The following is a 56,093-nucleotide window of genomic DNA, read 5'->3' on the forward strand; positions in this document are numbered from 1 at the left end:
ATGCTGAAAATCTAGATCTTCAAATAAATCAGGCGAGAGATGGGACTGCGGATACACTAGCTTAATTTCGTTGCCTTTGCTTACCACTAAAGGTTTTGTGGTTTTTGGGCTAACGCATACCCAATCAATACCGTCAGGAAGAGGCAGAGTGCCATTGGTTTCAATAGCAATAGTGTAGCCGTGCTGTTTCATTTCAATAATGAGTTTTTCGTCAAGTTGAAGTGCTGGCTCGCCGCCAGTAAAAACAACGTATTTGTGTCCTTGGCCAGCAGGCCAAAGTGCATCAATATGGGCGCGCAGTTGTTGGGCCGTTTGGAATTTCCCACCATGTTGGCCATCTGTGCCTATAAAATCAGTGTCACAAAATTGGCACTCGGATTTGGCGCGTGTTTTTTCTAAACCAGACCACAAATTGCAGCCGGTAAAACGACAAAATAGAGCAGGGCGTCCAGCATGGGCGCCTTCGCCTTGTAATGAATAAAAAGCTTCTTTAATTGAGTACATTGGTTATACCTGTTACATCTCGAAAAACAGTCGAGGCAAGGGTTATAACTTTAGTTAATCATTTGATAGCGTATTGGTCATTTGTGGAACAAAAGCCAATGGGCACTAAAACAAACACACTAAAATCAGAATAAGTTAATTGTTTAACTCGGTGGTTAAACTTCGTAATCCAATGGATCAGTCGTACCTTGCTCCGCAAACGCTTCTAAACGTTCGTAGCAAGCGCCACATTTTCCACAAGACTTTTCACGGCCATTGTAACAAGTCCATGTATTGGCGTAGTTAAGATTCATCTCTAATCCGGCTTTTAAAATTTCACCTTTTGAAGAGTGTAAAAATGGTGTGACGATTTCTACAGACTGGTAATTGGCGATTTTAGACACCGCATTCATCGCTTCTACAAATTCCGGACGGCAATCAGGATAAATATGATGGTCGCCTGAATGAGCACCGTAATAAACCTTTCCAGCTTCTAGGGAAACGGCATAAGCAATCGCCATAGAAAGTAAAACCATATTACGGTTAGGGACAACGGTGGATTTCATGTTGTCGTCTTCATAATGCCCTTCTGGAATTTCTGCATCGCTGGTGAGTGATGAGTTTGCCATTAAGCTATTAATTGCCGTGATATCGACAACTTTATGTGTCACCCCTAATTCATTACAGACACGTGCGGCAACTTCCAGTTCCTTACTGTGCTTTTGTCCATAGTTAAAGGATAAAGCATAAACATCCAGCCCGTTTTGAATGGCTGTGTTCAAAACAGTAAATGAATCCATTCCTCCTGAATACACAACGACGGCTTTTTCAGACATCTTTTGGCTCCTCAAATTAAGCTTTTATATTACTGAAAAGATCACAGTAATTAGACGAGGGTTGATAAAGCGCGGAGTATAGCAGACAGGCAAACGTTTAAACTAGAAATCATAGAGGAAACAAGGCTTGAAACCGTTAGAGGATTACGATATTTTTATATTCGTAACTGGTTACCTAATTTTATGTGACCTTTCATTATTGTTAAATTTTAATTTCCTAGGAACAACATGGAACAGTTCGGAGTGCTGACACTTGGCAGTCGCCTAAAGCGATTAAGTGATCATTTATTCATGCAAGTGCAAGAAATATATTCTCAATGCGAGATACCCATTTCGGCAACCTTTTTCCCTATTCTTAGGCTGTTACAGAAAACCGGGAGCCTATCTGTGATGGAAATAGCTGACAGCTTGAATCTGAGTCATCCGGCGGTGAGCAAGCAGACCACTAAGATGATCAAAGAGGGGTTGCTGGAAAAAACAGTGGATGAGCAAGATCAGCGAAGATCCTCCTTGCGCCTTTCTAACTCTGGCCTAAGTGCTATGCAGCGCGTTGAGCCTGTTTTACAAGAAATGAAAATTATCTTGGAAAGAATGTTGGACTTTTCCAGTGAAAATTTTATGGAGGGTCTGACGTGCCTAGAATCCCAGATCTTAAGTGGAAGTAGCTTGGCGGATAAAGTGCTGGATCGTTTAGAGTCTATCGAGATAGTGCCGATGGAAAGCCAGCATGAGCAAGCATTTTACGATCTAAATATGGCTTGGCTTGAACGTTATTTTCCAGAGCAGATTACAGAGAAAGACCGAGTTCAGTTAAGTAATCCGCAAGAAAGAATTATTTCAGAAGGTGGTATGGTTTGGGTGGCGATTCGCAAAACAAAATCGGTTGACTCAGTTGTTGGGACCATTGCTTTTGCGCCTACTGAGGGCTTTGGTGCAGACAATAAAAGAGCTGAAGTCTTCAAGCTTTCAGTCGCTGAGCACGCTCAAGGCAAAGGGATTGCTCAACGTTTGTTGTCTGCTGCGATTGATTTCTCTGCTCAGCAAGGCTTTTCAGTGTTATCGCTAGAAACGTCATCGATTTTAAAGTCAGCAAGATGTCTTTATGACAAAAACGGTTTTATTGAAAAAGCATTTCCAAACCCTTCTTTATACGAGAGAGCAGATGTGTATATGGAAAAAACATTAACCTTAACAAAAAGCCGAGATATGTCATGAATACTTTGCAGCATATGCGCCGTGGTTCTGTCGCATCGATTCCAATGATTATTGGTGGTATACCCTTTGGGTTGTTGTTTGGCTCGTTAGCGTCCAGTTACGGATTAAGCCCTTGGTTTGCCATTGCTATGTCGGCCTTTGTATTTGCCGGTTCCGCGCAGTTTGTTGCGCTTGGCTTGATTGCCCTGCAAGCGCCTATTTGGGTCATTGTTTCGACAACCTTTATTGTTAATTTGCGCCATCTTTTGTACGCCGCGGATATGGTTAAGTTTGTGAAACACTTACCCATGTCGATGAGAATTATCATGGGCTTTGGGTTAATCGATGAAACGTATGCCGCTGTTCGCCCCATGTATGAAGTAGGTTCAGCGAATGAAAAAAATGGACATAAAGTCTACATAGGTTCGTTTCTGTCGTTTTATGTCATGTGGAATATGACCACCATTTTAGGGGTTCTGTCTGGTGAACTCATTCCTGGCATGAGTGAATGGGGATTGGAATTTGCAATGGTGGCAACCTTTATTGGCATTATCACGCCATATTTAAAACACAAAGCATTTTGGTTGTGTCTATTAAGTGCTGGAGCGTCTTCAATCATTTTGTTTGATTTGCCGAATAATTTGGGGCTTTTGGTTTCTGCAATCATTGGTGTGGTAATGGGGTTTGTGAGCGACTCTTCGAGTAAAACGGTTTCAGAAATAGATGATAGTATGCAAGAGGCGAGCAAATGAATTTATGGCAAGGTGTTCTCATTATTTTTGGTATGTTTGCTGTGACCTTTGGTGTGCGGTTTGTACTCTTTGCCCGTGCTGACAAAGTCGTGATGCCTGCTTATATTGAAAAGGCACTGAAATTTGTACCGGTTGCTGTACTAACCGCCATCATTACCCCGATGGCTTTAATGCCAGATAGTAAGTTAGATCTCACATTGACCAATCCTTGGTTGCTAGGTTCTCTTGCTGCTTTTGTCGTCGGGATTTGGCGACAACAGCAACTGTTGACCATTCTAGTGGGCGTTTTGGTTTTCTTTGTAGCGAAATATGGTTTTTCTTTATAAAAAAGAGAAAAGATTTTCTGCCCAATATCCCATGCAAACCTAAATACTATATACTTGGCGGTCAAAGTAACAATATTGTTAGATCAACACTTATCGGGACTTACATCAAACATGTCAGAAACGTCTAAACCAGGTAATTTTATTACCCAAATCATTGATAAAGATAACGAATCAGGCAAGCATGGCGGTAAGGTTCTTACTCGCTTTCCTCCTGAACCAAATGGCTACTTACACATTGGCCATGCTAAATCTATTTGCCTTAATTTTGGCTTAGCGCAGCGTTACAACGGTCAATGTAATCTACGTTTCGATGACACTAACCCAGAAAAGGAAAGTGTTGAATACATCGAATCTATTAAGCGTGATGTTGAATGGCTTGGTTTCGAATGGAAAGGCGAACCTAAGTTTGCTTCAGACTATTTTGATCAGTTATTTGATTTTGCAAAGCAGTTAATTAAGCTAGGTAAAGCTTACGTATGCGAACTTAATGCTGAACAAATGCGCGAATACCGTGGCACATTAAAAGAGCCTGGTAAAAACAGCCCATTCCGTGATCGTAGTGTCGAAGAAAATATGTCGCTTTTTAGCGATATGGCCAACGGCAAATACAAAGATGGCGAAGTGGTTTTGCGCGCCAAAATTGATATGGCGAGCCCAAACATCAATATGCGTGATCCAATCATCTATCGAGTGCGTCATGTGCATCATCACCAAACAGGTAACAGATGGTGCGTTTATCCAATGTACGACTTCACTCATTGCTTGTCCGATGCACTGGAAAATATTACGCATTCTGTTTGTACGCTGGAGTTCCAAGATCACCGCCCATTGTACGACTGGGTGCTAGATACCTTGAAGACAGCGCATCCGCAGCAAATTGAATTTGCTCGTTTGAACTTGAACTATACGGTGACCAGTAAACGTAAATTGAAACAACTAGTGGATGAGAAGCACGTTCATGGCTGGGATGACCCTCGTATGCCAACCATTTCGGGCTTGCGTCGCCGCGGTTATACCGCACAATCTATCCGCAATTTCTGTGAGCGCATTGGTGTAACCAAGTCTGACAGTGTTGTTGATGTTGGTATGCTTGAGCACGCTATTCGCGAAGATTTGGATGCGAGTGCAAATCGTGCCATGGTGGTGTTGAACCCAATTAAGGTAACACTAACCAATTACCCTGCAGATAAAGAAGAAATCTTCAGTGTAGGGAATCATCCAAAAAATGAAGAAGCGGGTACTCGTAAAGTGCCATTTAGTAAAGATCTGTACATAGATGCAGCCGATTTTGCTGAAGTGCCACCTCGCAAATGGAAACGTTTGACACTGGATGGTGCTGTTCGTCTTCGTGGTGGCTACGTCATTATTTGTGATGAAGCAATTAAGAATGAAGCGGGTGAAGTGGTAGAGCTCTTGTGTCGCTACGATGAGAAAACACTTGGTGTAAATCCAGAAGACTACAAACCAAAAGGTGTTATTCATTGGGTAAGCGCTAAGCATGCTGTAGACGCGACCGTGAATCTTTATGATCGCTTGTTCGTCAATGAGGCGCCGGATGCCAATTATGAAGATAAAACCTTCTTGGACTTTATTAACCCTGAATCGTTAACGGTTTTGACAAACGCGAAGGCTGAGCCTTCTTTGTTGGACGCTGAAAAAGGTCAAGGTTTCCAGTTCGAGCGTGAAGGCTACTTCTGTCGCGACTTGAAAGAAGACGGTATGGTATTTAACCGCACTGTGACGTTACGTGATTCTTGGGCGAAAATCGAAGCAAAAGGAAATTAAGCGCATGTTGAAGATTTACAACACCCTTAGCGGGAAGAAAGAAATTTTCAAGCCAATTGAAGAAGGCAAAGTGGGAATGTATGTCTGTGGCAACACGGTTTACGACTTCTGTCATATTGGCCATGCTCGCGCGATGATTTCCTTTGATATTATTTCGCGTTTTATTCGTCATCTAGGTTACGAACTTAATTACGTTCGTAACATTACCGATGTTGACGATAAAATCATCAAGCGCGCTGAAGAAAACAATGAATCAACTCAGTCTCTGACTGAGCGAATGATTGCGGCACAACGCGAAGACGAATTGCGCCTTGGTAATAAAATGCCGGACCGCGAGCCAAAAGCCACCGAATTCATGCAAGAAATTATTGATATGGTGCAAATCCTTATTGATAAAGGTTTTGCCTATCAAGGGACTTCTGGTGATGTTTACTATCGAGCTACTAAATTTAAGGAGTACGGTAAATTAAACAACCGTAAACTTGAAGATATGTTAGCTGGTGCACGTATTGACGTGGAAGTGGCCAAAGAGCACCCTGCGGATTTTGTTTTGTGGAAGCAGGCAAAAGCGGGTGAGGTATCATGGTCTTCGCCTTGGGGAGACGGTCGTCCTGGTTGGCATATTGAATGTTCTGCCATGTCGACAAACTGCCTTGGTAGTCATTTTGATATTCATGGTGGTGGCCCGGATCTTAAATTTCCACATCATGAAAATGAAATTGCTCAGTCAGAAGCGGCGACGGGCAAGGACTATGTTAATTATTGGATGCACTGTGGTGCCGTTCGCGTTAATAATGAAAAAATGTCTAAGTCGTTAGGCAACTTTTTCACTGTACGTGATGTGTTGGCTAAGTTTAACCCTGAAGTGGTTCGCTATTTGATGGTTTCAAGCCAATACCGTAGTGCGATTGATTATTCGGATCAAAGTTTGTCGGAAGCCAAAGTCGCTCTAGAGCGTCTTTATACAGCGTTGCGTCAGCAGCCAGTTGCTGAGTCATTTGAGCCAACGGCTTTCACTGAGCGCTTTGAAGAAGCCATGAAAGACGACTTTAACACGGCCGTTGCTGTTTCTGTATTATTTGAGCTTGTTCGCGAGCTAAACAAGGCAAAAACAGAAGATGCGGATAAAGCATCTGCATTGGCTGCAGAGTTGCGTGCTTTGGCAGAGTTGCTTGGTTTGCTTTACCAAGATCCGGAATACTTTCTGCAAAATAGCACAGTATCTGAAGGCTTAGACGAAGCTGCGATTCAAGCTTTGATCGACGAAAGAACGCAAGCACGCAAAGATAAAAACTTTGCGCGCAGTGATGAAATTCGTGATGAATTGGCTAGTCAAGGTATCGAGCTGTTGGATAGCCGTGAAGGAACGACTTGGACGAGAAGCTAAAATTATTCGCGTCATCCATTAAAAAGGCGATGTTATAAAAAAAACATCGCCTTTTTGTTGTTTTGCTGAATTGTTTCTTAGATTAGTCTTTTACGACTTTAACCGCTAAAACATCGCAAGGTGCGCCGTGAAGAACACCGTTTGCAGTAGAACCTAGAAGTAGGGCGAGTCCATGGCGGCCATGGCTACCAACGACAATTAAGTCCGCTTTCTTTTCTTCAGCGATGCGGTGTATTTCACTCTCTATCCCGCCTTGAGAAATGCAGCTTTCTTGTACTGGCACATCCAATTGAGCTTCAAGAATGGAAATGCGCTCTTTTGCTGTCTCTTGCAGTTGCGCTTGGATATCTGTGATATCTATTGGAACATCACCACCATAGGCGTAATTGAGTGATTCAATGACGTGAAGTATGGTAAGTTCTGCGCCAGTAGCTTTGCACAGTGCAACAGCCTTATTTGCTACCTTGATACTTTCATCTGTTAGATCAACAGCGAGTAGAATTCTGTTGTACATCATAGAACACCTCCAAATTTAGCTCGATTTACTAATTTTAGTTTAAAACTTAGAGAGACACTTTAAATTATGACTGCTCTTATCGTTATTTTTATTACATTGTCATTAATGGGTTCGGCACTGTGGATTATGCCTCCAAAAAAAGAGCGCCAGCGAATGAGCCTACGTATGCAGGCGCGAAAGCTTGGTATTACCGTCCAGCTTACATCAATTGACCTTCCTGACAAGTGGGATAAATCAAAAAATCGGCAAAAAACAGTAGCTTATTCTCATTATCGCCTAAAGCCGCTTGCTACTTTGCCAGAAACCATTTGGATATTACCGTTTGAAGTTTGGAAGTTTCACGCTATTACAGAGGGCTGGTGGGCAAGCGAGTCATTTCAATTGGACGAAAAGGCGTTAAATATTTTAAAAAAATATGCATCAATACTTTCAGCCATAAAAATTACGGCGGATGGGGTTTTTTGTTATTGGGATGAAAGTGGGGATGAAGCGATATTAAATGAGTTGTTTGAGCTTATTACGGCATTGGAAAAAATTCGTAGTGTCACTCATCAAAAATGACACTACTTTACGGTGCTGATTTTGCTCAGCTGTCTTTTGGCACTTCTAAATTATGCAATAGCTCAGACAGCACTTCTTCTGGGTTCTCGCTTTCTTTCATTGCGGCTATTTGAGGAGAGAGAATTTCCTTCATTCTGTCTGTAATAAAGTTTTTTAAGGTGTTTTTTTCCGGACGTTCTGTTTCATCGGACTTTATATGAGACAAAATGACACCATAAAGGGTTTGTGCAACACGCATGTCACCACTGGCAAAGTTTTTGTTTGCTTGCACCATTTGACGATTAACTTGCACCCATAGGTTAAGCCAGCGCAGGTACTCATAACATGCTTGGTAATGGGAGTGACTAATGCGGCCTTTACGGCGTAAATACAGTAGCATTTTTGCTAACTTGGTTAATCTTTCTTTGTAGTTTGATTTTTCTTGGAAGCTAAAAAGCTCTGGTTCAGGGTTAAATTTGAGTGGCTCGTTTTCTCGGTTTTCTTCGGCGGTCGCGATGCGGATTTCAATTTTCTCTGGATCATCTGTGTATTGCAGAAGTTCTCGAAGTGTGTCTAGATAGAAATCATATAGCACATCGGTGGCAATATTATCTGTATTGATATCCTTTAATCCCCGAATGTGCTGCTCAACGCGATCGGCTCTATTGGACAGCTGGAGTTGTTTGACACGACGTTCAGTTATTTCTTTTTCTTTCTGATGGGCGCGCGATCCTATTACTACAGACAAAAGTACAATGATGATCAAAAATGCAATTGTTAAAATTTGAAGGGTAGCCATGATTGTCCTTAAGCAATGAATTCAGTATGTTAAATAAGAAATACTAAGTTCAACAAGATTTAATGTGTGAAACAATACAGGGATCGCTTGTCATATAAAAGATGTTTACTTAATATCAGCGCCCCTAGAGATGAAACTTCGTGCAACGTGGATTTGCAGACCTACTTTATAAAAGGCTTACACAGTTCAATGGGAAAATCACTGGTTATTGTGGAATCGCCCGCTAAGGCGAAAACCATCAACAAATACTTGGGTAATGACTTTGTCGTCAAATCGAGTGTCGGGCACATTCGAGACTTACCAACAGGTACAACGGCTACCTCTACACCTCAAGAGCGTGCAAAGCAGGCTGCTTTGACGCGAAAAATGAGCCCAGAAGAAAAGCTTGCTTATAAAAGTAAAAAATCGCGTGCGCAATTGATTTCCAGAATGGGCGTTGATCCAGAAAATAATTGGAAAGCTCACTACGAAATATTGCCAGGCAAAGAAAAAGTAGTCGATGAATTAAAACGCCTAGCTAAAAATGCTGACACCATCTATCTCGCAACCGATTTGGATAGAGAGGGTGAGGCTATTGCTTGGCACTTGCGAGAAGCAATTGGCGGTGATGACAGCCGGTACAAGCGAGTCGTCTTTAACGAGATTACGAAAAAAGCCATTAAAGCTGCTTTTGAAACGCCATCTGAACTTGATATGAATCGCGTGAATGCTCAGCAAGCTCGTCGTTTCCTAGACCGAGTTGTAGGTTTCATGGTGTCTCCGCTGCTTTGGTCAAAAGTAGCAAGAGGTTTGTCGGCAGGGCGTGTGCAGTCTGTCGCAGTGCGTTTGATTGTTGAACGTGAAAAAGAAATTCGTGCGTTTGTTCCTGATGAATTCTGGGAGTTGGATGCGATGCTTTCAACGCCTTCAAAGGATGTCATTAAGTTTGAAGCCACAAAGTATCAAAATAAAGAATACCGACCCGTTAATAAAGCGCAATCCGATGAGCATGTTGCTCGTCTTGATAATGCAAAATACTTAGTAAGCAGTCGAGAAGATAAGCCAACGAGCAGTAAGCCGTCAGCCCCTTTTATTACCTCAACTCTTCAGCAGGCGGCCAGTACGCGTCTGGGTTATGGTGTTAAAAAGACTATGATGCTCGCTCAGCGCTTGTATGAAGGTGGTTACATCACCTATATGCGTACAGACTCGACTAATTTAAGTGTCGATGCTGTAGAAGCGCTTAGAGGCTATATCGCTTCTAATTTTGGCGATGCGTATTTGCCTGCAGAACCTATTCGTTATAGCAGTAAAGAAGGCGCACAAGAGGCTCACGAAGCCATTCGTCCTTCCGATGTAAATGTGCGCGTTGATGATTTGCTTGGCATGGAAAAAGACGCGCATCGTTTATATGATTTGATTCGTAGTCAGTTTATGGCATGTCAAATGACGCCAGCTGAATACACCTCTACCACAATTACAGTAACCACTGGTGACTATGAGTTTAAAGCCAAAGGCCGTATTTTGCGCTTTGATGGTTACACTCGTGCCATGCAGACCGTTGCAAAGAAAGGCGAAGATAACACTTTGCCAGATGTGGGTGAGGGTGAATATTTAACTCTTCAAGAGTTGTTGCCAGAGCAGCACTTTACTAAACCGGTGGCGCGCTTTAGCGAAGCAAGTTTGGTTAAAGAGCTTGAAAAGCGTGGTATTGGTAGACCTTCTACTTACGCCTCTATCATTTCAACGATTCAAGATCGTGGTTATGTGCGCGTTGAGAATCGTCGCTTTTATGCAGAGAAAATGGGTGACATAGTCACAGAGCGCCTAGTTGATAGCTTCAATTCGTTGATGAATTTCAGTTTTACTGCGCAAATGGAAGAGCAACTAGATGATATCGCTGAAGGTCATAAAGATTGGATAAAGACGCTTAATGCGTTTTATAACGACTTTAGTTCTGTGCTTGCTAAAGCTGAATCGCCTGACGGCGGTATGATGCTAAATGAGCCAACCCCGACAGACATCGAATGCCCAACTTGTTCCCGTCCGATGCAAATTCGTACAGCAAGTACCGGTGTTTTTATGTCTTGTTCCGGCTATGCGTTGCCTCCAAAAGAACGTTGTAAAGCAACGATCAACCTTATCCGTGGTGATGAAGCCGTTGCCATTGATGACGAGGAAGGTGAATCTAAAGCGCTGATCAATAAGCATCGCTGTAAGATTTGTGGGTCAGCGATGGATAGCTACCTAATGGACGAAAGCCGTAAGCTTCATGTTTGTGGTAATAACCCTGCGTGTTCAGGTTATGAAGTCGAAACTGGAACCTTTAAAATTAAAGGTTATGATGGTCCTACGCTTGAATGTGACAAGTGTGGTTCCGAAATGCAGCTAAAAACAGGCCGTTTTGGCAAATATTTTGGCTGTACAAATGAAGAGTGTAAAAACACTCGTAAACTATTAAAAAATGGTGAAGCTGCACCGCCGAAGATGGATCCTGTGCCGATGCCTGATTTGGCATGTCAGAAAGTAGAAGATCATTATGTGCTTCGTGATGGCGCAACGGGCTTGTTCCTTGCGGCTAGTCAGTTCCCTCGTAAACGAGAAACTAGAGCACCTTTGGTAAAAGAGCTACTTCCTTATATGGACCAAATTGATCCTAAATACCATTTCTTTGCTAAGGCGCCTGTAGAGGATTCCGAAGGTCGTCCTGCTATTATTCGTTATAGCCGTAAGACTAAAGAGCAATATGTTATGACGGAGAACGAAGAGGGCAAGCCTACAGGTTGGAAAGCATTTTTTGTTGGCTCTAAATGGGTTGTTGAGGAAGGTAAGAAGAAATGAGTGTTGCCAGTCTAGCGAGCCTTACGAATCAAAAATTAGATACTGCAAGACGCTTTATTCAACAAAGTCAGCAAAGCGAAGAGAGCTGGTTGAGTGTTGGGCTTGAAAGCTCCGCTCTTTTCCAGATAAGAAGCGCATTAAATGGTTTATTGAAAGAAGTGTCTTTAGCGTATTCATTATCTGGTTCGCTGGATGTGGCAAAATTATTGACAGAGTCTGAGTCTAAGCAAATTGTTGTGCCGGTTTTATCTGAACTGGCTGATTTGCTAACGCGAAAAGATTCTTGGTTTTTTCAGCTAGATCAAGCTTATTTAGCTCAGTTTGAATGTAAAGGCTTAGCTTCGTCGGCAGTCCAAGGAGATAACTTGATCGGTCGAGGAAGTGATGCGGGTGCATCAGTGAGTTACTATTTAGCTAAGTTGGTTGAATTAGTGTTACGTTTTAGAGAAGAGTCATCAGAGTATTGAATATGAAAGAATCCTACCTAGAAATTGTTGAGCTTGATAACGGCGATATTGTGCTGCGTCCAGCCGCTGAAGATGGTGAGGAAACCGTTCCGTTAGCAACATTGAAAATATCCGATGATACTCGCTCTTACTTAAAAGATCGGTATTTTGAATTGGCAAAACATATGTTTCATGCCGGAATTGATTTTGTTTATTCTGATGAAGCAGGCTTTGATGAAGGCGCAGATTATCTTGATGATGAAGAGTTTCGCCCCAAGATCCTTCACTAAGCTTGTATGAGTGTTGTGATATCTCACACCAAATAAAAAAGCGAAGATTAGTCTTCGCTTTTTTATTAAATGGCAAGACAGTAAAGCAGAATTGCTACCTTATAGGCCTTGTCGTATCACACCGACAGATAAGCCTTCAATAGCAAAATCTTCACTTTCAAGATCAACAATAATGTCGTTAAATTCGTCGTTCTCTGGTATGAGTCTAACAATACTGCCTTTTTGTTCAAAGCGTTTTACTGTTACTTCATCGCCAATACGAGCCACAACAATTTGGCCATTACGTACAGAGTTGGTTTTATGAACGGCGAGTAAATCGCCTTCCATAATGCCGATATCTTTCATACTGGTTCCTGAGACGGAAAGGAAGTAGTCCGCCTGAGGAGAAAACATTGCCGCAGGTATATTCACATGGGACGCGATATTCTCTTGTGCCAAAATAGGGTAACCTGCAGCGACTTTGCCTATAACGGGTAGGCCAAGGTCGTCGACAGAGTCATTGCTTGGCTCATTGTCAATTAAGCGTATTCCGCGTGATGCGCCAGATAGCATCTCGATCGCGCCTTTTTTACATAAGGCTTTTAGATGCTCTTCGGCTGCATTGGGGGATTTAAACCCAAGTCGGCGCGCTATTTCTGCTCTCGTAGGTGGAAACCCCGTTTCGGTAATAAACTCGCGAATGGTTTCTAGTACGTCAGATTGTCTTTTGGTTAATTTAATCATAGGGTATCTGGTTGTTTATACAGTTACTGTTATTATATACAGCATTCCTAACTATACTCAATGATATAAATGCTTTCAGATGAACTAAAAACACAAATTCAACTCGCATACCGAGCTTCTTTGGATGCGAAGTCCCATAAACCAAGGGCCGGGCAGCGCCAGATGATTGGTGCAATCGCTCGCACCTTAGGCAATATAAAACGTGACTCTGAAGGCCAACGCCTTGATGAGAAGCATGTTGCCGTTATCGAGGCGGGAACAGGGACAGGTAAAACCTTATCTTATTGCCTTGCCGCCATCCCTATTGCCAAAGCACGTGGTCTGAAATTGATTATTTCTACCGCCACAGTGGCCTTACAAGAACAGATCTTACATAAAGAGCTGCCCAATCTATTGGAGCATACCGATCTTTCGTTCAAGTACACGCTTGCTAAGGGCCGAGGCCGTTACCTTTGCCTGAACAATCTTGAAAGCTTTCTGAGTTCGGAAGAACATGCCATGGAAGATATGTTTGCTGGCTTATTCGAGCAGCACCTTCACTCTGATGACATAAACACCGTTCTTTACCAAGAAATGGATGCGGCGTTATCTAAAGGTGACTGGGATGGAGATAAAGATAACTGGGCTGGCGTGGTGCGAGATCAAGACTGGCGGCGACTTACAACAGACCATCAGCAGTGCACAAATCGTAACTGTGCGAATTATTCCGCTTGTCCATTTTTTAAAGCTCGCGCTGAAATTGAAGTGGCGGATGTTATTGTTGCTAACCATGACTTAGTACTTGCTGATTTATCACTAGGTGGCGGAGCAATTCTTACACCGCCAAAAGAAACGATTTATGTTTTTGATGAAGGTCATCACCTTCCGGACAAAGCCATAGGGCATTTTCGCCATGAAGTTCGGTTGCAGCAAAGTATTACCTGGTTACGCCAGCTAGAGAAAAACTTAGTGAACCTTAAACAAGAGCTAACGGATGACGTGAGTTTGACCGGGCAACTCTTGCTTAAAATTCCTCAGCAAATACAAAGTATTGTTAATTTTATTCAATATGCACAACAAGGTTTAGCGCCTTATATTCAAGGGTTGGGGCTGGATCAAGAAAATAACCAACATAGGTTTGAGTTTGGTCAGGTACCAGATGAATTGCGCCAGTTAGCATACAGTTTACAAACCTCGTACCAAAAGTTGTTCAACAACATAGAAAGCATCCAAGATGAATGCAAAAAGACCAAGCAAAACGAAGGGATGGGCGTGACGCCTGAAACCGCGGAAACCTGGCAGCCTATTTTGGGAGTAGTTCTTGGGAGGCTGGAGCAATGTGTTGGTTTATGGCAATTGTATTCAACCGTCGATGACCAGAACTTCCCGCCCAATGCTCGATGGTTGGTTTTGTCCGGTCAAGGTATGGAACAAGATATTGAGCTGGGGGCTTCTCCGATTTTGGCGGCCAATACATTAAGGCAGCAGCTTTGGGATAAATGTTTTGGTGCCGTCGTTACATCAGCAACATTAACGGCATTGAATCAATTTCATCGATTTAATATGCGCTCTGGTGTGCCTCGTGACAGTGAATATTTACGTGTTTTAAGTCCTTTTGATTTCCAAGAAAATGGACGTTTAGTGGTACCCGATATGGAGCATGAGCCTAATCGTGTTGAGCAACATACGGATGAAATAGTGCGCTATCTTGAAGCGCATGTTGATACCAAAAAAGCCAGTTTGGCGCTTTTTTCTTCCCGTCGACAAATGGAAGAGGTATCGAAATCACTTTCTTCCAGCTTGCAGGAAATATTACTCATGCAAGGAGAGCAGTCGAAACGCGTTATTCTGGATTCTCATAAAGCAAGAGTGGATGAAGGAAAGGGGAGCTTATTGCTAGGCTTAGCAAGTTTTGCAGAAGGTGTGGATCTGCCAGGAGATTATTTAACCTGTGTTTATATCGCCAAAATCCCATTTGCAGTGCCTGATGACCCCGTTGAAGCAACGCTGGCGGAGTGGATAGAAAAGCGTGGTGGCAATCCATTTATGGAAATCACCATCCCAGATGCATCTTTGCGCTTAGTCCAAGCTACGGGGCGGCTATTAAGAAGCGAAACGGATAAAGGTGAAATTCACATATTGGATAAGCGTTTACGCACTAAGCGTTATGGTAGTCAGCTTATTAATAGTTTACCGCCATATCGTTATCAATAATGTAAATCAACAAACCGTAAGCAAGGGGTGATAAAACCGTATCATTTAGGTACACTCCTTGCACTGATAATTAACCTCAAAACATAATAGAAGCGTATAGATTCCAATATGGAAAACCAAAATCAAGAAGTGTCATCAGAAACCTCTACAAAACCTAAGCGTACTCGTCGTCCTAACAAACGACCTAAAAGTAACAATGCTGAATCTAGCAGTGCAAATAACCAAGCTAATACAAAAGCAAAAGAAGTAAAAAATACTGCTGGAAATGCCAAAGGTCATATTTGGTCGATCGAAGATTTCCCTGTTGCTGAAGTAGAAGGTAAATTGCGTTTCCATGATTTAAACCTTCCTGACAGAGTTCTTAAATCTATCTCTGAAATGGGTTTTGAGTATTGCAGTGAAATTCAGGCTGAAACCTTACCTATGACGCTGTTGGGTTATGACATTATTGGTCAGGCTCAAACCGGTACAGGTAAGACTGCGGCTTTTCTAATCGCCATGATTAGTGATTTCCTTGATTACCCACTAGAAGAAAAGCGCGCCAATAACTTTGCCCGCGGATTGATTATTGCACCGACTCGTGAATTGGCTATTCAGATTGCTGATGAAGCCATTAAGCTAACGTCTAACTGCCATTTAAATGTTGTTACTTTGGTGGGTGGATTAAGCTACGAGAAGCAAAAGATCGCAGTGGAAACAGAGAATGTTGACATTTTGGTTGCCACGCCTGGTCGCTTATTGGATTTTGCTCGCAGCCGAAAAGTTCAATTAGGCAAAGTAGAGTGTTTGGTTCTTGATGAAGCTGACCGCATGTTGTCTATGGGATTCATTCCTGATGTGAAAAGCATTATTCGCATGACGCCACACAAAGAAACCAGACAAACTATGCTGTTCAGTGCGACTTTCCCTAAGGATATCCAGGCTTTGGCTCAGCAATGGACTTATTTCCCTAAAGAAGTGTCGGTTGTGCCAAAAGAAGCGACAAATAAGAATATAGATCAGGTGATTTATACTGTTGAAGCAGAGCAAAAATGGCCTGTTTTACAACAGCTGATCGACAAGAACGGCGGTCAACGAACCATCATTTTTGCTAATCGTCGAGATGAAACTCGTGATCTTTTTGAGCGCCTACGTAAAGCCAATATTAACTGCGCTATTTTGTCTGGGGAAGTTGCCCAAGATAAGCGTGTTAAAACTTTGAAGAATTTCAAAGACGGTGTGATTCAAGTGCTTGTAGCAACAGATGTCGCTGGACGTGGTATCCATGTTGATAATGTCGAGTTAGTAGTTAACTACTCATTGCCAGAAGACCCTGAAGACTACGTACATCGAATTGGCCGTACTGGACGTGGTGGTGAGACAGGGAAATCTGTTAGCTTCGCCAGTGAAGACGATGCGTTTATGATTCCAGAAATCGAAAGGGTTGTTGGTGAAAGTATCCGCTGCGAGTATATGGTCGATACATCGCTATAAACATCGCTTAACTTTTAAGTGAGATATGATGAATTTAGAGCATCACTTTGCAAGTTTGGGTGAGGCGTTTTCTTCGAAAACTCTCATCCAGCCACTTCATGAGCAGCGATTGGTAGAATTTAATCAATCGCTCGCTACCTTTCTGTCTATTGATATTAAATCCAATGAAACCAAGCGTATCTTAAGCGGTGAAGAAGCTCTGCCTTCGAGCCTAAGCATGGTTTATGCTGGGCATCAATTTGGCGGTTTTTCGCCTCAGCTTGGGGATGGGCGAGGTGTTTTGCTAGGTGAGGTGCGTGGTCAAGACGGGCGATTATATGACCTGCATATGAAAGGCGCTGGTCTGACACCCTATTCTCGACGTGGTGATGGGCGCGCCGTTTTACGCTCCTGCATACGTGAATATTTGGCGAGTGAGGCGATGACAGCTTTGTCTGTGCCTTCGTCCAGAGCTTTGGCTTTGTATGACAGTCGAGAAGCGGTGTATCGAGAAACTCCAGAAGCAGGCGCCATGTTGCTAAGAACAGCGCAAGGCCATATCCGCTTTGGTCATTTTGAGTACTTTTTTTATCAAGGTAAGCAGGATGAACTTGATCAGCTTATAGAATATTGTCTGAAGCATTACTACCCAGATAGTTTAAAGGCACAATCCCCATTAGAAGACATGTTAACCGAAGTGGTTAAGCGCACAGCAAGAATGGTTGCTAAATGGCAGGCAGTCGGGTTTCAGCACGGTGTGATGAATACGGATAACTTTTCATTTACTGGCGAGACGATTGATTATGGTCCGTATGGTTTCATGGAGGATTATGAGCCTAATTGGGTTTGCAATCACTCAGACTATGAAGGGCGTTATGCATTTTCTCGTCAGCCAGGCGTGGGCTTATGGAACTTAAATTGTTTGATGCGCTGTTTTTCAAAGCATCTTGAGAGAGACCAGCTTATTGCTATTCTTAAATGTTATGAGCCAGAACTTCAAGCTCATTACGATGTCTTGATGATGAAGAAGATGGGGTTAAACTCCGTTGACGCTCTGCATGAGTTATTACCTCCATTGCTGGTTATTTTAGCGGCTGAAAAAATGGATTATACGGTCTTCTTTCGTATTTTGAGTCATCTTGAAAAAGACGACTTTACGCCTTTGCTGGATGAGGTGGTTGACCGTGAACGATTGAACCAATGGCTTGATCGTTACTTGTCAATAAGGCTATCAGAGCAAAGCAATTGGGAGCAGACTGGTAATCTGATGCTGCAAACAAACCCCAAATTTATTTTAAGAAACTACTTGGCTCATGAGGCCATTTTAGCAGCGGAGCGTGGAGATTATTTGCCATTTCGACGTTTGTTAAATGTGCTAAATACGCCATTTGATGAACACCCTGAGTCAAGCGCATTGGCTCAAAGAGCTCCGGAATGGGGTAAGTCTTTAGAAGTTAGTTGTTCGTCCTAAAAGTATTTGACGATTTCAAAAAGAGAAATAATCATAATGAAGCATTCAGTTTGTGTGTTAGGTGGTGGCAGTTTTGGTACAGCATTGGCGAATATTATGGCCAATAATGGTCATCAGGTTAGTCAATGGATGCGCAATGAAGAGCAAGTAGAAGAGATTAATTTAACGGGGTTAAATAGCCGTTATTTGCCAAATGCGCCTTTGCACAGAGAGCTATTGGCGACAAGTAATCTTGAGCAAGCAATTCGAGAAAGTGATACTGTTTTCGTATCTATTCCATCTAAGTCATTTGAGCAAGTTGTGCATCGAATTGAGCCATTATTGACGGCAGATAAAATACTGATCAGCACGACTAAGGGATTTAATCCAAATCGTTTTGAACTTATGAGTGATGTTTTGCGTCGAAACTCTATCACGCAAAAAATTGGTGTTTTGAGTGGGCCCAACCTAGCTAAAGAAATTGCTGCAGGACAAATGACAGGGTCTGTTATTGCCAGTGCTGATGATTTAGTTCGCCAACGTGTTATCGAGTTACTTAAATCTCCAACTTTTCGAGTTTATGAAAATCGCGATAGCAAAGGTGTGGAGTTGGCTGGGGCATTAAAGAACATTTATGCCATAGTGTGCGGACTTGCTAAAGCATTGAATGTTGGCGAAAACACGATGTCGATGATAATGACTCGTAGTCTAGCTGAAATGAGCCGTTTTGCTGTGCACTTTGGTGCGAACCCTATGACTTTTCTTGGTTTAGCTGGAATGGGGGATTTGATTGCCACTTGCACTTCACCACTAAGCCGAAATTATCGAGTTGGTTTTGCTATTGGTTCCGGTGAAAATCTAGACGATGCCGTTGGTGGTATTGGCGAAGTTGCGGAAGGTGTGAATACATTAAAAATGGTGGTTGAAGAGGCTCATAAACATGGGCTTTATATGCCACTTGCGGAAGGTCTTTCTAAATTATTGTTTGATAATGCCAAGCTTGAATCATTGATTGGATCAATGATGACGGGTGAGCAAAAATGGGATGTCGAATTTGCGACAAATGAGGAGAGTGACAATGTCTAAGCCAGGCTATGCAGATCAAGGTTTTTGGTTTCGTATTATTTTTATGTTGTTGTACTGGGTTGTCTTAAATGTTGCTGTGACAGTATTTGGGGTGCTTTTGGTTATCGTGAGTTTAATTAAACTTGGTTCTAAGCATGAGCCAGTGATGTTATCTTCATGGTTAAATCGTTTGGCTTCATTTATTCAGCAAATTTTTTCGTTTATGGCTTATAAGACGGAAGAAAAACCGTATCCGTTTCAGCCTTGGCCGCATGTAGAGGCGGATGATGAAGCTTAAGCGCTTATATGTCTTACGCCATGGCAATGCTCAGCCTTATGGATACGATCTAGACGAGCGCAGGGAACTCACTGAACTTGGTGTGGCGGAAGTAAAAATGGCGGCGCTTGCCTTTCAATCAAGGGCAGAAGCTTTTGATGTCGCTTTTGTTAGTCCTTATGTTCGTGCTCAGCAAACAGCTAAAGTGTTTTTATCAAGCTTGGATGTATCCGTTGAGCAAAAAACTTGCCCTTTAATTACCCCAGATGGCCGTAATATGGATGTGGCGCTTTGGTTAAATGATCAGCCATATGAATCCATTTTGCTCGTTACGCACCAGCCATTTGCTCACCAATTTGTTGATTATCTAGTTGATGAGCCACTGCCGGTTAATTTTGCGATGACGACAGCGACTTTGGCGTCAGTTGAAGGCGAGCTATTCGCAAATGCTTGCTGTCAATTTCGTTGGAGCGAGTCTCCTTCGTAATTATCTTGTCGAATTTTTGTTATTGGTAAAGATAGAAACTCTATGGGAAATGAAATTGTTTATAAGCTGCCGCATACTGAAATATCTGGTATGCAATGGCTGCCAAAAAAGACATCAGACCTAAAAGTATTATCACTTCATGGGTGGCTGGATAATGCAGCCAGCTTTGCTAACTTATCACCTCACTTATCTGATTTTTCTCATGTTGCCTTGGATTTTGCTGGGCATGGTTTGTCTTTGCATCGACCTGCCGGCAGTTTTTATCATCTGTGGGATTACGCATTGGATGTTGTGTCTATACTTAATCAATCAAAACAGAGTGTTTGGTTAATAGGTCACAGTATGGGTGGAGCCGTTGCGATGTTGGTGGCAGCTATAGCACCAGACAAAATTCGTGGCTTAATTATTTTAGACAATATGGGGCCGCTCACTGATAGCCCTGAAAATCGTGTTGTCACTCTACAACGTGCGGTTAATAAAATGTCTAAGCATCGCCATGGTAGAGAAACAAGCTACCCAACGCAAGAAGCAATGATAACGGCGAGAATGGAGGGCTTTACCTCGATTTCCAACAGTGCTTCTAGGTTGCTGGTTGAACGCGGCGCTAAGCAAAACTCCGATGGTGTTTGGGCATGGCGTCACGATAGAAAATTAACGTTTCCATCGCCTTTTCGAATGGATGAGGCGAGTGTAGAAACCTTTATTCAGGAAATTAAATGCCCAACCTTGGCATTGGTTGCTAAAGATGGTGTTTATCAAAATGACCAACAGTTAGTTGAAAAACGAGCGGCTCAATTTCCATGGATTAAGTTGAAATGGCTGGAGGGGAACCATCACTTTCACCTAGAGCCAGATACCTGTTTTGCTGTGGCAACCGAAATTCAGCGGTTTATTGACCAAAACTAGTGTGTTAATACGCCCTGTACTAGGGTGATGGGAAGGTAATATGGTTAGGTTTCGTGGAATTTTTTGTTCTTTACTGTTAGGCAGTAGTGCTTCTTTCGCGGCTTTGTTGGATGTCGAGCCTTATCGTGATGCTCAATTGGTTAAAAGCTATTCTAAATCTGAAGAGTTAGTTGAAATTCCTCTGAGTAAAATACGCAGAGCCGGGAGTGGCTGGGAGCCAGAGTCGGTCATTCGTTTACAGGGCGAGTATTTTTCTTCCCTATATAAAGTAAACCGAAATGCGCTTTTACCTGACGTATATGAACATTACCGAAGTCAGATGTTATCTAGCGGTCGCAATGTTTTATTTGAATGTGAAAGCCGTAGTTGCGGAAGCAGTAATGCGTGGGCAAATAATTTCTTTCAGGATTATTTGTTGTATGGATCGGACAGCAGTCAATATTTATTGGTCGTGCAAGATCAGCAAGATATCTATCAGGTTTTGTATATAAATCGTCGTGGCGCTGGTGATGTAATGATCCGCCTAGATGAGGTGAAATCCACTGAGGGACAAGACACGTCAATAAATATTGTTGCTCAAATGGATGTTAATGACATTCCTCGTATTCGTCGTTTTATTAGTAGCTTGCCTGCTGGACAGAATGTCGTAGGCTTTGTTACGAGTGAAAAAAGCAATCTTTTTACTTCAATCGAAGCGGGAGATAGATTAATTTCACAGGTGTCTGCAGGCATAGGCGAGCGTCTACAATCACGGGTGCGTTTTATTAATTTGGCAGACCTTGGTCGAGAGGCGCTAGGTGTAAACCGAATTTCTTTTGTTTATGTTCGTCGTTAGGTGGTAGTAGTGAGCTCAAAAAAAGGGACAGTTGCGCTTGTTTTAGGGAGTGGTGCCGCTCGAGGTCACGCGCATATTGGTGTAATTCAGGCTTTCGAAGAGCGTGGATATGAGATTATTAGCATTTCTGGTTGTTCAATAGGTGCGATAGTCGGTGGTGTGTATGCAGCTGGTAAATTATCCGAATATCGTGAGTGGGCAGAGTCTCTAGATCGGATGAATGTTCTGCGCTTGTTAGATATGTCACTTCTAAAAGGCGGCTATGTAAAAGGCGATCGATTTTTTGAGAAAATTCAGGAAATCATTGCAACGCCAACTATTGAATCGCTACCCATAGATTACACCTCTGTTGCTGTTGATTTACTCAATCAAAAGGAATTTTGGTTCCAAAGAGGGGACTTAATCAGCGCTATGCGGGCATCTTCGGCGATACCATCGCTTGTTTCTCCTGTGGAGTTTAATGGCAGGATGTATGTTGATGGCGGCGTATTAAACCCTTTGCCTATTATTCCTGCTGTACCAGCTGGTGCAGATTATATCGTCGCCGTGGATCTTAATGGCCCCGCGGAAGCGTTGTTGGATAAAGAATCTCAGACAGCCGCGACAGGGCCTGCCTGGTGGCATAGCACAAAAGACTTTTTTGCGAAGGGGAAAGAGTCTGATAAGGCTAAATACTCCCCAGAAAGCTGGGGACGTTTGCAGACGATCAATATGATGTTTGAAACAATGCAAGAGTCGTTAACTCAGTACAAGTTGGCAGGCTATCCGCCAGACTTGTTGATTTCAATTCCAAAAGACATCTCTGGCTTTTATGAGTTTTGGCGGGCCAAAGAATTGATTGAATTCGGTTATGACGTCACTTTAAACGCTATTGATGGTCTTGAATCACCAGTGTCCAGCTATCATTCATTTCCTAAAGGCTATTAAGAAAGCGGGTTGACACCTGAGTTCCTAAGAAACTTAGACAGCATAATAAGGGGGAGGCCGATGAGACTAGTCGGATCATCCCCTTCCATTTTATCAAACAAACACACTCCTAATCCCTCGCACTTAAAACTACCTGCACAGTCTAGAGGCTGCTCGATGGCAACATAGTTGCTGATTTCCTGATGAGTCAACTGCCGGAAGTAAACATGGAACTCATTTAGCTCGTATTGGTATGTCTGGCTTTCTTGGTCGAAAAGACAGAGCCCAGTTAAAAAGCTCACTTTTTGTCCGCTGAATGAGGCTAGCTGCTTTATTGCGTTTGCTTGCGTATGGGGTTTGCCTAAAATAGTAGAATTCAGTACAGCGACTTGGTCAGATGCAATAATCAAAGCATCATTAGTTAGGCCTTTTGTCATACGCTCTTGGTGTACGGCTTTTGCTTTTGCGATTGTAAGGCGTTGAACAAGGTTTTGTGCGGATTCTTCGCTAAGTGGGCTTTCATCTATGTTTGGAGAGTGGCTATCAAAAGGCAGATTTAGCCTCTCTAAAAGTGCCTTACGATAAGGTGAAGAAGAACCTAAAATAATTTTTTTTTGCATTGTTTCTTGGCCGTTTTGTTCTGGTTTGTCGACATTTTACTTTTTTTCTCTTTGAAAAGCTTAATTTTCTAAAAAAAGCCGCTTTAACGGCACTTAGACTTTGACAAAGAGGGTGCTTGGCAATATTATTCCCCGCCATGTTGAATGACTCATTACCTAAATATTTTGACCCACGAAAGTACGCTCATAACGAGATGTCCTTTGAAGGGAACGTGCCCCTCAATCAATTTGAGGAGCTTTGTGCTATATTAGCCTCTGATGAGGGTAATGCATTTATTCATCTAGACTTTAGAGTTGATGAGGATAGGCGTTATATTGCTACCGGATCATTAAAGGCTCAAGTGCAAGTTGTTTGTCAACGTTGCATGGGAGCTGTTTCACATGATCTGGCGTTAGATTTGTCGCTTGGTTTTGTCTATGACGAAGATCATGCTAAGAATCTACCGAACAGTTACGATCCTGTTGTCATGACCGATGGTGAAGTAATTTTAGCAGATATGGTAGAGCAAGAAATTATACTTGCCTTACCAATTGTCGCTTATCACGAAGAAAGTGGTTGCAACCCAACAGCTGTAAAGTATGCCTCGTCTACCGATGACGCACCGGATGACGAAAAACCGAATCCATTTAGTATATTGGCCCAATTAAAGGCCAAGTAAAGTTAGGAGCTCCAAAAAATGGCAGTACAAAAAAGTAAAGTTACTCGTTCACGTCGCGGTCAGCGTCGTTCACACGATGCCTTGACTGGTCCAACTCTTTCTGTAGAAAAGACAACTGGTGAACTTCACCGTCGTCACCACATTTCTGCAGATGGTTTCTACCGTGGCCGTCAAGTTATCACCCCTAAAGGTGAGTAACTAAGATACCCATGATCAGGGTAGCTTTAGATGCTATGGGCGGGGACTTAGGTCCCCGCATTGCATTAGATGGTGCGGTCGATATTCTTTCTCGTCATCATGATGTTTTTATCACTGCGTATTATTCTCCTTATCCTGGTCTGGAACTTCCTGCACCTCATGAACGCTTATCTTTGATTTCTTGCTCTGATGTTATTGATGGAGACGAAGAAATAGTCTTATCCTTATTCAAACGACGCGATAGTTCACTCTATCAATCTTTGAATGCACTTAGTCAGAAAACATCAGATGTGGTTGTAACGCTTGGGAACACAGGCGCAATGGTTGCTTTAGCCAGGCATATATTAGGCGTCCTAAGGCCAAAGCTTTATCCGGCTTTAATTCGAGAACTTCACTCAAACCCTTTGCGTTGTTTGGTTGATTTGGGGGCAAACGTACATTGTCCTCCTTCTATGTTGGTTGGCTTCGCTGAGTTAGGCGCTGCTTACATAGAAGCGTTAAGTGATGAGCTGCCTAAGGTTGGGCTGCTGAACGTCGGTGTTGAAAGCTCTAAGGGCAGTGCTGTTATTCGTGAGACGGATAGATTGTTATCTGCCAATAAGTGGCTGACGTATTTAGGGTATGCTGAAGGCACTGAGTTGTTTGAAGGCGATAAAAACGTCATTGTTTGTGATGGCATGGTTGGTAATGCTGTACTAAAAGCATCTGAAGGGCTTTTGTCTTTTATGATGAGTAAGTTCAAAAAGATTAATGGCGCTTCGTCGCTGTTTGAGACTTTTTACCAAACTGAGCGCAGACACGGTGCTTGTTTAATTGGTGTGCGTGGCAATTTGGTAAAAGGTCATGGTCGTTCTGATTTGCCGGCTATGATTGGTGCGATTGAGTATGGAATTGATATTGCGCGAGCTGACTTATGTTCTGCTATTGAAGCGCGTCTTTGTAATGAGGAAGTGAAATGAGTACTAAATTAGCTTTTGTTTTTCCAGGTCAGGGCTCTCAACAGTTGGGAATGCTGGCAGATCTAGCGGAGAAGCACGAAATAATAGCGCAAACGTTCGCTGAGGCGTCTGATGTACTTGGCTACGATTTATGGGATCTTGTACAAAATGATGCTGAAAAACTAAGCCAAACAGACAAAACTCAACCTGCACTTCTTACTGCAAGTGTGGCTTTGTGGCGTCTTTGGGAGCAACAGGGCGGTGCCAAACCTGCTTATGTGGCTGGCCATAGTTTAGGTGAGTATTCGGCTCTTGTGTGTGCTGGTGTTATTAAGTTTGCCGATGCGGTTGAACTGGTTAAGTTGCGTGGTGAATACATGCAGCAAGCCGTACCAGCTGGTGAGGGCGCAATGGCGGCTATTATTGGTCTTGATGATGATAAAGTGGTTGCTGCTTGTGAAGCGGCTCCTGGCATCGTGAGCGCTGTGAATTTTAACTCTCCAGGTCAGGTGGTTATTGCAGGTCACGTTGCCGCTGTTGAAGCAGCAATGGTCAATGCAAAAGAAGCCGGTGCTAAGCGCGCGTTACCTTTGCCTGTTAGTGTGCCGTCTCATTGCGAATTAATGATTCCTGCTGGCGAAAAATTGGCTGAAAAACTAGAGTCAATTGTGTTTAGTGAGCCGGACTGTGTTTTGGTTCAAAATGTGACAGCACAAGCGGTTTCTGATCCTGTAGTAATCAAGGCGAATTTGGTTTCTCAGTTGAGCGAACCCGTTTTATGGACACAATCTGTTATGCTTCTTGCTGAGCTAGGTGTTACATCAACTATTGAATGTGGCCCAGGTAAAGTATTGAGTGGACTTAATAAGCGAATAGTAAAAGGCTTGGATGCATCGTCTTTAGGTGATGTTGCTGGATTTGAAGCGGCGCTGTCTGTTTAAATATCGCTTTATATTGATTTGTATATTAAAAAGTTGGAGACAAGCATGAGTCTTGAAGGAAAAATTGCTCTAGTCACGGGGGCTACTCGTGGCATTGGTAAAGCGATCGCTACCGCATTGGTCGAGCAGGGCGCTACAGTTATTGGTACAGCTACCAGTGAGTCTGGTGCACAAAGTATCAGCGAATATCTAGGCGCTAACGGTAAAGGCTGGGTGTTGGATGTATCCTCAAGCGAATCTGTTGATAATGTGATTAAAGAAATCACTGCAGAATATGGTGCGCCAACAGTATTGGTTAATAATGCCGGTATCACTCGTGATAACCTGATGATGCGCATGAAGGAAGATGAGTGGGATCAAGTGATCAACACTAACCTAACTTCTGTTTTTCGTGTTACAAAAGCTTGCTTACGCGGCATGACTAAAGCAAAATTTGGTCGTGTTATTAGCATTAGCTCTGTTGTTGGCTCTATGGGTAATGGTGGCCAAACAAATTACTCAGCGGCAAAAGCCGGTTTAGAAGGTTTCAGTCGCTCTTTGGCTGCTGAAATTGCTTCTCGTGGCATTACGGTTAACTGTGTCGCGCCAGGCTTCATTGAAACAGATATGACTAAGGTGTTACCTGAAGAGCATAAGGCCAAATTGGTCGAGAAAGTGCCTTCATCACGTCTTGGTCAACCAGAAGAAATTGCAGCAGCTGTTGCTTTTTTGGCGTCAAATGGCGCTGCATACATCACCGGTGAAACATTGCATGTCAATGGCGGTATGTATATGTCGTAATTTGAGTTGAATTTTATGTTTAATTCAACGAAAATACGTCTCCGGTTCATGTCGAGAATCATACCTTTTTTTAGGTGATCGAATTTTTATAATATGCTCACACTGAGCTGTTAATGAGTAGAGTAGGAACTTCTAATGAGTAGCATTGAAGAACGCGTTAAGAAAATCGTTTGTGAACAACTAGGCGTTAAAGAAGAAGATGTTGTTGCTTCAGCATCTTTTGTTGATGACCTAGGTGCAGATTCCCTAGATACAGTTGAGCTAGTAATGGCTCTTGAAGAGGAATTTGATACTGAAATTCCTGATGAAGAAGCAGAAAAAATCACTACCGTACAAGCAGCGAACGACTACATCAACGCTAACTTGTAAGATATTGGTGAACTGAGTTTTCCGAAAAGCCGCTTGTATTCGTTACAGCGGCTTTTCTTATTAATAGCTCTTAATGAATGAGAGCGATTTGTTGGAGAAATCTTATGTCTCGTCGTCGGGTAGTAGTCACAGGAATGGGAATGGTGACACCCCTTGGCAATAATGTGAAAGATACGTGGGATAATATCCTGGAAGGCAAGAGTGGTGTATCGGATATCACTTCTTTTGATGCCAGCCAGTTTTCCACTCGTTTTGCGGCTCAAGTAAATGGTTTTGACGCTACTCAGTATATGAGCGTGAAAGAAGCCCGCAAGATGGATCTATTCATTCAATATGGTATCGCTGCTGCTGTACAAGCTTTAGATGATGCCAATCTTAACGCTGACACAGCCGATTTAAGCCGTGTTGGGTGCGCTATAGGTTCAGGTATTGGTGGATTGCCAATGATCGAGAAAAACCTAGAGCTATTGAATGAGTCTGGCCCAAAACGTATTTCTCCTTTTTTTGTGCCAGGCGCGATTATCAATATGATTTCTGGTCATGTAGCGATTCGTTTTGGTTTTAAAGGACCAAATATATCCATCGTTACAGCATGTACGACTGGTACTCATAATATTGGTATGGCAGGCCGGATGATCGCTTATGGCGATGCCGATGTAATGATTGCTGGCGGTGCCGAAATGGCAATTACGCCTTTAGGTATCGGTGGTTTTGGTGCTGCAAGAGCGTTATCAACACGTAACGATGACCCTAAAACAGCAAGTCGCCCATGGGACAAAAACAGAGATGGTTTTGTTATGGGGGATGGCGCGGGTATTTTGATCCTAGAAGAATACGAACACGCCGTTGCACGTGGCGCAACTATTTATGCAGAGCTAGCAGGCTTTGGCATGAGCGATGATGCCTATCACATGACAGCTCCACCAGAAAATGGTGAAGGTGCGTTTTTGGCAATGAGTGCTGCGTTAAAAGACGCTCATTTAACCCCTTTGGATGTTGACTATATAAATGCTCATGGCACATCAACACCCGCTGGTGATTTGGCAGAAACACAAGCTGTAAAAACACTAATGGGTGATGACGCTTCGGATGTTGCTATTAGCTCGACTAAGTCGATGATTGGTCATCTACTGGGGGCCTCTGGTGCGGTAGAGTCGATATTCTCAATTTTGGCGATTCGTGATCAGGTTGCTCCTCCTACGATTAACCTTGAAGAGCCTAGTGAAGGATGTGACCTGAATTATGTTTCAGGTACACCGCAAAAACGCAAAATTGACGTTGTACTTAACAACTCATTTGGTTTTGGTGGCACGAATGGAACACTAGTCTTTAAGAAAATTTCTTAAAGACTAGTTAGACTTTTTCAGTTAAACATCATCATTAATGAACTTGGTTCGATATGCCACGTAAGGTATTGATTTCTTTTGCAATATCGTAGTCTTGGTTTTGACTGTCGAGTTCGTATAAGTGGTCTTCTAGCTGTTGATATAATGTGATTTCCTCGTCACCAAGAAAGTGCAAGCATTCTCCACCTACAAACCACAGTAGCTCGCGCTTTATCAAAGGGACGAGGTTTGCGTAGCAACGAATGAAACGCGATAATATCTCTTGAGCATCAAACGTATAATCATGGGTGTTTTCCTGAATTTTTTTTGTCAGGTCATCCCACTTTTCTAAGAAGTCTAATTCTTCTTCTGCCAATTCTTGCTGATTAAAGGGGTCATGTTCTGCGATTCGTTCGCGCAAATCTGCAAATGCGTCAAGTATGTATTGTGTGCGTGATTCCACGTAAAACCCTATTCAAGTAAGTAACTAAATTAGTCGGCAATGCCGTATGAGAATTTCAATTATGACATATGCAATCGAAATTAGTGACCTTAAAAAACGTTATGAAGGTGGATTTGAAGCCTTAAAAGGAATTGATTTAAAAGTTGAAAAGGGAGATTTCTTTGCGTTGTTAGGTCCTAATGGTGCTGGAAAATCTACCACCATTGGTGTGTTATGCTCCCTAGTTAACAAAACTTCTGGCAGCGTATCCATTTTTGGCAATGATATTGATAAGGATTTTGCAAAAGCAAAACAGTTTCTTGGTGTCGTCCCGCAAGAGTTTAACTTCAATGTTTTCGAGACAGTTTTTAATGTTGTCGTCACCCAAGCTGGGTTCTATGGCATTACACGTGCTGTCGCTGAAAAACGCGCTGAAAAATATCTCAAACAGTTGGATCTGTGGGATAAAAAAGATTCACAATCTCGCATGCTTTCTGGCGGCATGAAACGCCGTTTGATGATCGCAAGAGCGCTCATCCATGAGCCAGAAGTACTTATTTTAGATGAGCCAACTGCCGGTGTTGATATAGAATTACGTCGCTCTATGTGGGAGTTCATTAAAAAACTCAATGAGCAGGGTACGACAATCATTCTAACCACTCATTATTTAGAAGAAGCAGAGCAGTTGTGTCGAAATATTGCCATCATCAGTGCTGGTGAAATTGTTGAAAACACAAGTGTAAAAGCGCTATTGAAAACACTTAACCAAGAAACCTTTATTTTAGATCTGGATAGCAACTTGCCAGACAATTGGTCTCTGCCTGGCTTTAACGTTGCGGTAAGTAAAGACGCAACAACACTGGAAGTAGAAGTGGTCAAAGGGCAATCGATTAATGCGATATTTAAAGCGCTCGATGATATCTCTATTAACGTTGTTAGTATGCGCAATAAATCTAACCGACTCGAAGAGCTCTTCGTGAAATTAATTAAAGGCTAATAAGATGAAAAACTCAGAAATTTGGGTCGCATTTTACACCATTATTGTAAGAGAAATACGTCGTTTTACTCGTATATGGCCGCAAACATTACTACCACCCGCAATAACTATGTCATTGTATTTTGCTATTTTTGGCAATTTGATTGGGGGCCGTATTGGTGAGATGGGCGGGTTCAGTTATATGCAATACATTGTTCCTGGCTTGATCATGATGGCAGTAATCACTAACTCGTATTCGAACGTTTCGTCATCTTTCTTTTCTGCCAAGTTCCAGCATAGCGTGCAAGAGCTATTGGTGTCACCTACGCCAAACTGGGTGATCTTATTAGGTTATACTTTGGGAGGTGTTGCGCGCGGTTTATGTGTTGGCCTTATTGTCACTTTGCTGTCTTTATTCTTTACCCATTTGGCTTTGGAGAATCTGTTTTTAACCATTTTGGTTGTGTGCCTGACCGCGGTGATGTTTTCTCTTGGTGGCTTTGTAAATGCGATATACGCAAGAAGTTTCGATGATGTGTCAATCGTGCCAACTTTTATACTCACGCCATTAACGTATTTGGGCGGCGTGTTTTACTCCATCGATTTATTGCCGGACTTTTGGCAGTCTGTTTCGATGTTGAATCCTGTGCTTTATATGGTTAACGCATTTCGATATGGCATCTTAGGAGTTTCCGATATTAACGTATATTGGGCCTTGGTTATTGTGAGTGTGTTTATTGTTGTGTTGTTTAGTTTCGGTCTGCGTTTGCTCAATCAGGGCAAAGGTATTAGAAGTTGAGGTAGTGTTATATGGGCTTTTTACCCTTAGGTCAGCAAACAGAATATGTTTCTGAATACGATGCAGGGTTGCTTTACCCCATTGCAAGAGTGGATAAATGGACTGAAATGGGCATTGAATCTGAACGCCTTCCATTCTATGGGGAGGATGTTTGGAATGCTTACGAGCTTTCATGGCTAAACTTGAAGGGCAAGCCTATTGTTGCTTTGGCTGAGTTTCGTTTGCCGTGTGATTCCCCAAATATTATAGAATCTAAATCATTTAAGCTGTATTTAAACTCGTTAAACCAAATGCGTTATGAGTCGGCAGAAGAAGTGCAGGGCATTCTTGAGCGTGATCTTTCTCAAGCTGCTCAAGCCGAAGTCACTGTGATTATTCGTGATGTGGATTCTATGTCATCTTTGGTGGTGTTGACGCCGGATTATTGCATAGACGATTTAGACATTGATGTGTCGGAATATCATCCTAATGCTGACTTGCTGGCAATAGATGAATCTATGGGCATTGTTGAAGAACGGTTAGTGAGTCATCTTTTGAAATCAAATTGTCCGGTTACCAATCAGCCAGATTGGGGTTCGGTATTTATTGATTACAAAGGGCCAAAAATTAACCATGAGAGTTTGCTTAGGTATGTGATCTCATTCCGTGAGCATACGGATTTTCATGAGCAATGCGTCGAACGAATTTTTATTGATATAATGCGTCACTGTCGACCTGAAAGCTTAACGGTATATGCGCGTTATGTTAGACGCGGAGGGTTAGATATTAATCCTTATCGCTCTTCTACGCCTGTTGTTTTAGGAAATGATCGTCTGACACGTCAATAACTGTGTGACATGAAGATTTATAAAGCCGCATAATTTAATAATTATGCGGCTTTTTTGGTTCTGACATTAGCTTATAGAAAGTAACTTGTGTGACACATTACATAGATGTCAGCTGTTTTTTAACCGTGTCTAATGCTGGTTTACCATCAAATGTAGTGACGCCTTCTAGCCATTTATCGAGCACCTCCGGGTGTGCCTTTATCCAGTCTGCCGCTGCTTTTTCTGGTTTTTCGTCTGAGGCGATGATTTCGTTCTCCATGGTCAAACCAAATTCAAGATTGCTAAGCAATTTACCAACATTTGGGCATTCATTGCTATAGCCTTTGCGGGTTAAGGTTCTGATGGTGGCGCCGCCATAATTTGGGCCAAAATATTTGTCACCACCACTTAAGTATTTAAGATCAAAATTGACGTTCATTGGATGCGGTTCCCAAGCAAGAAAGACGATAAAGTTATCGCGCTTGATGGTTCTCGCTACCTGCGAAAGCATGGCTTGTTCGCCAGACTCAACCACTTTCCAATCACCAAGACCAAAGTCATTTGTATCAATCATGTTTTGAAGCTTTTGGTTTGCTGGCGCCCCTGCGTCAATACCATATACTCGATGACGAAACTCTTTTCCAAACGCTGATAGGTCAGAAAAGTCTTTAACTCCTGCTTCATAGACGTATTCAGGCACAGCTAAAGTGAATTTAACGCCTTGTAAGTTAGTTCGAACAACATCAACATCGTTTTTGTATTTATCAATAAAGGCGGATTGAGCAGGCATCCAGTTCCCCATAAATGCGTCAATCTCACCATTTTTGATACTTTCAAAACCTACTGGAACACTTAATAAATATACCTGAGTTTCATAGCCCATTGCCTTTAGTAGGGTTGTTGCTACACCATTAGTAGCGCCAATATCCGTCCAACCTGGATCGCTAAGCGTCACTTTTTGGCATTGCTCCGGCTCGGCAGATAAGGCGAAACCACTACCAGTTAGTAGACTGGCCATGGTAATGGCTCTGAGTCCTGTACTACTGAAAGAAAGTACTTTCATTTTTTTGCTCCTATTGTGATGAACATTATTAGTATGTTTACTCTGCTTTAGGGAAACGTGATCGGCTCTCCAAATCGTCCAAGTCGATATGGTTTCTCATGTACATTTCACTGCTATCAAAAATAGGTTGATGATCCCATGGTAGCTTTTTGCCTATATTCATGGCTTTTACCACCAAACGTCGACGACGCTGACTGATTAAAACGTCTTGCGTTAAGGCCTCTGAATCCCAGCGCTCAAGAGCTTCTTGTCTGAAACTATCATGGATGTCTTTGTAGCTAGGGTTGGTAGCTAGATTGATAAGCTCATCAGGATCGTTTTCTAAATCAAACAATTGATCTGGATCGATATGGCAATGAACGTATTTGTATGGTCCGCGGCGTATCATGAACAAAGGCGCTATAGCGCCTTCTCCAAAATATTCCCCTATAACCTCATCATGACCGGTTTTTTGCCCATCCAAATGAGGTATTAAGCTTCTGCCTTGGATAGGCATGGCGTATTCATGATCAGATACGCTGGTTGCCATTTCAAGAAAAGTTGGCAATAAGTCCATCGTAGAAACGGATTCTTTTACTCGTTTTGGCAAGAAACGAGTCGGTGCGTGAACTATCATTGGGACGCGGGCAGAGCCTTCAAAGAAGGACATTTTGTACCAGAGGTTTCTTTCTCCCAGCATATCGCCATGATCACCTGAGAAAACAATGATTGTATTATCGTCTAGGCCAGTTTCTTTTAGTGCTTTTAGAAGCATACCTATTTTATCGTCTACATAGCTTATTGCACCGTAATAAGCGCGACGGGCATTGCGTACCTGTTGTTCGCTAAGCTCTTGATCATGATACGCATACACTTCTTGCAATCGGGAAGAATGCGGGTCCTGCTGATCTTTAGGGATCTTTATTCTGGGTAGGTCTATCTCATCGTCGCGGTATCTATCCCAATACTCTTGTGGAATCGCATACGGATCGTGGGGGTGAGTCATCGAAACGGTTAGACAGAAAGGTCTGTCTTGATCTCGTCTTACGTAATCGTATAAATAACGTTGAGCATGGAAAACCACCTCATCATCAAAGTCTAACTGGTTGCTTCGAACACAAGGTCCTGCTTGAGTAACAGACGACATATTGTGGTACCAAGTAGGGCGAGTTTTTAAATCGTCCCAATTGGGAAACCAGCCATAATCAGCAGGATAAATATCTGTCGTAAGTCTTTCTTCAAACCCATGTAGCTGATCTGGTCCACAGAAGTGCATTTTGCCAGAGAGCGCTGTTTTATAGTTCTGTGCGCGAAGGTAGTGAGCAAATGTAGGAATGTCTGCAGGGAAATCGGCAGCGTTGTCAAAAGCACCAATTTTACTTGGTAGTTGTCCTGTCATTAAAACATATCGAGACGGTGCACAAAGAGGGCTATTGCAATAGGCGGAGTCAAAGACCACGCCTTGCTCAGCAAGAGTGCTTAGATTCGGTGTTTTTACAATCGGATTACCATAAATAGGAAGGGCAGAGGTAGCAAGCTGATCCGCCATAATAAAAAGGATGTTTGGTTTCTTTTCTGCCATGATTATCTCTAATGCGTAAAAAGTGAAAGAGAGGCAAATGAAAGTAAATTGCCTTGTTATATAGAGATTGCGCTAACAAAAAGTTATTGTAAACTCACTGAAATTTTATACATGGGATAAGTTGAGCTTATGTTAGATGATTTCGATCTTCCTCCGTTGCAATCGCTCGTCGTTTTTGAAGCATCAGCAAGGCTATTGAGTTTTACCGCTGCTGCACGGGAACTTGGTACGACTCAACCAGCAGTGAGTCAGCAAATAAGAGGGTTGGAGGAGTCTCTCGGCGTAATGTTATTCGATAGAATATACCGTGGCGTGGTGTTGACTGATGCCGGATATATTTTATTAAAAACGACGCAGTCTAGCTTGAGAGACTTACGTGATGTTCTGCAAAGAATTAAACAAAAACCGAAAAGTCAGCGAATTACCGTTGCGACGGACTTTGCTTTTGCCGCTTTTTGGTTGATGCCAAGACTGCCCGAATTTCGCAGATTACATAAAGATATTGATATTCGAATTCAAACCTCTCAATCGGAAGTGGATTTAGTGTCTCTTGAGGCTGATGTGGCAATTTTATTTGGAGAAGGGCAGTATCAAGGTTATCACAGTGAAAAACTGCTATCTGAAGTCGTCTACCCAGTGTGCAGCCCAAAGCTTTTTAATGAATTCTCTGGATTTAATAATTTGTCAGACCTGGTGTCGGCACCACTTTTAAAATTGAACGCTGATATGGGGCAAAAGTGGGTAGACTGGGACCAGTTGTTTCAACTCAATGATTCGCTGTGGCAGCCTTCAGAATCCGTAATGGAGTTTGATAATTATACTTTACTGGTACAGGCTGCGATTTCTGGCCAAGGTGTTGGTTTGGGGTGGTCACCCTTGTTAGATGACTACATTCAAAATGGCGTGTTGGTTTCACTGCCAAAATTTACCGTAGAATCTGATAATGGCTATTACATTGTTTTATCAAAGCAACATGCTCCCAACCCCGCTGTCTCAGCTTTTCTAGAATGGTTGAAAACTTAACTTAAGATAAATAAAACCACCAAACAGCGGCCGCTGAGCAAAGTGATAACGGCAGCGAAATAAGTATCATAAGGGCAATTTCATCGGTTGGCCCTTTGAATTTAGTGGCCAGCATATAGCTGATCACGGCAACAGGCATCATGCTCAATACAACTAATACAGAGCTTTCTAGGTGTGTTAGCGGAAAGACACTAATAACCAATATGGCACTTAAGCCACCAACAAAGGGACGAAAAAAAGATAGAGCAGCGGCTCGGTATATTTTTTTGCCATCTTGAATCGATAGATTACTCAGAGACTTCCCTAATAACATTAGCATTATTGGTAGCGTTATATGGCTGAGCATGTTCAGTGTGTTCATTAAAGGGGCAGGTAAGCTCAGGTTGAAGCTTAAGAATAACGCGCCAACAACGAGGGCGATAACAGGACCATTTTTTAATAATTGCTTTACACTATAGGAACCGGACATAAAGCCAACCCCTAAAGTGAAGTGGCTTATCTGGACAACCGATGAAATGACAACCGCAATAGCCATGCCTTCATTGCCAAATAACGCATAAGCAATTGGAATGCCCAGGTTGCCTGTATTTGGGTTAACCAACGGGGGAAGATAAAATTGTGTGGGAAGCTTTAGTGATTTTAAAAAAATAAAAGAAACAACCCCAGCTAAGACCAATACAGAAACGGTAGCGCTGATGATTTTAAGCATGCTAAAAACTTGCATTTGCATCGATAAAACCGAGTAAAGCAGCAAAGCTGGTAAGCCTAAATTAGACACTAAAGCGCCTAGTGATGGACTCTCTAAATAGTTTGTTTTCTTTCCAAGGAAGAACCCCAAACAAATCAGTAACAAAATAGGGGTGAGAGAACTCGCCAAGGCCGACAGCATATAAATCCTTATAGACTCTATGATTTTTTGGAGGCGTCCATAGTAAAGGCTTCCATTAAATAGTGCACCAATGCTTTTACTCTTAGGCTAATATTCCGTGACTTAGGGTAAAGCAGAGTTACGTCAGAATGAGGGATATGCCAGTCTGGTAGTAACTCTATCAAGCGGCCAGACTCAATATCGTCTTTTACATAATAGGCTGGTTGTCTTGATATTCCAGCGCCATCTAGAGTTGCTCGTCTAACCACATAACCATTTGAGCACTTAAGTTTTCCCTGCACTGGTAAATCGTATTTCTCTTTGCTACTGATATGGGTGAAGGACCAACGTTTTACTGAACCATTAATCAACGCATGATCTAACAAGTCTTTCGGGCTCTGGGGCTTAGATTGGTTTTCAAAATACGTTGGACTGGCAACAAGATGATTGGTGTAGCGGGTGAGCTTTCTTCCAATTAGGTTGGAATTCATTAAAGCCCCCATCCTAACAACAAGGTCGTATTGCGATTCAATTAAATCTTCTCGTGTACTAGAAAAGCTAAGCTCAATTTCAATCTTCGGATTGTCATTCATAAACTGAATCAATATCGGTGCAAGTATTTCTTCACCAAACAAACCTCCTACTGAATTAATTCTGATTTGGCCTCCGATGCTCGAATGAGCATTCTGTGCCGACAAAACAGCATGCTCCAGTTGGTTCACTCCTTGGCGCGACAATTGATAAAAGGTTTCTCCAGCAGGAGATAATGACAGCGAGCGAGTCGATCTATAGAGCAATTGAACGCCCATATCTTTTTCTAATCGGCTTATTATCTGTGAAACACGCGCTCTCGAAAGGTTAAGTTGTTCTGCCGCTTTCGAAAAGCTCTGCGCTTCAACTACGGTTAAAAATTCGCGAATACCTTCGGGAAAATGCGGATTCATACTGTTAAGCCCTATTAAACAATCATTTTAATGTATCGATAATTATAAACAGTTAAAAGGCTCGTATAGTAGAGGGATTCACGAATAACTTTATCGTAGGAGTATGTATGAAAACTCGGGTACTGGGGAAAACAGGATTTGAAGTATCGGAAATCGGCTTAGGATGCTGGCAGCTTGGCAATGACTTTGGTCCAGTAGAAGATCAAGAAGCGGCCGCAATCTTACAATCAGCAGTGGACGAAGGAATTCATTTTTTTGATACCGCTGACGTATATGGTGGTGGTTTAAGTGAACAAAGAATAGGGCAATGGCGAAAAACGTTAAGCAATCAACCTATCATCGCTACTAAAGTTGGTCGCAATAGTGAGCTATACCCAAATGGTTACAGCAAGGCGAAAGTAAAAGAAAGCTTACAGGCTTCCGCTAAACGATTAGGTGTGGAAGCCGTTGATTTGGCTCAACTGCATTGCGTGCCTAGAGATATCTTGTTCTCAGGCGACTTGTTGGCTTGGATGGAAGACTTTAAGCAAGAGGGCATAATCAAACACTTTGGCGCCAGTGTCGAGATGTTGGATGAAGCAAAGTTTTGCTGTGAGCATCCCCAAATTGCCAGCTTGCAGATTCTGTTTAATGTGTTCCGTCAGGATGCAGTAGACTCATTGTTACCGCTAGCGAGTAAAAATGACGTGGGTATTATTGTGCGTTTGCCACTGGCGAGCGGGTTATTAACAGGAAAAATGGGACTCAATCATACTTTTAGTGAGCATGATCATCGATCATATAATAAAGATGGTGCGGCATTTCATGTAGGTGAAACCTTTAATGGTATCCCATTTGAAAAAGGCATTGCTCTAGTTGAAGCTCTGAAAGAAAAACTACCTGAAGAACACAATATACTGGATGTGTCTCTACGTTGGATTTTAGATCAGCCACAAGTATCAAGTATTATCGCTGGTGCGAGTCGCTCTTCACAAGTTGTTCGCAATGCCGCGGCATCGAATTTGCCACCTTTAAGTAAAGAGTTGCATAGCTTGTTAGCGGACTTTTACCGTATGGAAGTTAGAGATGAGATTCGTGGAGGGATCTAGTGATTGGTAAAACAATGGCGCGTGTGTTTTCGCGCCATTGTTCTGTGGCTTATTTTAGGATCTGCTCAGCGTGAACTTTGGTTTTCACTTTGCTGATGATGTCGGAAATAACGCCATTTTCATCGATAATAAAAGTGGTTCTTACTGTCCCCATAGACTCTCGCCCCATAAACTTCTTCAGCTGCCAAGTCCCGTATAGTTCATGAACCTCTTTTTCTGTATCCGCAATTAACGGAAATGGTAGATCGTATTTTTCGATAAAATTCTGGTGTTTTTTCTCTGTATCGGTGCTAACGCCCAAAACAACAAAACCTTGATCCAAAAGCGCCTGATAGTTGTCGCGCAAATCGCAGGCTTGAGCTGTACAGCCAGGCGTATTATCTCTTGGGTAAAAATATAAGACGACTTTCTTACCTTTAAATTGACTAAGAGTGATCGTATCGCCGTTTTGATCTTTAGCACTAAAATCTGGTGCAATTTGTCCAATTTCAATTGTCATATGGCTGCTCTCTGTTTCATTAATAGGATTTAATAGTAGGTATTTTGTTTAATATTTGCTCTGTATGTATGAGCTTAAGAAAGAGTATCTTAACAAGGGCTTAGTGAAAAATCCTCTTGTCATGAGTTTCTTACGAATTTACGCCTGCTTTACGTCCTCGAATTATTGTTAATCAAGAGTCTGGACGTTACTATAGGCGCGCTTATAATTTTAACGGAGACTCGAAATGATCACAGGTAGTTTAGTTGCGCTTATCACACCTATGTCACCAGATGGCGCTGTAGATACCCAAAAATTAGATGATCTAATAGAGTTCCATATAAATGAGGGGACTCATGGCATTGTTGCTGTGGGAACGACAGGCGAGTCTTCCACTCTGACGCCTGAAGAGCATGCCAACGTTATTCGTCAAGTAGTGAATACTGTTAATGGTCGTGTTCCAGTTATTGCAGGGACTGGCGCTAATGCTACCCATGAAGCTATTGATCTTACTCGAAGTGCGAAAGAAGCAGGCGCTGACGCTTGCTTGCTGGTCACACCTTATTACAACAAACCGACTCAAGAAGGCTTGTATCAGCACTTTAAAGCCATTGCTGAAGCGGTTGAAATTCCTCAGATTCTTTACAACGTACCGGGTCGAACTGCATGTGACATGCAAAATGAAACAGTCGTACGTCTTTCATCCATTACGAATATCGTTGGAATCAAAGATGCCACTGGTAATTTGGAGCGTGGAGAAGCGTTAATTAACGCGCTTCCAAATGATTTCGCTGTTTACTCAGGTGACGATCCAACCGCCGTATCTCTTATGCTTCTTGGCGGTAAAGGCAATATATCCGTTACGGCAAACGTCGCACCAAAAGCGGTTGCGCAAGCTGCTGAAGCCGCGTTAGCAAACAATTCTGATCTAGCTCACTCAATTGATACCACTATATCATCACTGCATACGAACCTATTTTTAGAATCTAACCCAATACCAGTAAAATGGGCGTGCAGCCAATTGGGTTTGTGTGAAGATGGTATTCGCTTACCTCTTACCCCGCTTTCAGAGCAGCATCATCCAGCTGTTCGACAGGCATTGATAGAAGCTGGAGTTTTATTAGTATGAACAAGTTAGCTTTACAGTTAATCGGTGCAAGCTCGGTGGCATTTTTGCTATCTGGCTGCAGTACTTTTTTTACTGACCATTCAGATGATTATCAAAAAGAAAGTACTGCAACAACACCCATCGTGATGCCAGATGGCTCCCAACCTGCAAAGGATGTTTTGGTTATACCAAATGAAAACACTATTGCAGATTTAGAGGGTGTTACACCTTATGAGACACCGCGTGCTCCTTTTATATTTTACCCTATGGTCGGCGTTGATGTGATTGAAAAGCCGGATGCGATTCAATTTTCAATTCCTGCCAACAGTAGCCAATCTAAGCGTATTGTGACTGATTTTTTAACCGCACTGCATGGTGCAGGTTCACCAATAGCTTCTCAAACTGAAAATCAGATTGTCAGTGTGCCATTTGATTTTGATCCACAAGGTTGGTGGGGCTCATTATGGAGTAGCATTACTCGAGTTTATCCAGCTACCCCAGCGTTTTCTTTTACATTCAACGAAGTTGAAGGTAAAACATTATTATCCGTTCAGTACCGTGAAGAGCAAAAAGGGGTAGAGGCAGGCAACTGGATGAGTCCTGTTAAAAGCCAAGATGCCTATTCTGTAGCAGTGCGTCTTTGGGGAACCATAGGGCGTCAACTAAATCAAACATCTGCTTATCTATCCAATCGTGGTTCAGAGACTACATTCCCTATTTGGGTTGACCATCGCGGAATCTTTGCCATTTATTTAGGTAAAAACTCTTCAGCATCGGAAATAGAAGCAAAATTAAATGCAGCTGGCCTTTATTTGATTCCAGACCAAGACAATATGCTAGCGCCAGTCCCTGCAGAAGAGGTTGCGCGTATTGGTGATGTTGTTGACTTCAACATTCCTGGTAGTGAACAAAAATTGTTTAAGGTGTACCGTCGAAACCTTGATGATGTTAGCTGGGAAAAGCGAGAATATCCTTATCAGATTTCACGCCAAAAAGCGGGTGATTTTTTAGTGATTGATGTTTCTGCTATGGATTCTCCAGAAGTGACATCCTTTCATTTAGTTCAGCGCTTTTTAAAGTAATTAAGATTAACCCCTCATAAAAGAAGACCGGAGACTCTCCAATGGAAAAACGACAAGAGCTGTATGCAGGTAAGGCAAAATCTGTATTTCGTACAGATGACCCTGACAAAATGGTTCTAGTATTTCGCGATGACACCTCAGCATTTGACGGAAAGCGAATAGAGCAGCTTGATCGTAAAGGCATGGTGAACAATAAGTTTAACGCTTTCATCATGAGCAAATTACAAGAAGCTGGAATCCCAACCCATTTTGAAAAGCTTTTAAGTGATACCGAGTCGCTCGTAAAATGCCTTGATATGATGCCGGTTGAATGTGTCGTACGAAATGTTGCTGCGGGCAGTCTATGCCGTCGTTTAGGTGTTGAGGAAGGCATTGAATTATCACCACCAACGTTTGAATTGTTTTTGAAAAATGATGCTTTGGGTGACCCAATGATCAACGAATCTCATGTTGAATCATTTGGCTGGGCAAAAGCGGCAGATTTGGCAAAAGCAAAAGAACTTACATTTAAAGTAAATGATGTACTAAAAAAGATTTTTGCTGATGGCGGCATGATTCTAGTTGATTACAAATTAGAATTTGGTCTATATAAAGGTGAAGTTTTATTAGGTGACGAGTTCTCTCCAGATGGCTGCCGTTTGTGGGATGCGAAAACCAAAGAAAAACTTGATAAAGATCGTTTTCGTCAAGGCTTGGGTGGCGTTATCGAAGCTTACGAAGATGTTGGTCGTCGTATAGGTATCGATTTCGACGCCTAAACGAATTTGGCGATTAAATCTATAATGGAGGGATATTCCCTCCATTTTGCTATGCAAGGATACACATTGATTAATTTCCTACCTGTTGCTATCGGGCTTAGATACGCCCGTGCTAAGCGCTCAAATCATTTCATTTCATTTATCAGTTTTTCCTCTATCGCAGGCCTCGCTTTGGGCGTGATGGTTTTAATCACCGTATTGTCTGTGATGAATGGGTTTGATCGTGAATTACGCCAACGTATTTTAGGCATGGTTCCACACGCTACCTTGTGGGGAAGCCCTGTTTTACATGATTGGCGAGAAACAGCTATGTTGGTTGAAGCCATGCCAAATGTTGTTGGGGTTGCGCCGCACACCCAAGCACAAGTTATGTTTCAGTCTGGTTCAAGTGTTCATGGCGCCATACTAAATGGTATTAATCCAGAGATGGAAAAGAAAGTGTCTATCATTGGTAACAACATGGCTTCAGGCTCTCTCGATGCCTTGGATGACACAAGCTTCGGGATTGTCTTGGGCGCACAACTTGCCAAAATGCTAAGGGTTGATATTGGTGATAAGGTGACAGCGATTTTGCCAAAAGCAAACGTTTCGATTGCTGGTGTTGCACCGGTTTTAAAACGTTTTACCCTTGTCGGTACGTTCGAGGTTGGGGCAGAGCTGGATAGCAGTTTAGCCTATATAAACATTAAAGATGCCGCAAAATTGAAGCGTTACAAAACTGACGAAGTGGAAGCGCTAAGAATTTCGTTTGATGACTTATTTGTCGCACCATCACGTATTTGGGATATAGCCAGAGAAGTGCCTGGGCAAAACAGAGTCAGTGACTGGACCCGCACTCACGGTAGTCTTTTCCAAGCAATAAAAATGGAAAAAACCATGATAGGGCTGTTGCTACTTCTTATTGTGGCGGTCGCAGCTTTTAATATTGTCTCCACTTTAGTAATGGTTGTAACTGATAAGCGTAACGACATCGCTATCCTGCGAACTATGGGCCTAACCTCTACCCAAGTTATGTGGGTGTTTATTGTTCAAGGTATGTTCATTGGTATGCTAGGGACCTTAATCGGCGTTGTGCTAGGCGTGACATTGGCATTGAATGTGAGTGAACTGATTGCTGCATTACAGAACTTGTTAAATGTTCAATTCTTAAGTTCAGATGTTTATTTTATTAACTATTTACCGTCTGAACTCCAGTGGTCGGATGTTGAATTAATTGTTACTTCTGCTTTTATCATGACGGTTGCCGCAACAATTTATCCTGCTTGGCGAGCATCAAAAGTAGAACCCGCGGAGGCATTGCGCTATGAGTAGTAATATCGTTTTGGAATGCCGTCAATTGTCGAAGCAATATCAAGATGGCAAGCAAGTGGTCGATGTCTTCCAATCTATTGAGCTCTCTTTAAATAAAGGAGAGGCTTGTGCAATCGTGGGGGCATCTGGATCCGGCAAAACCACCTTACTTAATTTGTTGGCGGGCTTAGACTTGGCAACCACAGGCGATGTGAAGCTTGCGAATGTTTCTTGGTCCAGCATGAAAGACGCTAAGCGGGCGAAGATGAGAAACAAAGAAATGGGCTTTGTTTACCAGTTTCATCATTTACTCGCAGAATTTTCTGCACTGGAAAATGTTCTTATGCCTATGTGGATTGCTGGAATGAACAAAAAAGAAGCGTATCAGCGAGGTGAAGAATTACTTGGGCAAGTTGGTCTAAAAGACAGATTACATCACAAACCGTCACAGCTATCTGGCGGTGAAAGGCAGCGAGTTGCCATTGCTCGTGCGCTAGCCAATCGTCCTGCTTGTGTTTTGATGGATGAACCAACAGGTAATCTTGATGAAACCACGTCCGTGGAAATTCAAAAGCTGATTAATGAGCTAAAGGTCAATTACGGCATGGCGTTTCTTGTTGTAACGCATGATGAAAAAATGCTTAGCTGGATGGATTCGGCTTATAGATTATCAAAGGGGACTTTGCAGCCACTTAAGTAATCTTATTGAAAGCTCTAAAGAAGGTCGAGAGAGGAGGTTGCACTCCGACTCTCGGCTTATTTTTTGTCTGGAGTATTACGGGCTTTACGCTCTTTCCAACGCTTTAAGACATGCAAACGCCACAGTATGGAAATAACAGCATAACTGATGGCACCGACAACCAGTCCAGAGGCTACGGATCCAACATAAAGTGGAAGCCATATGTGTTCCATTTTATCCCATATCCACTCAACGGAAAGGTGAAAATTCTTGTCGTGATGCAGATCTAAAATAAGCGAGCCAACTTTGTAGTTAAAATAGAATACAAAAGGCATGGTTAGCGGGTTTGTAATCCAAACGAGTGCTATCGAGAGGGGGATATTTGCTCTAAGAGGAATAGCTAATAAAGCCGATGCTAACATTTGGAAAGGCATTGGAATAAACGCCCAAAATAGGCCATTAAAAAATGCCCTAGCAACGGATTTCCTGTTCAAATGCCATAAGTTAGCCTCATAAATTTGAGACCCTAATAGATTCAGCGCTTTACTTTGTTTTAGCTTTTCAGGGTTTGGTATGAATTTTCTTAGATAATTCTTCGGCATAATCAGGTATTGAAAAATTAGCAATTTAAGACAAGGAGGTCTTATGTTACTAAGTAGTTTGTCCATATTGATGGGCGCCATATTGGTGCCGAGCGATTATTTATGGGTGTATTCTACTCATATCGTAATGGTGTGTCTCTACTTAATATGGACAAAGCGCTTCCTAGTGCTATTTTTGACACTTGTGTCCTTAATGTTTCTCGCTTTTCATGAGGGCAAACAGCCATCGACCATACCGATTGATGCACAAGAAGTGGTCTTTATAGATTTCCAGCAAAGAACCCTGTTCCCTTCTAGAAGCCTACCCCCAGAGCAATCCGGCTCCTTTAAAAAGCAATCCGTTGAAATTATGTATTTCACCCCGAGCGGAGAGCGAAGAACACATCAGAATTTTAATTTGCGCTTTGGTAAGGTGTTCGAAGCAACAAGGCACGATCTATCCTCAGAATACATCAAAGGCGTTGTCAAAAATGTCATTCTCTCGGACAAAGAAGGCAGTTGGTGGCAGAAAAAACTTTACATTAATCGGCAAGTAGCTCAAATCACAGTGGAGCTTTCAGAGCACGATATACAAAGATTGGACAGCCTAAGGTCATCACCAAGGGACCAACTTCTTGAGACATTAGATTCAAAGTTATCCGACTTTAGTTCTTGGCGTTTTTCAAAAGCCTTGCTGTTAGGGCAAAATGATCTTTGGAGTCAAAAAGACACTTGGGTGATCCGAACATTAGGATTGGCGCATCTTTTTGTCGTTTCAGGTCTGCATACTGGATTTATGTTTGTAATCGGAAGCTTGGTAAGTAGGGTGGTTTGGCGGCTTCTTCCGGGAAGCATACTCTTATCAGGATTAACCCGCTGGCATTGCAACGCCATAATAATCATTCCGCTATTATTTTCTTATGCCTATTTTACAAACTGGGGCGAACCGGTCGTAAGAGCTTCCATAATGTTGAGCGCGTATTTATTTGCTCGCATGTTATCACTGCATTTTTCTGCCTATAGCATCATAACATTTGCTTTATGGTTGGTGCTTTTAGCGAACCCCAGAGCTATTTTAAGTCCTGGGTTATGGCTTTCATTTAGCCTGGTGTATTTGCTTATTGGCTATTGCCAAACAGCTAAGTTGTCTCGCTTATTTATGGGGCAAATGATGTTAAGCACAGCTTCTATGGTTTTGATTCTTGGCTGGCAAGAAGAAATCTCAAGCGTATCAGTGTTAGTCAATATGTTGCTTATTCCTTTCGCGGCCTTTGTTTGGTTCCCATGGGGGCTATCGGCTTGCTTTGAGGCTTTTTTGATTGGCTCAACCTACTGCTATAAATTGTTGGAAATGCTGCTTTATTACGTGGATGAGCTAATTAACTGGGTGGCTTTTCGTCTGCCACTGTTAGCGTTTGAAACTTTTCCAACCGATTTTCCAAGGATTTTAATGCTGTTCTTGATCGTATTCTGGGTGTATCAGAGCCCATTAAAGCGAGGCATTCTTAGCTTAACCAGCATTTGGTGCTTACTCTTTTCTTCTACACTTCTCTACGATAATAAGCCTGACTACTTGATACAAAATAAAAACAACAGCTTGATCTTGAAAAGTAATGACCAAATATTAATGGTTAATTCTTGGGCTGGTAGCGATGTTGAACGTCTGACATTTGATTCAGATCTACATTTCCATTCAGCTGGTAGTTATATGTTATCGCCAGCGCAAATGTCGGATTTAACGCCCAATAAATTAGTCTCGGCCGATGCGTCATGGGTATTTTTACAAAAAGCGGAAGCCGAAATGACCACCGTAATGCTGGATGCATTAAAGGTTAATTGGCTTATTATTGCGAATGGGGAATTTTTAGAGTTCTACTTTAGAGACAAGCATCTTTCTCTGCGACACTCTTCGTGTCTTTATTCATTTTTTCTCTTAAAATCTGACACTTGCAAGCGTGTAGAAAAGCTAGAGAGTGTGTTAAATTACTTACAAACTTAAATTGGAGAGCGAAGTGTTAGCCTTTATTCAAACTGGTGGTTTTTTCATGTGGCCGTTATTGGCCTGTTCCATTCTTACTTTGGCTATTATTATTGAGCGTTTTTGGACTCTCCGCCAATCGCATGTTGCTCCTAAAGGTCTCTTATCTGATGTTATGTCACGATTACGTGACGACAGAATGACCATTGAATACATTCGTTCAATGCAGGGTCAAGCAGGGCTTGCATCAATATTTGCAGCGGGGTTGCTAAACTCAAAGCATGGGCGAAGCTCGATGAAAGAAAGCATTCAAGAGGCTGCCAGTCATGTTATCCATGAGTTAGAGCGCTTTATGAATACGTTAGGAACTATTGCTGCGATTTCTCCATTGCTTGGTTTGCTTGGAACCGTTGTTGGTATGATTAAAGTGTTCTCTGTGCTAATGGAAAGTGGGGCTGGAAACACCGCGTTATTAGCTGGCGGTATTTCGGAAGCGCTATTAACAACCGCTGCCGGCCTTGGCGTTGCTATCCCTGCTTTGATTTTTCACCGCTTTTTTAGTCGTAAAATTGATGTTCTTGTCGTTACGATGGAGCAACAGTCCACAAAACTGATCGATGCTTTACACACAGATAGAGAGAAGACAGGGGTGGCACAGTGAAGTTTCGTCGTCAAAAAATAGATGACGTTCAAATTAATTTAACGCCCTTGATTGACGTCGTTTTCTTGTTGTTAATATTTTTCATGGTCAGTACAACCTTTAATCAAAGTACAGAATTAACGATAGACCTTCCAACAGCGACATCGAATGCTCCAGCGTCCGACAGAACGAAAAATATTGAATTAGTGATCACGGCGGATGGGCAATATGTCATTAATGGTCAGACGCTCATTAATGAGAAAGTAAGTACCTTAATACAAGGCTTAAAAGAAGTTGGAGAAGGGGATTTAACTCGTCCGCTTATCATTACCGCAGACGCAAAATCGCCTTATGACTTGGTGTTAAGAGTTTACGATGCTGCAGCAAGCTTGGGGATTACCAAGCTGGCGCATACAGCACAGAAAGAGCCTAGTCAGTGAGTTTTGAGTCGCTATTTACTCGATCTTGGTATGGTCGTTGTGGTTGGACCCATATCTTTCGTCCACTTCAGCCCTTAGTTAATAAGGTCGTAGCTGACAAGAGGCGTCGCTTTGTAGAGCACCCGCAATTGTCCTACAAAGCCCCTGTGCCGGTCATAGTGGTCGGTAACATAAGTGTTGGGGGAACCGGGAAGTCGCCAATGGTCGTTGCCCTGTGTAAGCTCTTAACGGAAAACGGATATCGACCAGGCATTGTCTCCCGCGGCCATGGTGCAAAAATTAAAACACCAACTCCAGTTTACCCAACAAGTTTGGCTAAAGAGGTAGGTGACGAGCCTGTAATGCTTGTCCGTCGCGCTAATTGCCCAATGGTGGTTTACCCTAAGCGAGATGAAGCCGTTAAGTATTTGTTGAATACAACAGACGTGAATGTTGTTATTAGTGATGACGGTATGCAGCACTACCAACTTAATCGAGATATCGAAGTTGCCATGTTAGATGCTTCTCGTGGGGTTGGTAATGGCCACTTGCTTCCTGTTGGCCCATTAAGAGAACCTGTTGAACGACTTAATGACGTCGATTTTATTGTTAGTGTATCCAGCAAAACGACAGAGTCTCTCAATCTTTTGGGCCTGCCAATTACACTTGCTCCACTAACACCGACCGAACTGGTATCGCTTGATGGGGCTAAGCGAATGGACTTGCGATCCGCTTTTACGCCAGAGTCAAAGTGGCATATTATGGCAGGTATTGGTAACCCTGAGCGCTTTCTAACAACATTAGAAAATCTCGGGGTGCAAAGACAAAACACAACTCATCAATGGTTTGCTGATCACCATGCTTTTGAAGCCACAGACATTCCATCTAATGGTGCCGTGGTTATGACAGAGAAAGACGCAGTTAAGTGCCAAGCGCTTGAGTTATCAAACGCTGAGGTTTGGTATTTACCGGTGTCTTTAGAATTGCCTTTAACCTTTCAGCAAACATTTTTAGAAAAACTTAATCACATTATTACGGATCAATCCAATGAATAAAACGTTACTTGATATCCTTGTTTGTCCAGTTACCAAAGCCACTTTAACCTTGAGTAAAGATGGTACAGAGTTGATAAGCAAAGTCGGCGGCATGGCGTATCCAGTTAGAGATGGCATCCCTGTTTTATTAGAAACAGAAGCTCGCACATTAACGGCTGATGAACGCTTAGATTCAGATTCTTCAAAATGAGAAGTTACAAAGTATTAACGGTGTGTTTGGGCAATATTTGCCGATCACCTGCAGCGCAAGGTATTTTGGAAGCTGCTGCTAAACAGAATGACGTTTTTTTAGAACTTGATTCTGCAGGAACTGCAGCCTATCACATTGGGAATCCGCCAGACTCTCGTTCCATTGCTGCGCTTCGTCAGATTGGCATTGATATCTCTCACCAGAAAGCACGCCAAGTAACCAAAGAAGATTTTAATGAATTTGATTGGATTTTAGCTATGGATAGAGAAAATCTATCCAATCTTAAAAAAATTCAGCCACAAAACAGCAAAGCATCATTGGTCATGTTTGGTGAATTTAATGATCAAGCCGCTTTTGGCGAAGTCGCTGATCCTTATTATGGTGGTAATGAAGGCTTTGTAGAAATGCGAAAACACCTTACTAAAATTGCTGATGCATTTGTACATCACCTTCATCCCAATAAAGAAGATTAGACTAGGCAATGAAAATTCGATTCAACACGGAAGACGACTTTGCTCAGCGCATTGAAGGTTTCATCCAAGAAAATGTTTCTCTAGCTACTTATAATACCTTTCGCTTTGATTACTCTGCAGAATATTTTGCAATTGCCGAGACGTTGGATTCTTTAAGGGATTTACTCGCTTGGGCGAAGCTTAATCATAAAACGGTCACCATGATTGGCGGCGGCAGTAATTTGCTTATTTCAGACCATGTCTTAGGTCTAGTTATCATTAACAAGCTATCGGGCATTAACGTGCGAGAGCATTCAGGTAACCTTGTTAATTTAACGGTTGCTGCTGGTGAAAACTGGCACCAAGTGGTGCAATTTGCCGTAGAGAACGGGTGGTATGGAATTGAGAATCTTGCCTTAATCCCAGGCACAGCAGGAGCCGCGCCAGTACAAAACATCGGAGCTTATGGCGTTGAGATCAAGGATGTTCTTTCTCGTGTTCAAGTGATCAATAAAGACACCGGTGATGTGTATTGGATTAATGGTCGAGACTGCGGGTTTGCATACCGTGATAGCCACTTTAAAGGTCAATGGAAAGATGTGTTGTTGATCACTTCTATTGAGCTTTCATTAAAAAAACAGGCCGATTTTCAATTAGGCTATGGTGGTTTGTCTGACCGAATGGATGGCATACCCGATCTACAATCTGTTTTTAATACGGTGTGCCGTGTTCGTAATGAAAAGCTGCCCGATCCCGCTGTTCTTGCTAACTCTGGAAGCTTTTTTAAAAATCCAATTATTAGCCAGAAACAACATGCAGAATTGAAGTTGCGTTTTCCTGATCTTGTTTCTTTTCCGTTTGAAGAGGGTTTCAAACTGGCCGCTGGTTGGTTAATTGATCGAGCAGGTTGGAAAGGGGCTCATTTCCAAGGGGTTGGAGTCTATGAAAAGCAGGCCTTGGTTTTAGTTAATTATTCTGAAAATGACGCATCAGCCTTGCTAGAGTTAGAAGATAAAATCAAACAATCGGTCTATGAAAAATATGGCGTGTCTTTAGAGCGTGAACCTGTTCAGCTACCTGTTGTGACGGAGATAGTAGAGTGAAGATCGGAGTAATGGACTCTGGTGCCGGCGGTTTGACGATTCTTAATGCCATACATCAAAAGCATCCTAGTCTTGATCTGGTGTATTTGGCTGACGATGCCTTTGCTCCATATGGCAGTAAAAATATTGATCAGTTGCAGGATAGACTGGTCAAAGTGGGTCGTTTCTTTGAGGATGAAAATGTTTGCGCTATTGTGGTTGCCTGTAATACAGCAACCGTTGCCGCCATTGATACGCTTCGAGCAAGTACTTCGTTACCCGTTATTGGTGTCGAGCCTGCTGTAAAACCCGCTTTTCGACTCAGTAAAAAACGTCGTGTTGCTGTATTGGCGACACCCGTTACAGCAAAGAGTCCAAGGCTAAACCAGCTCATCGACCTTTGGAAAGCGGATAGTCATGTCGACATTATGTCGAGTTCCAGTTTGGCTTTCGATATCGATGCCTGGCCAGAAACAGAAGAAAAGGTGAAGGCGACGATTCATGCATTAAGCGAGGATATGCTCGCTGAAAATATAGATACCTTAGTATTGGCATGCACTCATTACCCTTTAGTAAAAGGTTTATTTGAAAAGGCATTAGGTAGCCAGTGTGAAATAATAGAGCCAAGCGAAGGCGTCACAGCACAAGTGGTTCGCCGCCTATTAGAGTCATACCCAATGGAAGCTCAACGTGCATTGGTCACTAGCTCGTCTAACAAAGGCCGTATTGAGTTGTGTTGCACAAAAGAAACGAAAAGCTTTAAGCGTCTAACGCAATGGATTGAAGACGCTGACGCCATTACCCTAAAAAGGGTTGTTAAGCTCTAAGTATCATTTTCTAAAAAAGCGAGAATGCGATCTTTTTCCCACATGGCGTCTTGATAGCCTAAATCCATAAGTGCTTTGCAATACTGGGGGGTAAACAAAAGATAACTCGCTGCAGAACTGATTTTTTCCGAAGTGGATCCGCCAGCGGCTTTTAAAAGCACTCGAATATTCTTTGGCAAGGTTCCTAGATGTTGATGCGCAATAGCATTCAGCTCTTGAGACGGAGAGATTATCAAGGTTTCAGTAGGCAGGTTTTGGTGTTGCGCTTTTTTCTCTTCGGGAAGGTCTCTAATAAGACTGTTCATAATTTCTAGCTGATTAATGTCGTCTTCTAGATTGTCGATAAACGCACTGTTCAATAACTGCCCTAAGATTTGTGCCATGCTTGGGGCGCTTGAATCAACATCAGTGTCAGGTGCTGACCATTTTTTGGCGCTACGATTACCGCTTACACCGATAATAAAAAGCTTATTCGCGCCTAACTTTAAAGCTGGGTAAATCGCTGATTTCTGCCTAATAGCGCCATCACCATAATAATGATTATCTATCTTGTGAGCTGGAAAGATGGTGGGTATCGCGCTGGAGGCTAGGAGATGATCAACTCCCAGGTTAGCAATGACGCCTTTTCGTCTATTGCCTTGCCAAGGATGAATGTCTGGTGCTCCTTGAAAGAAAGTAGTTGATTCACCCGTACTGTAACTCATAGCGGTAATCGCAAGCGCTCTCAACTGTTTATTATCAATTGCATTCGTAACCCTCGAAAAATCGAGATGATTACGTAGCAACTCTTCTAAGGGCAGATTATCCATAAGCGCAATAGAGCGGTCATGATTATGCATATGGAAATATGACATTAGTGTTTTAGTTAAAGAACTCGCAACCGGCCAACGTCCTACGGTATAAATCTGATCAGGTGTTAAATGTCGCCATACAAAGGCAAGGGTCGAAACAGCTTTGGAAAAATTATCGGCATAGGAAGCAAGCATAGTGGCATTAAGCGCGCCAGCAGATGTGCCGCACAAAATAGAAAAGGGGATAGGTGAGTGCTTAGGCAGGATTCGGCCCATCGCAGATAAAACCCCGACCTGATAGGCCGCACGAGCCCCACCACCGGACAAAATCAATGCATTATTATTGTTCATAAAAGCTCACTTTTTCAATCCTGATTAAGCAACAAATTTACTCCATAATGAATCATTTTCTCCTATTAAAACAACTACTCATTTAAGAAAAAGGATGGCTAATGCCATTAGAAGTATCACGTTAGATATTACCAGAAAACATAATAAAACCAGTTTGTTATTACAATTTGTGGACTGTTCTAACGTTGTGGTTCACAATCTAACTTAACGCTTAATAATCACTTTATAGTAAAAATAATAAAAAGGTAAATTCCATGAATTCTTCCGTTGTCATTAGCGGAGTCGGTCTATGGACTCCAGCAAACAGTATCAGCAATGAAGAGCTCGTAGAGAGCTACAACGCTTGGGCTGAGAATTATAATGCTAAAAACTCAGCGTCCATTGAAAAAGGGGAAATGGAAGCGAAACCTCTTTCAAGCGCTGCTTTTATCGAAAAGGCTTCTGGCATTAAAAGTCGTTATATTTATTCAAAAGAGGGTGCGTTAGATATTAATCGTATGCGACCCACGCTAGAAGCAAGAACTGACGATCAAATATCCCACCAAGCAGAAATGGCGATTGCTGCGGCCAATAAAGCCTTAAAAGCAGCCAACAAAAAAGCCAGTGATATTGATATGGTGATCGTTTCTTGTGCTTATACTCAGCGATCTTATCCTGCTATTGCTATTGAAGTGCAAGGGGCGTTGGGTATAGAAGGTTTTGGTTTTGACATGCTTGTCGCTTGCTCGGCTGCAACGTTTGGTTTGCAGCGGGCTGTTGATGCTGTAAAAGCAGGATCGTCAAAAGGGGTTCTGGTGATCAATCCAGAATTAACTTCTCCCCAAGTAAATTACATGGATCGGGATTCTCACTTTATCTTTGGTGATGTCGCCACTGCCATTGTTGTTGAAAGTAGCGATACCTGTCAGTCAGCCCATTCCTTTGATGTGATAAGTACCAAGTGTATTACATCATACTCAAACAATATTCGTTCTAACTTTGGCTATACGTCTCGGGTCACAGATGAAGACCCTTATTCTGCCGACATGCTATTCCATCAAAATGGTCGCAAAGTTTTTAAAGAAGTCTGTCCCATGGCCGCAGATCACATTGAGAACCATTTGAAAAGCCAAGGCATTCAGGTGTCAGAGTTAAAACGTTGGTGGTTACATCAAGCCAACATCAACATGAATCTGTTAATCAGCAAACGCTTGTTAGGGCGTGATGCAACACTTGAAGAGGCGCCGGTGGTGCTTGATGAGTATGCCAATACAGCTTCTGCTGGCTCTATTATTGCTTTTGCCAAATACCATGAAGATTTGACTGTTGGCGATATTGGTGTGATTTGTTCTTTTGGTGCTGGTTATTCAATAGGCAGTTTGATACTTCGTAAACGCTAATTGCTTATTCTTTTATCTTGCTTGAATAACTTGCTCAGTTAAGTCATTGAAACAGACCTGATTATAAGGGAGACTAATCATATTAGTTTCAATGACTTAATAGGGCATTTTAAATATGGCAATTCATCCTCAAGCAGGGCAGCTTGCTTCTCACGATATCCTTGTAAACATTCCAGAGCTGATGTCAGCTTATTACACAAAAAAGCCACGCGTAATCACTCATCCAGATGAGCGTGTAAGCTTTGGCACATCAGGTCATCGTGGTAGTGCTTTATTAACCAGTTTTAACGAAAGTCATATCTTAGCCATTGCTCAGGCAATTGCGGAATATCGCTTATCCAACAACATTACTGGTCCTTTGTATTTAGGTAAGGACACACACGCCTTGTCTGAAGCCGCTTTTCAAACAACAGTGAGCGTGCTCACGGCCAATGGGGTTCGTGTACGAACTCAATTAAACGGCGGCTATACGCCAACACCGGTTATTTCTCACGCTGTGCTAACCCACAACAAAACAGAAGTTGATGTTAGCGATGGTATTGTTATTACACCCTCCCACAATCCACCAGAAGATGGTGGTATTAAATATAACTCCAGTAAAGGCGGCCCGGCAGACAAAGACATTACTGATTGGGTTGCGAAAAGAGCAAACTCATTACTAGAAGCCAATCTTGAAGGCGTAAAATGCTTATCGCCAGATGAAGTCGAATTAAGTGGATTGATTGAACCTTTTGATTTCATAAGTCACTACGTTAATGACTTAGAAAATGTGATTGATATGAAAGCCATCGCAGAAAAGAAAATTCGAATTGGTGTTGATCCAATGGGCGGCTCAGGCATTCATTATTGGGAACCTATTGCGAAAAAATATGGCTTGGATATTACTGTGGTAAATAATGAAGTGGATCCTACATTTCGCTTTGTTCCACGTGATAAAGATGGTCGTATCCGTATGGACTGCTCTTCGCCTTATTCAATGCAGGGTTTGTTAAAGCTCAAAGACGATTTTGATATCGCCGTTGGCAATGATCCAGATTATGACCGTCATGGCATTGTGTGTGCTGATTTTGGCCTGATGAATCCTAATGCCTACCTAGCCGTGGCAATTGAATACTTGTCTCAGCATAGAACGCAGTGGCCACAAGATATTCAATTTGGCAAAACCCTTGTCTCTAGTGGCATGATCGATCGCGTTGTCGCAGGTCTTGGACGTAAACTTTGCGAAGTGCCTGTTGGCTTTAAATGGTATGTTGAAGGCTTGTATGAAGGCTCTATGGCATTTGGTGGAGAAGAAAGCGCTGGCGCCTCTTTTCTGCGTAAAGACGCAAGTGTTTGGTCAACGGATAAAGACGGCTTCATAATGGCACTGCTTGCTGCTGAGATTCTAGCGGTAACAGGCAAAGACCCTCAGACACTTTATGAAACGCAAGTAGAAAAGTATGGTAAGCCTTATTACAAGCGTATTGACGTTGTCGCAACATCCGCACAAAAAGCCTTGTTAGGGGCTTTAGATACCAAAGATGTTACACAAACAGAGTTAGCTGGTGAAAAAATTCTTTCAGTGCTAACTAAAGCGCCAGGCAATAATGCTGCCATTGGTGGATTAAAAGTTTCCACAGAAAACGGTTGGTTCGCAGCGCGACCATCGGGTACAGAAAACGTTTATAAAATCTATTTAGAGAGCTTTGTTTCAGAAGAGCATCTTGCTGAGCTTGAAAGCGAGGCGAAAGCCTTGGTAGATAGTGTGCTTGATAACTAAAGAAACACTTTGAATAGGTTAAAACCAATGAAAACGCTGCCTTTCTTGTTAAAAAAGAGAGGCAGCGTTTTTTTGAAGTGAATTAAATCTCCGACAATCTAGAAAGCCATTTTCCTAATTGGAAACCCATTTTATCGCTGAGCTTTTGCGCGGCGGCTTTCAGTTCTTTGGCGTTATTATGGTTCACTCTTTTGCCAGCGATAATCACCCAATTACCACTTCCTGTATCCAAGGCTCTGACATCGTTAAAGTGTTGTTTAATGACAGCAGTCAGGTCATGGTTATTCTTTTGATCAATCCAGCAATTCAGGGCTAACCATCCATCCTCTTTGATGTTTTTGGCGCAGTTTTCAATGAAGCTTGTCTGAAGAACGTCACGATCCATTCCTTGCGTGTTATAAAGATCCGTCATCAATAAATCGACCTTTTTAGGCAATCCTTCAGCCATGTAGTCAATGGCGTTGGCAACCTCTAAGTTGATTCGCTTGCCTTTTGGCAGTTTAAAATACATTTCAGCCGCGTCCATCACTTCTTGACGTAATTCGACAGCAGTTAAATGAATAGCGGGAACCGTATGGTGAAGCGCATTAAGCAAAGTGCCACCGCCAAGCCCTAAAATGCACACTCGTTTTGGCTCGCAAAACAATAGAGGTAGCATCATGGCTTGAGTGTATTCGTGTTGTAAAACATGTGGCGTTGAAAGACGAATACGACTTTGCTCATCACCTTCTGCAAAAGACAGAATGCGGTATTGGCCGTCATCAAAAACCCGAATAGGGCCAAGTTCGTCGGCACTGTCATGTATTAACATAGTGTTCCTTTAAATATAAATAGTTAAGGCTCGTATTTCAGAGCCTTAATGATGGTGATGCAGTGATTGCTTAATCGGTTCGCACTTCTCTTAGATGTTTCAAGATGGCTTGCACTGGATGATCGACAGCAGTTAAATGAATAGCGGGAACCGTATGGTGAAGCGCATTAAGCAAAGTGCCACCGCCAAGCCCTAAAATGCACACTCGTTTTGGCTCGCAAAACAATAGAGGTAGCATCATGGCTTGAGTGTATTCGTGTTGTAAAACATGTGGCGTTGAAAGACGAATACGACTTTGCTCATCACCTTCTGCAAAAGACAGAATGCGGTATTGGCCGTCATCAAAAACCCGAATAGGGCCAAGTTCGTCGGCACTGTCATGTATTAACATAGTGTTCCTTTAAATATAAATAGTTAAGGCTCGTATTTCAGAGCCTTAATGATGGTGATGCAGTGATTGCTTAATCGGTTCGCACTTCTCTTAGATGTTTCAAGATGGCTTGCACTGGATGAG

General features: G+C 42.4%; 61 protein-coding genes (1 of these 61 cut by a window edge). 45 read left to right on the forward strand and 16 right to left on the reverse strand.

Features of this window, described 5'->3' with window-relative positions:
- Both queE and queC read right to left on the reverse strand, forming a co-directional pair.
- Positions 1 to 504 carry the 5' portion of a 7-carboxy-7-deazaguanine synthase gene (gene queE / locus DFP75_RS03790; protein WP_110572366.1) on the reverse strand. The gene continues 147 nt to the left of window position 1, outside the view, so only the first 504 of its 651 coding nucleotides appear in the window; it begins with the start codon at positions 502 to 504; its stop codon lies beyond the left edge, outside the window.
- Positions 505 to 659: 155 nt separating this feature from the next.
- Entirely contained in the window at positions 660 to 1,319 is a 660-nt protein-coding gene (queC, locus tag DFP75_RS03795; protein WP_110572368.1) for a 7-cyano-7-deazaguanine synthase QueC, read from the reverse strand.
- A 228-nt stretch (positions 1,320 to 1,547) separates the two neighbouring features.
- Between queC and DFP75_RS03800 the strand changes: the two genes are divergently transcribed.
- The 5 genes from DFP75_RS03800 to cysS all read left to right on the forward strand — a co-directional run bounded on the left by DFP75_RS03800 (position 1,548) and on the right by cysS (position 6,763).
- Positions 1,548 to 2,534 (forward strand): bifunctional helix-turn-helix transcriptional regulator/GNAT family N-acetyltransferase, encoded by a 987-nt coding sequence (locus tag DFP75_RS03800; protein WP_110572370.1) that lies wholly within the window; start codon positions 1,548 to 1,550, stop codon positions 2,532 to 2,534.
- Positions 2,531 to 3,265, forward strand: coding sequence for an AzlC family ABC transporter permease (locus DFP75_RS03805; protein WP_110572372.1), 735 nt, complete (start codon positions 2,531 to 2,533; stop codon positions 3,263 to 3,265). Before DFP75_RS03800 ends, DFP75_RS03805 begins: the two co-directional genes overlap by 4 nt.
- A complete protein-coding gene (locus DFP75_RS03810; RefSeq protein ID WP_110572374.1) occupies positions 3,262 to 3,591 on the forward strand; it encodes an AzlD domain-containing protein in 330 nt (109 codons plus the stop codon). Before DFP75_RS03805 ends, DFP75_RS03810 begins: the two co-directional genes overlap by 4 nt.
- Before the next feature lie 111 nt (positions 3,592 to 3,702).
- Positions 3,703 to 5,376: a glutamine--tRNA ligase/YqeY domain fusion protein gene (locus DFP75_RS03815; protein ID WP_110572839.1), complete on the forward strand. Its 1,674-nt coding sequence runs from the start codon at positions 3,703 to 3,705 to the stop codon at positions 5,374 to 5,376.
- Positions 5,377 to 5,380: 4 nt separating this feature from the next.
- On the forward strand, positions 5,381 to 6,763 hold the full coding sequence (gene cysS / locus DFP75_RS03820) for a cysteine--tRNA ligase (RefSeq protein WP_110572376.1): 1,383 nt from the start codon (positions 5,381 to 5,383) through the stop codon (positions 6,761 to 6,763).
- Between the two features lie 82 nt (positions 6,764 to 6,845).
- Here the strand turns inward: cysS and DFP75_RS03825 are convergent, their stop codons facing one another.
- Complete coding sequence (locus DFP75_RS03825; protein WP_110572378.1) at positions 6,846 to 7,280, reverse strand: universal stress protein; 435 nt, start codon at positions 7,278 to 7,280, stop codon at positions 6,846 to 6,848.
- Between the two features lie 66 nt (positions 7,281 to 7,346).
- On the opposite strand from DFP75_RS03825, the gene DFP75_RS03830 reads away from it, so the two are divergent.
- A complete protein-coding gene (locus DFP75_RS03830) occupies positions 7,347 to 7,841 on the forward strand; it encodes a hypothetical protein (protein WP_110572380.1) in 495 nt (164 codons plus the stop codon).
- Positions 7,842 to 7,866: 25 nt separating this feature from the next.
- On the opposite strand, the gene DFP75_RS03835 is transcribed toward DFP75_RS03830, so the two are convergent.
- A complete protein-coding gene (locus DFP75_RS03835; RefSeq protein ID WP_110572382.1) occupies positions 7,867 to 8,619 on the reverse strand; it encodes a DNA topoisomerase I in 753 nt (250 codons plus the stop codon).
- A gap of 189 nt (positions 8,620 to 8,808) precedes the next feature.
- Here DFP75_RS03835 and topA point away from each other — a divergent pair, with 189 nt between their 5' ends.
- The 3 genes from topA to DFP75_RS03850 are packed head-to-tail and all read left to right on the forward strand — an operon-like array spanning position 8,809 to position 12,175.
- Positions 8,809 to 11,439, forward strand: coding sequence for a type I DNA topoisomerase (topA, locus tag DFP75_RS03840; protein ID WP_110572384.1), 2,631 nt, complete (start codon positions 8,809 to 8,811; stop codon positions 11,437 to 11,439).
- Positions 11,436 to 11,906 carry a DUF6586 family protein gene (locus tag DFP75_RS03845; RefSeq protein ID WP_110572385.1) on the forward strand — a complete coding sequence of 157 codons (471 nt, stop codon included), beginning with the start codon at positions 11,436 to 11,438 and terminating at the stop codon, positions 11,904 to 11,906. Before topA ends, DFP75_RS03845 begins: the two co-directional genes overlap by 4 nt.
- 2 nt (positions 11,907 to 11,908) lie before the next feature.
- Entirely contained in the window at positions 11,909 to 12,175 is a 267-nt protein-coding gene (locus tag DFP75_RS03850; RefSeq protein ID WP_110572387.1) for a hypothetical protein, read from the forward strand.
- Between the two features lie 99 nt (positions 12,176 to 12,274).
- Here DFP75_RS03850 and lexA read toward each other — a convergent pair whose 3' ends face one another.
- Positions 12,275 to 12,898 (reverse strand): transcriptional repressor LexA, encoded by a 624-nt coding sequence (lexA, locus tag DFP75_RS03855; protein WP_110572389.1) that lies wholly within the window; start codon positions 12,896 to 12,898, stop codon positions 12,275 to 12,277.
- A gap of 69 nt (positions 12,899 to 12,967) precedes the next feature.
- Here lexA and dinG point away from each other — a divergent pair, with 69 nt between their 5' ends.
- From dinG to DFP75_RS03900, 9 genes are all read left to right on the forward strand, one after another.
- The gene (gene dinG, locus DFP75_RS03860) at positions 12,968 to 15,091 is read left to right on the forward strand and encodes an ATP-dependent DNA helicase DinG (RefSeq protein ID WP_110572391.1); all 2,124 of its coding nucleotides are present in this window, start codon (positions 12,968 to 12,970) and stop codon (positions 15,089 to 15,091) included.
- A gap of 108 nt (positions 15,092 to 15,199) precedes the next feature.
- Complete coding sequence (locus DFP75_RS03865; RefSeq protein ID WP_110572392.1) at positions 15,200 to 16,564, forward strand: DEAD/DEAH box helicase; 1,365 nt, start codon at positions 15,200 to 15,202, stop codon at positions 16,562 to 16,564.
- Positions 16,565 to 16,589: 25 nt separating this feature from the next.
- The gene (locus DFP75_RS03870; RefSeq protein WP_245926954.1) at positions 16,590 to 18,014 is read left to right on the forward strand and encodes a protein adenylyltransferase SelO; all 1,425 of its coding nucleotides are present in this window, start codon (positions 16,590 to 16,592) and stop codon (positions 18,012 to 18,014) included.
- A gap of 36 nt (positions 18,015 to 18,050) precedes the next feature.
- Positions 18,051 to 19,079 (forward strand): NAD(P)H-dependent glycerol-3-phosphate dehydrogenase, encoded by a 1,029-nt coding sequence (locus tag DFP75_RS03875; protein ID WP_181416993.1) that lies wholly within the window; start codon positions 18,051 to 18,053, stop codon positions 19,077 to 19,079.
- Positions 19,072 to 19,356, forward strand: coding sequence for a DUF4389 domain-containing protein (locus DFP75_RS03880; RefSeq protein WP_110572396.1), 285 nt, complete (start codon positions 19,072 to 19,074; stop codon positions 19,354 to 19,356). The genes DFP75_RS03875 and DFP75_RS03880 overlap by 8 nt, the downstream gene beginning before the upstream one ends.
- A complete protein-coding gene (gene sixA, locus DFP75_RS03885; RefSeq protein WP_110572397.1) occupies positions 19,343 to 19,822 on the forward strand; it encodes a phosphohistidine phosphatase SixA in 480 nt (159 codons plus the stop codon). Before DFP75_RS03880 ends, sixA begins: the two co-directional genes overlap by 14 nt.
- 42 nt (positions 19,823 to 19,864) lie before the next feature.
- Positions 19,865 to 20,728 (forward strand): alpha/beta fold hydrolase, encoded by an 864-nt coding sequence (locus tag DFP75_RS03890; protein ID WP_110572399.1) that lies wholly within the window; start codon positions 19,865 to 19,867, stop codon positions 20,726 to 20,728.
- Between the two features lie 40 nt (positions 20,729 to 20,768).
- Positions 20,769 to 21,563, forward strand: coding sequence for a DUF4892 domain-containing protein (locus DFP75_RS03895; RefSeq protein WP_110572401.1), 795 nt, complete (start codon positions 20,769 to 20,771; stop codon positions 21,561 to 21,563).
- A 9-nt stretch (positions 21,564 to 21,572) separates the two neighbouring features.
- Entirely contained in the window at positions 21,573 to 22,490 is a 918-nt protein-coding gene (locus tag DFP75_RS03900) for a patatin-like phospholipase family protein (protein ID WP_110572403.1), read from the forward strand.
- On the opposite strand, the gene DFP75_RS03905 is transcribed toward DFP75_RS03900, so the two are convergent.
- Positions 22,487 to 23,089, reverse strand: coding sequence for a Maf family protein (locus DFP75_RS03905; RefSeq protein ID WP_110572405.1), 603 nt, complete (start codon positions 23,087 to 23,089; stop codon positions 22,487 to 22,489). The two genes, DFP75_RS03900 and DFP75_RS03905, sit on opposite strands and share 4 nt — an antisense overlap.
- 116 nt (positions 23,090 to 23,205) lie before the next feature.
- Between DFP75_RS03905 and DFP75_RS03910 the strand changes: the two genes are divergently transcribed.
- The 7 genes from DFP75_RS03910 (at position 23,206) to fabF (ending at position 28,320) form a co-directional block, all read left to right on the forward strand.
- Positions 23,206 to 23,748, forward strand: coding sequence for a YceD family protein (locus DFP75_RS03910; protein WP_245926956.1), 543 nt, complete (start codon positions 23,206 to 23,208; stop codon positions 23,746 to 23,748).
- 18 nt (positions 23,749 to 23,766) lie between these two features.
- Positions 23,767 to 23,946 carry a 50S ribosomal protein L32 gene (gene rpmF, locus DFP75_RS03915; protein WP_072839128.1) on the forward strand — a complete coding sequence of 60 codons (180 nt, stop codon included), beginning with the start codon at positions 23,767 to 23,769 and terminating at the stop codon, positions 23,944 to 23,946.
- 11 nt (positions 23,947 to 23,957) lie between these two features.
- On the forward strand, positions 23,958 to 24,905 hold the full coding sequence (locus tag DFP75_RS03920) for a fatty acid synthesis protein (protein ID WP_110572407.1): 948 nt from the start codon (positions 23,958 to 23,960) through the stop codon (positions 24,903 to 24,905).
- Positions 24,902 to 25,825, forward strand: a complete 924-nt coding sequence (gene fabD, locus DFP75_RS03925; RefSeq protein ID WP_110572409.1) for an ACP S-malonyltransferase — start codon at positions 24,902 to 24,904, stop codon at positions 25,823 to 25,825. The genes DFP75_RS03920 and fabD overlap by 4 nt, the downstream gene beginning before the upstream one ends.
- Before the next feature lie 45 nt (positions 25,826 to 25,870).
- A complete protein-coding gene (fabG, locus tag DFP75_RS03930) occupies positions 25,871 to 26,605 on the forward strand; it encodes a 3-oxoacyl-ACP reductase FabG (RefSeq protein WP_110572411.1) in 735 nt (244 codons plus the stop codon).
- Positions 26,606 to 26,740: 135 nt separating this feature from the next.
- A complete protein-coding gene (gene acpP / locus DFP75_RS03935; protein WP_012069834.1) occupies positions 26,741 to 26,974 on the forward strand; it encodes an acyl carrier protein in 234 nt (77 codons plus the stop codon).
- 104 nt (positions 26,975 to 27,078) lie between these two features.
- Entirely contained in the window at positions 27,079 to 28,320 is a 1,242-nt protein-coding gene (gene fabF / locus DFP75_RS03940) for a beta-ketoacyl-ACP synthase II (protein ID WP_110572413.1), read from the forward strand.
- A 34-nt stretch (positions 28,321 to 28,354) separates the two neighbouring features.
- Here the strand turns inward: fabF and DFP75_RS03945 are convergent, their stop codons facing one another.
- Complete coding sequence (locus DFP75_RS03945; protein ID WP_110572415.1) at positions 28,355 to 28,762, reverse strand: PA2817 family protein; 408 nt, start codon at positions 28,760 to 28,762, stop codon at positions 28,355 to 28,357.
- A 61-nt stretch (positions 28,763 to 28,823) separates the two neighbouring features.
- On the opposite strand from DFP75_RS03945, the gene DFP75_RS03950 reads away from it, so the two are divergent.
- Genes DFP75_RS03950 through queF form a run of 3 tightly spaced genes read left to right on the forward strand, consistent with a single transcriptional unit; the run spans position 28,824 to position 31,343 of the window.
- On the forward strand, positions 28,824 to 29,738 hold the full coding sequence (locus DFP75_RS03950; RefSeq protein ID WP_110572417.1) for an ABC transporter ATP-binding protein: 915 nt from the start codon (positions 28,824 to 28,826) through the stop codon (positions 29,736 to 29,738).
- 4 nt (positions 29,739 to 29,742) lie between these two features.
- Positions 29,743 to 30,516, forward strand: coding sequence for an ABC transporter permease (locus DFP75_RS03955; protein ID WP_110572418.1), 774 nt, complete (start codon positions 29,743 to 29,745; stop codon positions 30,514 to 30,516).
- A gap of 11 nt (positions 30,517 to 30,527) precedes the next feature.
- Complete coding sequence (queF, locus tag DFP75_RS03960) at positions 30,528 to 31,343, forward strand: NADPH-dependent 7-cyano-7-deazaguanine reductase QueF (RefSeq protein WP_110572420.1); 816 nt, start codon at positions 30,528 to 30,530, stop codon at positions 31,341 to 31,343.
- Between the two features lie 97 nt (positions 31,344 to 31,440).
- Here queF and choX read toward each other — a convergent pair whose 3' ends face one another.
- Complete coding sequence (gene choX, locus DFP75_RS03965; RefSeq protein ID WP_110572422.1) at positions 31,441 to 32,385, reverse strand: choline ABC transporter substrate-binding protein; 945 nt, start codon at positions 32,383 to 32,385, stop codon at positions 31,441 to 31,443.
- A gap of 37 nt (positions 32,386 to 32,422) precedes the next feature.
- The gene (gene betC / locus DFP75_RS03970) at positions 32,423 to 33,946 is read right to left on the reverse strand and encodes a choline-sulfatase (protein ID WP_110572424.1); all 1,524 of its coding nucleotides are present in this window, start codon (positions 33,944 to 33,946) and stop codon (positions 32,423 to 32,425) included.
- A gap of 129 nt (positions 33,947 to 34,075) precedes the next feature.
- On the opposite strand from betC, the gene DFP75_RS03975 reads away from it, so the two are divergent.
- Positions 34,076 to 34,969, forward strand: a complete 894-nt coding sequence (locus DFP75_RS03975; RefSeq protein ID WP_110572426.1) for a choline sulfate utilization transcriptional regulator — start codon at positions 34,076 to 34,078, stop codon at positions 34,967 to 34,969.
- Position 34,970: 1 nt separating this feature from the next.
- Here DFP75_RS03975 and DFP75_RS03980 read toward each other — a convergent pair whose 3' ends face one another.
- A complete protein-coding gene (locus DFP75_RS03980; protein WP_110572428.1) occupies positions 34,971 to 35,858 on the reverse strand; it encodes an AEC family transporter in 888 nt (295 codons plus the stop codon).
- 17 nt (positions 35,859 to 35,875) lie between these two features.
- Positions 35,876 to 36,781, reverse strand: coding sequence for a LysR family transcriptional regulator (locus DFP75_RS03985; RefSeq protein WP_110572430.1), 906 nt, complete (start codon positions 36,779 to 36,781; stop codon positions 35,876 to 35,878).
- A gap of 107 nt (positions 36,782 to 36,888) precedes the next feature.
- Here DFP75_RS03985 and DFP75_RS03990 point away from each other — a divergent pair, with 107 nt between their 5' ends.
- Positions 36,889 to 37,869 (forward strand): aldo/keto reductase, encoded by a 981-nt coding sequence (locus DFP75_RS03990; protein ID WP_110572432.1) that lies wholly within the window; start codon positions 36,889 to 36,891, stop codon positions 37,867 to 37,869.
- 49 nt (positions 37,870 to 37,918) lie between these two features.
- Here DFP75_RS03990 and bcp read toward each other — a convergent pair whose 3' ends face one another.
- Positions 37,919 to 38,368: a thioredoxin-dependent thiol peroxidase gene (gene bcp, locus DFP75_RS03995; RefSeq protein ID WP_110572434.1), complete on the reverse strand. Its 450-nt coding sequence runs from the start codon at positions 38,366 to 38,368 to the stop codon at positions 37,919 to 37,921.
- A 226-nt stretch (positions 38,369 to 38,594) separates the two neighbouring features.
- On the opposite strand from bcp, the gene dapA reads away from it, so the two are divergent.
- From dapA to DFP75_RS04020, 5 genes are all read left to right on the forward strand, one after another.
- Positions 38,595 to 39,476: a 4-hydroxy-tetrahydrodipicolinate synthase gene (gene dapA, locus DFP75_RS04000; protein ID WP_110572436.1), complete on the forward strand. Its 882-nt coding sequence runs from the start codon at positions 38,595 to 38,597 to the stop codon at positions 39,474 to 39,476.
- Positions 39,473 to 40,537, forward strand: coding sequence for a hypothetical protein (locus DFP75_RS04005; RefSeq protein WP_110572438.1), 1,065 nt, complete (start codon positions 39,473 to 39,475; stop codon positions 40,535 to 40,537). The genes dapA and DFP75_RS04005 overlap by 4 nt, the downstream gene beginning before the upstream one ends.
- A 41-nt stretch (positions 40,538 to 40,578) precedes the next feature.
- On the forward strand, positions 40,579 to 41,295 hold the full coding sequence (gene purC, locus DFP75_RS04010; protein ID WP_110572440.1) for a phosphoribosylaminoimidazolesuccinocarboxamide synthase: 717 nt from the start codon (positions 40,579 to 40,581) through the stop codon (positions 41,293 to 41,295).
- Between the two features lie 66 nt (positions 41,296 to 41,361).
- Positions 41,362 to 42,606, forward strand: a complete 1,245-nt coding sequence (locus DFP75_RS04015) for a lipoprotein-releasing ABC transporter permease subunit (protein ID WP_110572845.1) — start codon at positions 41,362 to 41,364, stop codon at positions 42,604 to 42,606.
- Positions 42,599 to 43,285 (forward strand): ABC transporter ATP-binding protein, encoded by a 687-nt coding sequence (locus DFP75_RS04020; protein WP_110572442.1) that lies wholly within the window; start codon positions 42,599 to 42,601, stop codon positions 43,283 to 43,285. Before DFP75_RS04015 ends, DFP75_RS04020 begins: the two co-directional genes overlap by 8 nt.
- A gap of 56 nt (positions 43,286 to 43,341) precedes the next feature.
- Here DFP75_RS04020 and DFP75_RS04025 read toward each other — a convergent pair whose 3' ends face one another.
- The gene (locus DFP75_RS04025; protein WP_342767490.1) at positions 43,342 to 43,932 is read right to left on the reverse strand and encodes a DUF2062 domain-containing protein; all 591 of its coding nucleotides are present in this window, start codon (positions 43,930 to 43,932) and stop codon (positions 43,342 to 43,344) included.
- On the opposite strand from DFP75_RS04025, the gene DFP75_RS04030 reads away from it, so the two are divergent.
- The 8 genes from DFP75_RS04030 to murI are packed head-to-tail and all read left to right on the forward strand — an operon-like array spanning position 43,910 to position 50,488.
- Positions 43,910 to 45,844 (forward strand): ComEC/Rec2 family competence protein, encoded by a 1,935-nt coding sequence (locus tag DFP75_RS04030; RefSeq protein ID WP_110572444.1) that lies wholly within the window; start codon positions 43,910 to 43,912, stop codon positions 45,842 to 45,844. The genes DFP75_RS04025 and DFP75_RS04030 overlap by 23 nt on opposite strands.
- Positions 45,845 to 45,857: 13 nt before the next feature.
- Positions 45,858 to 46,484 carry a MotA/TolQ/ExbB proton channel family protein gene (locus DFP75_RS04035; protein WP_110572446.1) on the forward strand — a complete coding sequence of 209 codons (627 nt, stop codon included), beginning with the start codon at positions 45,858 to 45,860 and terminating at the stop codon, positions 46,482 to 46,484.
- On the forward strand, positions 46,481 to 46,903 hold the full coding sequence (locus DFP75_RS04040; RefSeq protein ID WP_110572448.1) for an ExbD/TolR family protein: 423 nt from the start codon (positions 46,481 to 46,483) through the stop codon (positions 46,901 to 46,903). Before DFP75_RS04035 ends, DFP75_RS04040 begins: the two co-directional genes overlap by 4 nt.
- A complete protein-coding gene (gene lpxK / locus DFP75_RS04045) occupies positions 46,900 to 47,937 on the forward strand; it encodes a tetraacyldisaccharide 4'-kinase (RefSeq protein WP_110572450.1) in 1,038 nt (345 codons plus the stop codon). The genes DFP75_RS04040 and lpxK overlap by 4 nt, the downstream gene beginning before the upstream one ends.
- Complete coding sequence (locus DFP75_RS04050; RefSeq protein ID WP_110572452.1) at positions 47,930 to 48,127, forward strand: Trm112 family protein; 198 nt, start codon at positions 47,930 to 47,932, stop codon at positions 48,125 to 48,127. Before lpxK ends, DFP75_RS04050 begins: the two co-directional genes overlap by 8 nt.
- On the forward strand, positions 48,124 to 48,600 hold the full coding sequence (locus tag DFP75_RS04055) for a low molecular weight protein-tyrosine-phosphatase (RefSeq protein WP_110572454.1): 477 nt from the start codon (positions 48,124 to 48,126) through the stop codon (positions 48,598 to 48,600). Before DFP75_RS04050 ends, DFP75_RS04055 begins: the two co-directional genes overlap by 4 nt.
- An 8-nt stretch (positions 48,601 to 48,608) precedes the next feature.
- A complete protein-coding gene (gene murB, locus DFP75_RS04060) occupies positions 48,609 to 49,682 on the forward strand; it encodes a UDP-N-acetylmuramate dehydrogenase (RefSeq protein ID WP_110572457.1) in 1,074 nt (357 codons plus the stop codon).
- Complete coding sequence (gene murI / locus DFP75_RS04065; protein WP_110572459.1) at positions 49,679 to 50,488, forward strand: glutamate racemase; 810 nt, start codon at positions 49,679 to 49,681, stop codon at positions 50,486 to 50,488. Before murB ends, murI begins: the two co-directional genes overlap by 4 nt.
- On the opposite strand, the gene DFP75_RS04070 is transcribed toward murI, so the two are convergent.
- Positions 50,485 to 51,630, reverse strand: coding sequence for a patatin-like phospholipase family protein (locus DFP75_RS04070; RefSeq protein WP_110572461.1), 1,146 nt, complete (start codon positions 51,628 to 51,630; stop codon positions 50,485 to 50,487). The two genes, murI and DFP75_RS04070, sit on opposite strands and share 4 nt — an antisense overlap.
- Before the next feature lie 254 nt (positions 51,631 to 51,884).
- On the opposite strand from DFP75_RS04070, the gene DFP75_RS04075 reads away from it, so the two are divergent.
- Both DFP75_RS04075 and pgm read left to right on the forward strand, forming a co-directional pair.
- Positions 51,885 to 53,009: a beta-ketoacyl-ACP synthase III gene (locus DFP75_RS04075; RefSeq protein ID WP_110572463.1), complete on the forward strand. Its 1,125-nt coding sequence runs from the start codon at positions 51,885 to 51,887 to the stop codon at positions 53,007 to 53,009.
- Between the two features lie 115 nt (positions 53,010 to 53,124).
- A complete protein-coding gene (gene pgm, locus DFP75_RS04080; protein ID WP_110572465.1) occupies positions 53,125 to 54,768 on the forward strand; it encodes a phosphoglucomutase (alpha-D-glucose-1,6-bisphosphate-dependent) in 1,644 nt (547 codons plus the stop codon).
- An 82-nt stretch (positions 54,769 to 54,850) separates the two neighbouring features.
- Here pgm and DFP75_RS04085 read toward each other — a convergent pair whose 3' ends face one another.
- A complete protein-coding gene (locus DFP75_RS04085) occupies positions 54,851 to 55,579 on the reverse strand; it encodes a spermidine synthase (protein ID WP_110572467.1) in 729 nt (242 codons plus the stop codon).
- 70 nt (positions 55,580 to 55,649) lie between these two features.
- Positions 55,650 to 55,970 (reverse strand): class I SAM-dependent methyltransferase, encoded by a 321-nt coding sequence (locus DFP75_RS04090; RefSeq protein ID WP_245926958.1) that lies wholly within the window; start codon positions 55,968 to 55,970, stop codon positions 55,650 to 55,652.
- Positions 55,971 to 56,093: the final 123 nt, after the last annotated feature.

It is taken from the genome of Marinomonas alcarazii (genome assembly GCF_003208215.1).
GTDB classification, from domain to species: Bacteria; Pseudomonadota; Gammaproteobacteria; order Pseudomonadales; family Marinomonadaceae; genus Marinomonas; species Marinomonas alcarazii.

Excerpts from the sequence above, each read along its gene's own strand:
- queC (WP_110572368.1), bottom strand. The coding sequence starts at position 1,319 with ATGTCTGAAAAAGCCGTCGTTGTGTATTCAGGAGGAATGGATTCATTT.
- DFP75_RS03800 (WP_110572370.1), top strand. The coding sequence starts at position 1,548 with ATGGAACAGTTCGGAGTGCTGACACTTGGCAGTCGCCTAAAGCGATTA.
- DFP75_RS03805 (WP_110572372.1), top strand. The coding sequence starts at position 2,531 with ATGAATACTTTGCAGCATATGCGCCGTGGTTCTGTCGCATCGATTCCA.
- DFP75_RS03810 (WP_110572374.1), top strand. The coding sequence starts at position 3,262 with ATGAATTTATGGCAAGGTGTTCTCATTATTTTTGGTATGTTTGCTGTG.
- DFP75_RS03815 (WP_110572839.1), top strand. The coding sequence starts at position 3,703 with ATGTCAGAAACGTCTAAACCAGGTAATTTTATTACCCAAATCATTGAT.
- cysS (WP_110572376.1), top strand. The coding sequence starts at position 5,381 with ATGTTGAAGATTTACAACACCCTTAGCGGGAAGAAAGAAATTTTCAAG.
- DFP75_RS03825 (WP_110572378.1), bottom strand. The coding sequence starts at position 7,280 with ATGATGTACAACAGAATTCTACTCGCTGTTGATCTAACAGATGAAAGT.
- DFP75_RS03830 (WP_110572380.1), top strand. The coding sequence starts at position 7,347 with ATGACTGCTCTTATCGTTATTTTTATTACATTGTCATTAATGGGTTCG.
- DFP75_RS03835 (WP_110572382.1), bottom strand. The coding sequence starts at position 8,619 with ATGGCTACCCTTCAAATTTTAACAATTGCATTTTTGATCATCATTGTA.
- topA (WP_110572384.1), top strand. The coding sequence starts at position 8,809 with ATGGGAAAATCACTGGTTATTGTGGAATCGCCCGCTAAGGCGAAAACC.
- DFP75_RS03845 (WP_110572385.1), top strand. The coding sequence starts at position 11,436 with ATGAGTGTTGCCAGTCTAGCGAGCCTTACGAATCAAAAATTAGATACT.
- DFP75_RS03850 (WP_110572387.1), top strand. The coding sequence starts at position 11,909 with ATGAAAGAATCCTACCTAGAAATTGTTGAGCTTGATAACGGCGATATT.
- lexA (WP_110572389.1), bottom strand. The coding sequence starts at position 12,898 with ATGATTAAATTAACCAAAAGACAATCTGACGTACTAGAAACCATTCGC.
- dinG (WP_110572391.1), top strand. The coding sequence starts at position 12,968 with ATGCTTTCAGATGAACTAAAAACACAAATTCAACTCGCATACCGAGCT.
- DFP75_RS03865 (WP_110572392.1), top strand. The coding sequence starts at position 15,200 with ATGGAAAACCAAAATCAAGAAGTGTCATCAGAAACCTCTACAAAACCT.
- DFP75_RS03870 (WP_245926954.1), top strand. The coding sequence starts at position 16,590 with ATGATGAATTTAGAGCATCACTTTGCAAGTTTGGGTGAGGCGTTTTCT.
- DFP75_RS03875 (WP_181416993.1), top strand. The coding sequence starts at position 18,051 with ATGAAGCATTCAGTTTGTGTGTTAGGTGGTGGCAGTTTTGGTACAGCA.
- DFP75_RS03880 (WP_110572396.1), top strand. The coding sequence starts at position 19,072 with ATGTCTAAGCCAGGCTATGCAGATCAAGGTTTTTGGTTTCGTATTATT.
- sixA (WP_110572397.1), top strand. The coding sequence starts at position 19,343 with ATGATGAAGCTTAAGCGCTTATATGTCTTACGCCATGGCAATGCTCAG.
- DFP75_RS03890 (WP_110572399.1), top strand. The coding sequence starts at position 19,865 with ATGGGAAATGAAATTGTTTATAAGCTGCCGCATACTGAAATATCTGGT.
- DFP75_RS03895 (WP_110572401.1), top strand. The coding sequence starts at position 20,769 with ATGGTTAGGTTTCGTGGAATTTTTTGTTCTTTACTGTTAGGCAGTAGT.
- DFP75_RS03905 (WP_110572405.1), bottom strand. The coding sequence starts at position 23,089 with ATGCAAAAAAAAATTATTTTAGGTTCTTCTTCACCTTATCGTAAGGCA.
- rpmF (WP_072839128.1), top strand. The coding sequence starts at position 23,767 with ATGGCAGTACAAAAAAGTAAAGTTACTCGTTCACGTCGCGGTCAGCGT.
- DFP75_RS03920 (WP_110572407.1), top strand. The coding sequence starts at position 23,958 with ATGATCAGGGTAGCTTTAGATGCTATGGGCGGGGACTTAGGTCCCCGC.
- fabD (WP_110572409.1), top strand. The coding sequence starts at position 24,902 with ATGAGTACTAAATTAGCTTTTGTTTTTCCAGGTCAGGGCTCTCAACAG.
- fabG (WP_110572411.1), top strand. The coding sequence starts at position 25,871 with ATGAGTCTTGAAGGAAAAATTGCTCTAGTCACGGGGGCTACTCGTGGC.
- acpP (WP_012069834.1), top strand. The coding sequence starts at position 26,741 with ATGAGTAGCATTGAAGAACGCGTTAAGAAAATCGTTTGTGAACAACTA.
- fabF (WP_110572413.1), top strand. The coding sequence starts at position 27,079 with ATGTCTCGTCGTCGGGTAGTAGTCACAGGAATGGGAATGGTGACACCC.
- DFP75_RS03950 (WP_110572417.1), top strand. The coding sequence starts at position 28,824 with ATGACATATGCAATCGAAATTAGTGACCTTAAAAAACGTTATGAAGGT.
- DFP75_RS03955 (WP_110572418.1), top strand. The coding sequence starts at position 29,743 with ATGAAAAACTCAGAAATTTGGGTCGCATTTTACACCATTATTGTAAGA.
- queF (WP_110572420.1), top strand. The coding sequence starts at position 30,528 with ATGGGCTTTTTACCCTTAGGTCAGCAAACAGAATATGTTTCTGAATAC.
- choX (WP_110572422.1), bottom strand. The coding sequence starts at position 32,385 with ATGAAAGTACTTTCTTTCAGTAGTACAGGACTCAGAGCCATTACCATG.
- betC (WP_110572424.1), bottom strand. The coding sequence starts at position 33,946 with ATGGCAGAAAAGAAACCAAACATCCTTTTTATTATGGCGGATCAGCTT.
- DFP75_RS03975 (WP_110572426.1), top strand. The coding sequence starts at position 34,076 with ATGTTAGATGATTTCGATCTTCCTCCGTTGCAATCGCTCGTCGTTTTT.
- DFP75_RS03980 (WP_110572428.1), bottom strand. The coding sequence starts at position 35,858 with ATGCTGTCGGCCTTGGCGAGTTCTCTCACCCCTATTTTGTTACTGATT.
- DFP75_RS03985 (WP_110572430.1), bottom strand. The coding sequence starts at position 36,781 with ATGAATCCGCATTTTCCCGAAGGTATTCGCGAATTTTTAACCGTAGTT.
- DFP75_RS03990 (WP_110572432.1), top strand. The coding sequence starts at position 36,889 with ATGAAAACTCGGGTACTGGGGAAAACAGGATTTGAAGTATCGGAAATC.
- bcp (WP_110572434.1), bottom strand. The coding sequence starts at position 38,368 with ATGACAATTGAAATTGGACAAATTGCACCAGATTTTAGTGCTAAAGAT.
- dapA (WP_110572436.1), top strand. The coding sequence starts at position 38,595 with ATGATCACAGGTAGTTTAGTTGCGCTTATCACACCTATGTCACCAGAT.
- DFP75_RS04005 (WP_110572438.1), top strand. The coding sequence starts at position 39,473 with ATGAACAAGTTAGCTTTACAGTTAATCGGTGCAAGCTCGGTGGCATTT.
- purC (WP_110572440.1), top strand. The coding sequence starts at position 40,579 with ATGGAAAAACGACAAGAGCTGTATGCAGGTAAGGCAAAATCTGTATTT.
- DFP75_RS04020 (WP_110572442.1), top strand. The coding sequence starts at position 42,599 with ATGAGTAGTAATATCGTTTTGGAATGCCGTCAATTGTCGAAGCAATAT.
- DFP75_RS04030 (WP_110572444.1), top strand. The coding sequence starts at position 43,910 with ATGTTACTAAGTAGTTTGTCCATATTGATGGGCGCCATATTGGTGCCG.
- DFP75_RS04025 (WP_342767490.1), bottom strand. The coding sequence starts at position 43,932 with ATGGACAAACTACTTAGTAACATAAGACCTCCTTGTCTTAAATTGCTA.
- DFP75_RS04050 (WP_110572452.1), top strand. The coding sequence starts at position 47,930 with ATGAATAAAACGTTACTTGATATCCTTGTTTGTCCAGTTACCAAAGCC.
- DFP75_RS04055 (WP_110572454.1), top strand. The coding sequence starts at position 48,124 with ATGAGAAGTTACAAAGTATTAACGGTGTGTTTGGGCAATATTTGCCGA.
- murB (WP_110572457.1), top strand. The coding sequence starts at position 48,609 with ATGAAAATTCGATTCAACACGGAAGACGACTTTGCTCAGCGCATTGAA.
- DFP75_RS04070 (WP_110572461.1), bottom strand. The coding sequence starts at position 51,630 with ATGAACAATAATAATGCATTGATTTTGTCCGGTGGTGGGGCTCGTGCG.
- DFP75_RS04075 (WP_110572463.1), top strand. The coding sequence starts at position 51,885 with ATGAATTCTTCCGTTGTCATTAGCGGAGTCGGTCTATGGACTCCAGCA.
- pgm (WP_110572465.1), top strand. The coding sequence starts at position 53,125 with ATGGCAATTCATCCTCAAGCAGGGCAGCTTGCTTCTCACGATATCCTT.
- DFP75_RS04085 (WP_110572467.1), bottom strand. The coding sequence starts at position 55,579 with ATGTTAATACATGACAGTGCCGACGAACTTGGCCCTATTCGGGTTTTT.
- DFP75_RS04090 (WP_245926958.1), bottom strand. The coding sequence starts at position 55,970 with ATGTTAATACATGACAGTGCCGACGAACTTGGCCCTATTCGGGTTTTT.